54 protein-coding genes (2 of these 54 cut by a window edge) are annotated in these 57,671 nt (G+C 53.5%); 21 read left to right on the top strand and 33 right to left on the bottom strand.

The window, feature by feature from the left end; genetic code table 11:
• Positions 1-264: the 5' end (the start) of a YceI family protein gene (locus JIN85_RS00490; RefSeq protein WP_200266483.1), read on the bottom strand. It extends 363 nt beyond the left edge of the window; the window shows 264 of its 627 coding nt (coding positions 1-264); it begins with the start codon at positions 262-264; its stop codon lies beyond the left edge, outside the window.
• Positions 265-416: 152 nt separating this feature from the next.
• Between JIN85_RS00490 and JIN85_RS00495 the strand changes: the two genes are divergently transcribed.
• Complete coding sequence (locus JIN85_RS00495; protein ID WP_200266485.1) at positions 417-1,343, top strand: LysR family transcriptional regulator; 927 nt, start codon at positions 417-419, stop codon at positions 1,341-1,343.
• A 13-nt stretch (positions 1,344-1,356) separates the two neighbouring features.
• Here JIN85_RS00495 and JIN85_RS00500 read toward each other — a convergent pair whose 3' ends face one another.
• Entirely contained in the window at positions 1,357-2,145 is a 789-nt protein-coding gene (locus JIN85_RS00500) for a tetratricopeptide repeat protein (protein ID WP_200266487.1), read from the bottom strand.
• Positions 2,146-2,295: 150 nt separating this feature from the next.
• On the opposite strand from JIN85_RS00500, the gene JIN85_RS00505 reads away from it, so the two are divergent.
• From JIN85_RS00505 to pqiB, 9 genes are all read left to right on the top strand, one after another.
• Entirely contained in the window at positions 2,296-3,936 is a 1,641-nt protein-coding gene (locus JIN85_RS00505; RefSeq protein ID WP_200266489.1) for an NAD+ synthase, read from the top strand.
• Positions 3,937-4,036: 100 nt separating this feature from the next.
• Positions 4,037-6,010, top strand: coding sequence for a right-handed parallel beta-helix repeat-containing protein (locus JIN85_RS00510; protein WP_200266491.1), 1,974 nt, complete (start codon positions 4,037-4,039; stop codon positions 6,008-6,010).
• 18 nt (positions 6,011-6,028) lie between these two features.
• Positions 6,029-6,664 carry an HAD family hydrolase gene (locus JIN85_RS00515; RefSeq protein ID WP_200266493.1) on the top strand — a complete coding sequence of 212 codons (636 nt, stop codon included), beginning with the start codon at positions 6,029-6,031 and terminating at the stop codon, positions 6,662-6,664.
• Positions 6,665-6,795: 131 nt separating this feature from the next.
• Positions 6,796-6,999 carry a hypothetical protein gene (locus tag JIN85_RS00520; RefSeq protein ID WP_200266495.1) on the top strand — a complete coding sequence of 68 codons (204 nt, stop codon included), beginning with the start codon at positions 6,796-6,798 and terminating at the stop codon, positions 6,997-6,999.
• 194 nt (positions 7,000-7,193) lie between these two features.
• Complete coding sequence (locus JIN85_RS00525; RefSeq protein ID WP_200266497.1) at positions 7,194-7,712, top strand: hypothetical protein; 519 nt, start codon at positions 7,194-7,196, stop codon at positions 7,710-7,712.
• Between the two features lie 118 nt (positions 7,713-7,830).
• The gene (locus tag JIN85_RS00530) at positions 7,831-8,685 is read left to right on the top strand and encodes a fumarylacetoacetate hydrolase family protein (protein WP_200266499.1); all 855 of its coding nucleotides are present in this window, start codon (positions 7,831-7,833) and stop codon (positions 8,683-8,685) included.
• Positions 8,686-8,738: 53 nt separating this feature from the next.
• Entirely contained in the window at positions 8,739-9,404 is a 666-nt protein-coding gene (locus JIN85_RS00535; RefSeq protein WP_200266501.1) for a paraquat-inducible protein A, read from the top strand.
• The gene (locus JIN85_RS00540; RefSeq protein WP_200266503.1) at positions 9,401-10,057 is read left to right on the top strand and encodes a paraquat-inducible protein A; all 657 of its coding nucleotides are present in this window, start codon (positions 9,401-9,403) and stop codon (positions 10,055-10,057) included. Before JIN85_RS00535 ends, JIN85_RS00540 begins: the two co-directional genes overlap by 4 nt.
• Positions 10,050-11,720 (top strand): intermembrane transport protein PqiB, encoded by a 1,671-nt coding sequence (gene pqiB, locus JIN85_RS00545; RefSeq protein WP_200266505.1) that lies wholly within the window; start codon positions 10,050-10,052, stop codon positions 11,718-11,720. Before JIN85_RS00540 ends, pqiB begins: the two co-directional genes overlap by 8 nt.
• Before the next feature lie 32 nt (positions 11,721-11,752).
• Here pqiB and JIN85_RS00550 read toward each other — a convergent pair whose 3' ends face one another.
• From JIN85_RS00550 to tatC, 4 genes are read right to left on the bottom strand one after another with little or no spacing between them, the layout of a single operon-like run.
• Entirely contained in the window at positions 11,753-12,544 is a 792-nt protein-coding gene (locus JIN85_RS00550) for an MBL fold metallo-hydrolase (protein WP_200266507.1), read from the bottom strand.
• 23 nt (positions 12,545-12,567) lie between these two features.
• Entirely contained in the window at positions 12,568-13,917 is a 1,350-nt protein-coding gene (locus JIN85_RS00555) for an ATP-dependent Clp protease proteolytic subunit (RefSeq protein WP_200266509.1), read from the bottom strand.
• Between the two features lie 50 nt (positions 13,918-13,967).
• Positions 13,968-14,828 carry a hypothetical protein gene (locus tag JIN85_RS00560; protein ID WP_200266511.1) on the bottom strand — a complete coding sequence of 287 codons (861 nt, stop codon included), beginning with the start codon at positions 14,826-14,828 and terminating at the stop codon, positions 13,968-13,970.
• Positions 14,829-14,849: 21 nt separating this feature from the next.
• Positions 14,850-16,163 (bottom strand): twin-arginine translocase subunit TatC, encoded by a 1,314-nt coding sequence (gene tatC, locus JIN85_RS00565; RefSeq protein ID WP_200266513.1) that lies wholly within the window; start codon positions 16,161-16,163, stop codon positions 14,850-14,852.
• Positions 16,164-16,307: 144 nt separating this feature from the next.
• On the opposite strand from tatC, the gene JIN85_RS00570 reads away from it, so the two are divergent.
• The gene (locus tag JIN85_RS00570) at positions 16,308-17,525 is read left to right on the top strand and encodes an aminotransferase class V-fold PLP-dependent enzyme (RefSeq protein WP_200266516.1); all 1,218 of its coding nucleotides are present in this window, start codon (positions 16,308-16,310) and stop codon (positions 17,523-17,525) included.
• Between the two features lie 13 nt (positions 17,526-17,538).
• On the top strand, positions 17,539-18,081 hold the full coding sequence (locus JIN85_RS00575; RefSeq protein WP_200266524.1) for a flavoprotein: 543 nt from the start codon (positions 17,539-17,541) through the stop codon (positions 18,079-18,081).
• Here the strand turns inward: JIN85_RS00575 and uraD are convergent.
• Complete coding sequence (uraD, locus tag JIN85_RS00580; protein WP_200266526.1) at positions 18,068-18,577, bottom strand: 2-oxo-4-hydroxy-4-carboxy-5-ureidoimidazoline decarboxylase; 510 nt, start codon at positions 18,575-18,577, stop codon at positions 18,068-18,070. The two genes, JIN85_RS00575 and uraD, sit on opposite strands and share 14 nt — an antisense overlap.
• Before the next feature lie 24 nt (positions 18,578-18,601).
• Here uraD and pucL point away from each other — a divergent pair, with 24 nt between their 5' ends.
• The 6 genes from pucL to trmD all read left to right on the top strand — a co-directional run bounded on the left by pucL (position 18,602) and on the right by trmD (position 23,014).
• Positions 18,602-19,462, top strand: coding sequence for a factor-independent urate hydroxylase (pucL, locus tag JIN85_RS00585; protein WP_200266528.1), 861 nt, complete (start codon positions 18,602-18,604; stop codon positions 19,460-19,462).
• Entirely contained in the window at positions 19,462-20,247 is a 786-nt protein-coding gene (gene xdhC / locus JIN85_RS00590) for a xanthine dehydrogenase accessory protein XdhC (protein WP_200266530.1), read from the top strand. Before pucL ends, xdhC begins: the two co-directional genes overlap by 1 nt.
• Before the next feature lie 58 nt (positions 20,248-20,305).
• Entirely contained in the window at positions 20,306-20,575 is a 270-nt protein-coding gene (rpsN, locus tag JIN85_RS00595) for a 30S ribosomal protein S14 (RefSeq protein ID WP_200266537.1), read from the top strand.
• A gap of 64 nt (positions 20,576-20,639) precedes the next feature.
• Positions 20,640-20,900 carry an FmdB family zinc ribbon protein gene (locus tag JIN85_RS00600; RefSeq protein WP_200266539.1) on the top strand — a complete coding sequence of 87 codons (261 nt, stop codon included), beginning with the start codon at positions 20,640-20,642 and terminating at the stop codon, positions 20,898-20,900.
• A gap of 12 nt (positions 20,901-20,912) precedes the next feature.
• Complete coding sequence (locus JIN85_RS00605; protein WP_200266541.1) at positions 20,913-22,322, top strand: hemolysin family protein; 1,410 nt, start codon at positions 20,913-20,915, stop codon at positions 22,320-22,322.
• A gap of 20 nt (positions 22,323-22,342) precedes the next feature.
• On the top strand, positions 22,343-23,014 hold the full coding sequence (gene trmD, locus JIN85_RS00610) for a tRNA (guanosine(37)-N1)-methyltransferase TrmD (RefSeq protein WP_200266543.1): 672 nt from the start codon (positions 22,343-22,345) through the stop codon (positions 23,012-23,014).
• Between the two features lie 29 nt (positions 23,015-23,043).
• On the opposite strand, the gene JIN85_RS00615 is transcribed toward trmD, so the two are convergent.
• The 5 genes from JIN85_RS00615 to JIN85_RS00635 all read right to left on the bottom strand — a co-directional run bounded on the left by JIN85_RS00615 (position 23,044) and on the right by JIN85_RS00635 (position 31,625).
• Positions 23,044-23,433, bottom strand: a complete 390-nt coding sequence (locus JIN85_RS00615) for an Hpt domain-containing protein (RefSeq protein ID WP_200266545.1) — start codon at positions 23,431-23,433, stop codon at positions 23,044-23,046.
• A 21-nt stretch (positions 23,434-23,454) separates the two neighbouring features.
• Positions 23,455-28,017 (bottom strand): response regulator, encoded by a 4,563-nt coding sequence (locus tag JIN85_RS00620; RefSeq protein WP_200266547.1) that lies wholly within the window; start codon positions 28,015-28,017, stop codon positions 23,455-23,457.
• 190 nt (positions 28,018-28,207) lie between these two features.
• Complete coding sequence (locus JIN85_RS00625; protein ID WP_325107824.1) at positions 28,208-29,296, bottom strand: M42 family metallopeptidase; 1,089 nt, start codon at positions 29,294-29,296, stop codon at positions 28,208-28,210.
• A 57-nt stretch (positions 29,297-29,353) separates the two neighbouring features.
• Complete coding sequence (locus tag JIN85_RS00630) at positions 29,354-30,457, bottom strand: pyridoxal-phosphate-dependent aminotransferase family protein (protein WP_200266549.1); 1,104 nt, start codon at positions 30,455-30,457, stop codon at positions 29,354-29,356.
• A gap of 34 nt (positions 30,458-30,491) precedes the next feature.
• Positions 30,492-31,625: an adenosine deaminase gene (locus tag JIN85_RS00635; protein ID WP_234047148.1), complete on the bottom strand. Its 1,134-nt coding sequence runs from the start codon at positions 31,623-31,625 to the stop codon at positions 30,492-30,494.
• 289 nt (positions 31,626-31,914) lie between these two features.
• On the opposite strand from JIN85_RS00635, the gene JIN85_RS00640 reads away from it, so the two are divergent.
• Complete coding sequence (locus tag JIN85_RS00640; protein WP_200266551.1) at positions 31,915-32,664, top strand: hypothetical protein; 750 nt, start codon at positions 31,915-31,917, stop codon at positions 32,662-32,664.
• A gap of 19 nt (positions 32,665-32,683) precedes the next feature.
• Positions 32,684-32,911 (top strand): DUF167 domain-containing protein, encoded by a 228-nt coding sequence (locus tag JIN85_RS00645; RefSeq protein ID WP_200266553.1) that lies wholly within the window; start codon positions 32,684-32,686, stop codon positions 32,909-32,911.
• 582 nt (positions 32,912-33,493) lie between these two features.
• Here JIN85_RS00645 and JIN85_RS00650 read toward each other — a convergent pair.
• The 4 genes from JIN85_RS00650 to JIN85_RS00665 all read right to left on the bottom strand — a co-directional run bounded on the left by JIN85_RS00650 (position 33,494) and on the right by JIN85_RS00665 (position 36,496).
• Complete coding sequence (locus JIN85_RS00650) at positions 33,494-34,405, bottom strand: nucleotidyltransferase family protein (RefSeq protein ID WP_234047149.1); 912 nt, start codon at positions 34,403-34,405, stop codon at positions 33,494-33,496.
• A gap of 89 nt (positions 34,406-34,494) precedes the next feature.
• Positions 34,495-35,337, bottom strand: a complete 843-nt coding sequence (locus tag JIN85_RS00655) for a metal ABC transporter permease (protein ID WP_325107825.1) — start codon at positions 35,335-35,337, stop codon at positions 34,495-34,497.
• A gap of 8 nt (positions 35,338-35,345) precedes the next feature.
• A complete protein-coding gene (locus tag JIN85_RS00660; RefSeq protein ID WP_200266555.1) occupies positions 35,346-36,110 on the bottom strand; it encodes a metal ABC transporter ATP-binding protein in 765 nt (254 codons plus the stop codon).
• Positions 36,107-36,496 carry a hypothetical protein gene (locus JIN85_RS00665; RefSeq protein WP_200266557.1) on the bottom strand — a complete coding sequence of 130 codons (390 nt, stop codon included), beginning with the start codon at positions 36,494-36,496 and terminating at the stop codon, positions 36,107-36,109. The genes JIN85_RS00660 and JIN85_RS00665 overlap by 4 nt, the downstream gene beginning before the upstream one ends.
• Before the next feature lie 165 nt (positions 36,497-36,661).
• Here JIN85_RS00665 and JIN85_RS00670 point away from each other — a divergent pair, with 165 nt between their 5' ends.
• Positions 36,662-37,708, top strand: a complete 1,047-nt coding sequence (locus JIN85_RS00670) for a COX15/CtaA family protein (RefSeq protein ID WP_200266559.1) — start codon at positions 36,662-36,664, stop codon at positions 37,706-37,708.
• Here the strand turns inward: JIN85_RS00670 and nadD are convergent.
• The 17 genes from nadD to JIN85_RS00755 all read right to left on the bottom strand — a co-directional run.
• Positions 37,637-38,224 carry a nicotinate (nicotinamide) nucleotide adenylyltransferase gene (gene nadD / locus JIN85_RS00675; RefSeq protein ID WP_200266561.1) on the bottom strand — a complete coding sequence of 196 codons (588 nt, stop codon included), beginning with the start codon at positions 38,222-38,224 and terminating at the stop codon, positions 37,637-37,639. The two genes, JIN85_RS00670 and nadD, sit on opposite strands and share 72 nt — an antisense overlap.
• Positions 38,225-38,256: 32 nt before the next feature.
• Positions 38,257-39,462, bottom strand: coding sequence for a sensor histidine kinase (locus JIN85_RS00680; protein WP_200266563.1), 1,206 nt, complete (start codon positions 39,460-39,462; stop codon positions 38,257-38,259).
• Positions 39,459-40,136 carry a response regulator transcription factor gene (locus JIN85_RS00685; RefSeq protein ID WP_200266565.1) on the bottom strand — a complete coding sequence of 226 codons (678 nt, stop codon included), beginning with the start codon at positions 40,134-40,136 and terminating at the stop codon, positions 39,459-39,461. The genes JIN85_RS00680 and JIN85_RS00685 overlap by 4 nt, the downstream gene beginning before the upstream one ends.
• 58 nt (positions 40,137-40,194) lie before the next feature.
• Positions 40,195-41,100: a hypothetical protein gene (locus JIN85_RS00690; RefSeq protein ID WP_200266567.1), complete on the bottom strand. Its 906-nt coding sequence runs from the start codon at positions 41,098-41,100 to the stop codon at positions 40,195-40,197.
• A 49-nt stretch (positions 41,101-41,149) separates the two neighbouring features.
• Entirely contained in the window at positions 41,150-42,256 is a 1,107-nt protein-coding gene (locus JIN85_RS00695) for an Lrp/AsnC family transcriptional regulator (RefSeq protein WP_200266569.1), read from the bottom strand.
• Positions 42,257-42,601: 345 nt separating this feature from the next.
• Positions 42,602-44,371 (bottom strand): hypothetical protein, encoded by a 1,770-nt coding sequence (locus JIN85_RS00700; RefSeq protein ID WP_200266571.1) that lies wholly within the window; start codon positions 44,369-44,371, stop codon positions 42,602-42,604.
• On the bottom strand, positions 44,368-45,543 hold the full coding sequence (locus tag JIN85_RS00705; protein ID WP_200266573.1) for a hypothetical protein: 1,176 nt from the start codon (positions 45,541-45,543) through the stop codon (positions 44,368-44,370). The genes JIN85_RS00700 and JIN85_RS00705 overlap by 4 nt, the downstream gene beginning before the upstream one ends.
• Before the next feature lie 499 nt (positions 45,544-46,042).
• Positions 46,043-47,710, bottom strand: coding sequence for an esterase/lipase family protein (locus JIN85_RS00710; protein ID WP_200266575.1), 1,668 nt, complete (start codon positions 47,708-47,710; stop codon positions 46,043-46,045).
• A gap of 9 nt (positions 47,711-47,719) precedes the next feature.
• Entirely contained in the window at positions 47,720-48,988 is a 1,269-nt protein-coding gene (locus JIN85_RS00715) for a hypothetical protein (RefSeq protein WP_200266577.1), read from the bottom strand.
• A 14-nt stretch (positions 48,989-49,002) separates the two neighbouring features.
• The gene (locus JIN85_RS00720) at positions 49,003-49,758 is read right to left on the bottom strand and encodes a bestrophin-like domain (protein ID WP_200266579.1); all 756 of its coding nucleotides are present in this window, start codon (positions 49,756-49,758) and stop codon (positions 49,003-49,005) included.
• Positions 49,759-50,436: 678 nt separating this feature from the next.
• Positions 50,437-52,269 carry a tetratricopeptide repeat protein gene (locus JIN85_RS00725; protein WP_200266581.1) on the bottom strand — a complete coding sequence of 611 codons (1,833 nt, stop codon included), beginning with the start codon at positions 52,267-52,269 and terminating at the stop codon, positions 50,437-50,439.
• Positions 52,270-52,284: 15 nt separating this feature from the next.
• Complete coding sequence (locus tag JIN85_RS00730) at positions 52,285-53,187, bottom strand: YybH family protein (RefSeq protein ID WP_200266583.1); 903 nt, start codon at positions 53,185-53,187, stop codon at positions 52,285-52,287.
• 93 nt (positions 53,188-53,280) lie between these two features.
• A complete protein-coding gene (locus tag JIN85_RS00735) occupies positions 53,281-54,147 on the bottom strand; it encodes a SphA family protein (protein WP_200266585.1) in 867 nt (288 codons plus the stop codon).
• A gap of 103 nt (positions 54,148-54,250) precedes the next feature.
• Entirely contained in the window at positions 54,251-55,183 is a 933-nt protein-coding gene (locus tag JIN85_RS00740) for a formylglycine-generating enzyme family protein (protein ID WP_200266587.1), read from the bottom strand.
• 129 nt (positions 55,184-55,312) lie between these two features.
• The gene (locus JIN85_RS21175; RefSeq protein ID WP_234047150.1) at positions 55,313-56,017 is read right to left on the bottom strand and encodes a hypothetical protein; all 705 of its coding nucleotides are present in this window, start codon (positions 56,015-56,017) and stop codon (positions 55,313-55,315) included.
• 506 nt (positions 56,018-56,523) lie between these two features.
• Positions 56,524-57,102, bottom strand: coding sequence for a tetratricopeptide repeat protein (locus JIN85_RS00750; RefSeq protein ID WP_200266591.1), 579 nt, complete (start codon positions 57,100-57,102; stop codon positions 56,524-56,526).
• On the bottom strand, positions 57,099-57,671 hold the 3' portion of the coding sequence (locus tag JIN85_RS00755) for a VWA domain-containing protein (RefSeq protein WP_200266593.1). 126 nt of this gene lie beyond the right edge of the window; 573 of the gene's 699 nt are visible here — the last part of the coding sequence; its start codon lies beyond the right edge, outside the window — the gene reads right to left on this strand; the stop codon is at positions 57,099-57,101. Before JIN85_RS00755 ends, JIN85_RS00750 begins: the two co-directional genes overlap by 4 nt.

The raw sequence follows: 57,671 nt of genomic DNA on the forward strand, positions 1-57,671 counted from the left end.
GAGGCCGGTAGGCTCTCCATCCTTGATGGTGAAATAGCCGCTGAACGTTTTGAATCCGCCGTTGTGGCTGCCGGTCACCTTTGAGCCGATGAAATGGATTTCGGAGTTGGCGGTGAAGGTGTATTTGGTGCCGACAACTGCAGGATCGTCCGCTTTTTCCACAGCGGGTGCGACCTTGGCGGCTTCTGTCTTGTCAGCGGGATTTTCGCAAGAGGCGAACAAAACTGGGGCGGTGGCTGCCAGGGCGAGGTATTTGAATTTCATGGTCGTATGGTTGGTTTGGGAGGCGTTTCCCGGATGGTCGGTAGCTTGTTCTAAGCTGGCCTGATATTTTGGTTCGATGTGCCAGATGGCTTGGTGGGTATTCTATTCCATAATTTCGCCAGATCTCAAAATGCCAAGCTGGCAGTCTGAGCATGCAATCGGCGCATGACCTGCTAGAAAAAGTCATGGAGCTGCGTCAGCTGAGACATTTTCTGAAAGTGGGTGAGATGGGAAGCATCACGGCGGCTGCCAGGGAGCTTGGCCTGACCCAACCGGCGTTGAGCCGTCAAATCAAGGCCCTGGAGGATGATCTGGGCACTCCGTTGCTGGAGAGAGGTGCGCATTCGGTGACTCTCACGCCAGCGGGAGAGCTCTTGTTGCAGGAGTCCAAAAAGCTGCTGACCTTCAGCGACGGGCTGATGGAAAAGGTCCGAATCGCAGGCATGGGCGAACCTTTAAGAATCGGCTACGCCCCATCACTGGCGGGCGATTTCCTTGCGGTGGCGATTCAGAAATTCACCCAATCTTTTCCGACGGTTCGCGTCAGTTTGAGCGATTGTTCCTCTGCGGAAATGGGCGCGGGTCTGGTTTCCGGGCGCTTGGATTTGATTCTCGCGCCACCAGGCATCCATGTTTCAGGGGCTATCGGCTGGGAAACTTTGATGGAATATGGATGGCGGCTGGTGATGCCTGGGAACCATCCATTTGCGAATAAAAAGGTGATTTCGCTGAAGGATTTATCCGGCGAGCGGCTTTTGCTCTACAATCGCGAGCACTATCCGGAATACTGGGAAAGTGTGACCCGATTTTTCCGTGAGCGCAGTCTCCAGGCAAAGGTCGCTGGAGAGTTCGATGGAATTTCGAGCCTGCTATCTGCGCTGGAGGCAGGATTGGGGGTAGCGCTCCTGGCCGAAAGCTTTCCGATGGACCGCCGACGTGGCGAAGTGATTGCGAAGCCCTTGGAAGAAGAACCGGAAAGGATCCGGGTTTCCGCAGGCTATCTCAGCGATCGCCCGCTGAGCCCGGTGGTGACTTCTTTCGTTGAAGAATTAAAGAAGTCAGCCGCCCGGGGGACTTGATGAGAGGGAGGCATCACTCGCCTGCGCCACCGGCGGCATTAGTATCGGAATCGTCTCCGTAGAAGCTCTTCACGTAGCCGAACTCAACCAAGGTGTCCTGCCATGGCGCCAGAATGGCTTGGTTGCGGAAAACTCTACCTGCACGGGCGAGCCATTCTTCAGCTTTCACCAAATTGCCGGAAGCGTAGTTCATGGCCGCTTGGGAGTAGTAGTAATACGGCGAGTCATCCATGAAGTCGTATTTTTCCGCCATTTTGGCGGCTTCGTCTTCCATGCCGAGCTTCTGTTTGCAGAGAAGCAGCTTGAATTCAACCAGGCGGGAGAGTCCGATGTTGCTTTCGGGAACTTTCGCAAGCAGCGCGGTAAATGCTTCGTGAGCCTTTTGGTAATCCTTACTGACGAAATAAACCTCGGCGATGTTGAATTCGACGCTCGCGTTGTTGGGGGCGATTTTGTTGGCCCGCTCGAAATCGATCAGGGCTTTGTCAAAGGCGCGGAACTCAACATGGCAGGAACCGCGCAGATTGTAGATCTCCGGGCTATCCTTGAAAATGGCTTCGGCTTTATCTAGCTCATCAAGCACTTCAAAAATCCGCTTTTGCTGGAAAAGGCGGGTGGCTTCCTGGATGTGCTTGATAAATTCTTTGCGCTGTTCTTCCGGCAAGTTGAGGAATGCCTTTTGGTTCGGTGCCAATTCCTTGGTTTCCTCCTTCGCAGGTGGTTCGGCGGGAGCTTCGTTCTGGGCGGGAAGGGAGCTTGCAGCTAAGGCAAATGCTAGGATGGCGCGCGGAAAAGCTTTCATTGATTCAAATGTTCCTGCGCAGACTAGCTGGAGAAGTGGGAGTCGGCAAGCCGTCGTTGTGGTCGGGTGGAAGGAAATCGGTGATCCACGGATTTGGTGTTCGGATTTGCTTTTCCTTCAGGCTCCCGCCGTTGTTTGCTCGGGCAGTTCATGAATATCGGCATCGCCCAAATCAACGCCGTCGTTGGCGACTTTCCCGGAAACGTCAAACGCCTCCTGGCCGCCTACCGCGAGTGCCTGGATGCGGGAGCGGAACTGGTGATCACTCCGGAAATGTCTCTGGTCGGCTATCCTCCGCGCGATTTGGTGTTCAAATCCCATTTTGTGCCGAAGTGTCTCCAGGCGCTGGATCATCTGGCGGGTGAGATCCGCGAGGTTCCGCTTTTGGTGGGTTATGTGGATTATCACGAAGCGACGGGCGGCAAGCCGTTTCGCAATGCAGCGGCATGGCTTGAGCAGGGGGCCATCGTCCATCGTTTCTGGAAAACCCTGCTGCCGACCTACGATGTGTTCGATGAGCGTCGCTATTTCGAACCGGGCGAAGCTTGTGAGCCGATCGTTTGGAATGGCAAACGCATCGGCGTCACGATTTGTGAAGATATCTGGACTGACGATTACCTGCAGCGGCCGTTTTACGATCGCGATCCGGTATCGGAGTTGAGCGCCAAGAACATGGATTTGCTGCTCAACCTGAGCGCATCGCCGTTTCATCTGGGCAAGCCAGCGCAGCGGCGTGACATGCTGGCAAAAGTCGCCCGCCAATCGGCGGTTCCCGTGGTTTACTGCAACTCCATCGGGGGCAACGATCAGCTGCTTTTCGATGGGCATTCGATGGTGATCAATGCCGAGGGACGCATTGCTGCGCAACTCAATGGCTTTGTCGAACAAACACGGGTGGTGAATCCATTTCTCAATTTGGAGCCGGAGGATTCGAAAGCTCTGGAAGAGGAAGCGCCTGCCCAACTTTATCGTGCTTTGGTTTTAGGACTGCGCGACTATGCGACGAAATGCGGATTCACCAGCGTTTGCCTGGGATTGAGCGGAGGGATCGACTCTGCCCTCACGGCGGCAATTGCGGCGGATGCTTTGGGGCCGGAAAATGTCCACGGTTTGACCATGCCGAGCCCGTATTCTTCCGGGGGGAGTGTGGACGATTCCATTCATCTGGCGAAATCGCTTGGCATCCGTTGTGATACGGTGCCGATCCGCGACGCCTTCGAGACCTTCAAAGCAACCCTGGCGCCGCTGTTTGTCGGCAAACCCGAAGACGTCACGGAAGAGAATTTGCAGGCTAGAATCCGCGGCGTGCTGTTGATGGCGTTATCGAACAAAGATCATCATCTCCTTCTGACCACCGGCAATAAGAGCGAACTGGCGGTCGGCTACTGCACCATTTACGGCGACATGTGCGGAGGCTTGGCCGTGATTTCCGATTTGCCGAAAACACGGGTCTACGAAGTCTGCCGATGGCTAAATCGGGAGCGGGAAATCATTCCGTGGAATACCATCGAGAAGCCGCCGAGTGCGGAGTTGAGGCCGGACCAAAAAGATCAGGACACGTTGCCGGAATACGAAATCCTTGATGCGATTTTGGAAAATTACGTCGAGAAACAACTTTCCAGTGAAGAAATCATCGATCTGGGCTTCGACGAAGCGACCGTGCGTTGGATCCAGCGCCGGGTTGATCTGAACGAGTGGAAACGCCAGCAGGCAGCTCCGGGCATTCGAGTCACTTCACTCGCATTTGGGATGGGTCGGCGGATGCCGATCGTCCAGCGATTTGTCGGATAGCCGCGAAGTGAGGGTTTTGACCGATCTTTTGGTTGGGCAAGCTGTGTGATTCGTGGTTCCCCACTTTCATTTCGGTGATTTCACTGCTAGATCCTCTGCGATGACTTTGTCCGAAGCCCGAAACATCCTTGGCCTGAAACCGGATGAAGATCCACGCCCGCACCTGCCGGGATTGCGCCTGGCGCGGGAGAAAATCGCGGAAATGGTTCGCACAGCACCAACCGAAGCGATCGCACTGCGGTATCAGGACAATCTGGTCGAATTTGATCGAGCACTTGCCGTGATCCGTGAACATCTGGAATCTCCACCCAAGGAAATTCCGCCAGAGGTTGCCCCCATCATCACCCCCATAGCTCCAGAGCCGGAGACATCGGCAGCTGCTGATGGTGGATCCACTAAGAGCAAAAGGTCACTTGCTCCCTTCGTTTGTCTGTTTCTGGTGCTCATCGCCGCGGCTGCGGGAGGTTTGTTCTACCTCAAGCATCTGGATGAACAGGAGCAGTTGCTGCGCGAAAAGGTTACTCGCTTGAACCGCGAAGGCGCGTCCTACATTGAAAATCGGCGCTGGGCAGATGCCACGGAAATTTACCAACAAATTGAGACGCTGGAGCCAGATTCCAAACTGGTGCCAATCGGTCGCCGGAGCATCGAGGCAGGAATGCTGGAGGAGCAGAAGCAATTCATCGGCTACTGGAATGGTCAGGCGATCGCCTTTTTCGAAGCCGACCGATGGGACGATGCGGAAAGCGCGGCTCGCCAAATTCTGGAAACGTATCCGGACGAGTCCGAAGCAGCCGCGATGCTGGAGAAAATTTCCGCTGCGCGACTTGCAGAAGAACGTCGGCAAGTCTTGGTCGAGGGACGTAAGCAGCTGGAGCAACGTCATTGGGAGCTTGCGATCCAGTCGGCTCAGTCAGTCCTGAGCGAACAGCCGGAGGATGCGGAGGCGAAGAAATTGCTGGCAGATGCCACCGCTGCCCAGGAAAAAGCCCGAATCAATGCCGCAAAGGCGAGAGAGTTGTTCTCTTTGGCCACGCAAAAAGACCACGGTGCCTACGATCAGGAAATTTTGGATCTCCTGCGCGAGGCGCGGGCCTTGGCTCCAGAGGATCAGGAAGTGGCAACCTTTCTGGAACGCATGTCATCGTATTCACGCACCTTGCGCGTGCCATCGGAATTTTCAAACCCAGCGGACGCGCTCAAGCAAGCTCGCGACAGGGATCGGGTGGTGATTGATGAAGGAACCTGGAAAGGTCCATGGATCGTCAACACGGCGGTGGAACTTCAGGGCAGCGGAGCTGAAACGACGATTGTCGAATGTGCCGGTGATGAAAGTGCTGCGATCACGCTGGGACCAGGTGCGAATGGTGCAAGAATCACCGGATTCACCTTTCGCCACAACACGGTGGAAGCTGGCGACGAGCGCTACTCCGCGGCTCTGGTGCGGGGTGGTGAGGGGGATTTTGCCGATTGCAAATTTCAGGAAGCAAGTGGCCACGGCCTGCTGGTCATGGAGGGTGGGCATGCGGTGGTAAGTCGCTGCAAATTCACTGCCAACGGCTGGGATGGAATTGCGGTTTCCGGGCAGGGTAGCCTTTTGGAGGTGAAGGAATGCGAAGCATCCGCCAATTACGGTCACGGCATCGAATCCTGGGATGGAGCGGCGATGATTCTAACCGACAACCATTGCTCAAATAACAGTCACAATGGTGTCCATGCCAGCAATGGTCAAAGCTCGGTCACCATGATCGGCAATGAGTTGGACGGGAACCGCGAATTTGGCCTGGTGCTGGACAGCGCCGGCTCCGGCCGGGTGGTCAGCAATATCATGAAAGGCAATCTACTCGGAGGGCTGGTTGTCCGTGAAGCGGCGTCTGGTGTCCGGGTGGCAGGGAATCAAGCCCTTTCCAATTTGGGTCCTGGCATCGTGCTGGAGCACGGCCTTGGACAAGAGCCGTATGGCACAAACATCAGCATTGAAAATCAGGGCGAGGCGATTCTTACCAATGCGAATTTGTCTCCCAACGAAGAGCCTCCAGCGAAAGTTCCCGCTGCCGATTCTTCGCCGGAATAAGCGATCTCTCTTTTGGAAATGAGTGGAGTTCGCGCTGTTTTTTTTGACCTCGATCATTGTTTGGCCAGCCCTGATGAATCGGGTCGGGCGTTTTATCAGCCGGCGTTGGACGCGATTCGTGCGGCAAATTGCGGGACGCTTGGGGAAACAGCCCTGGAATCCGCCTTGGAAGATTGCTGGACCCATTCACTGGAGCAAGTGGCGGAAATCCATGGATTCTCGCCGCGGATGTATCAGGCTGGCTGGCAGGCATCGCTTAACCTGCGGGTCGCTGGGCCATTCAAAGGATTTCCGGATTTGCCGGAGCTGCTGCAAATGAAGGTCGATAGATTTCTCGTCACCAGCGGCTTCCGCACCTTGCAGCAAAGTAAAATCGAAGCGTTGGGTATCAAAGATTGGTTTGCTGAGATTTGGATCGATGCGATCGATGAGCTTCCGAGAACTGGCAAAAAAGCGATCTTTGAGGATTTACTAAGGCGGCATCAGCTTGAACCCGAAGCGGTTCTCGTCGTGGGGGATAGCGAACGTTCTGAAATCGCAGCCGGAAATGCCCTGAAAATCCCTACGGTCCAAATTCTTCGTCCCGGCGTGGTTCGTAGCGATGCGGCCCTGCACCATATCAGCGATTTGCGAGAGCTGAAGGCGCTGCTTTGATGGATTGCTCGCCATAAAATTTATGGATCTTGAGGAGCTTTCCTAAGATTTATTGGCGATCTATCCTAGATGTGCGATATTTCACAAACGCCAGATGATTTCATCATTGGGCGATGTCTCCCAATCCTATTATGAAAATGCTCAAAACTCCATTGCTGATGTCATTATGCTTGATGCCGTTTGTTGTACCATTGACATCCTGTAAAGAAAAGGGACCTGCTGAAAAGGCTGGTGAAAAATTGGATAATGCCGCCGAAAAAGTTGGCGATGCCTTGGATCCGAAAGGGCCCGCTGAAAAAGCAGGTGAAAAGATCGACGACGCGCTCGATCATTAATAGTTCTGAATGATTATTGCAGCCGCAGGTTTGGTATATGCCATTCCTGCGGTTTTTGTTTTTCGGCTCACTACGGAAACAAAATAAAACGTTGCAATTTATATCAATTGCAAATTGCATTATGCCTTCTGCGGGTCGTTTTTCGTTTTTAATCCTAAATGTATAATGTTGATAATGAAGGATTTGGGTGATTTTTGGGTCTCGGCATAGCTTTCGCTATACTCATGGTTATGAATACCCAATCAGAAGAATCTGTCAGAGGTTTCCTTAATTACTCACGTCAATCCCTGAAAGCGGTCGTTACCGCATTCAGTATCATAATTTCTCTGGGAATTCTTCAATTTGCCAAAGCGGATGCGCCTGCCACGAGTCCGGAATTATCAGGATTGTATAAAGTCACCGCTAGTTCCGATCCGCTTTTTCCGGCGCGGCAAAATACCGATTGGTTTTTAGATTTCGGCAAAGGTGTGTCGGCTGGCAATACAAGCGGCAATGTTGCCATTTCCATGCGACAAAATCCTCATGTGCAAGTCCGTTTGCTGGTTTGGCAATTGTTTGGAAGCCATAATCTATTTATTGGGGCACAGACTCATGAAGGTTCCCGCCAAGCGGTTGCGGTTGCAAATTGGGAAGTCACTCGCCAGGGAGAGGCTTTGGTATTCCAACGCAATTCATACCAAGTCGTGCTCAAGCGTGCGACTGAGCTGGATTGATGCCTTGGTGCACTCTGAAGCCGGGTTTCCGCTTTGCCGGACTCGGCTTTTTTCGTTTGTGGTTTGTGGAAAGCGATTTTGGAATTTGCGAATCTTGGAAATCCATTAATTTGAAAGCATGAAGCTAATTCGATTTGGTGAGGCGGGGCGTGAGGAGCCAGGGGTGTTGTTGCCGGATGGCAGAATGATGGATGCGAGTGGTGAATTCAGTGATTTCGATGAAGGATTTTTCGGCTCCGGGGGTTTGGAATCATTGGCGGAATGGGTAGCGGATGGTTGTCCGGGCGCGACCGAAGTCGATCCGATGAGTCGCCTGGGGCCGCCGATTGACCGTCCCTCGAAACTGGTTTGTGTGGGAAAAAACTATTTGGAGCACGCCAAAGAGCTCGGCGAGGGAATTCCCTCCGAACCTACGCTGTTCATGAAGGCGACCAGCGCCTGGAGTGGTCCCTATGACGATGTGATCACCCCTCGGGGCTCCACCAAGCTGGATTACGAGGTCGAGCTGGCAGTGGTGATCGGTCAAACCGCGAGTTATGTCGATGAAGCTGACGCTTTGTCCTACATCGCTGGGTTTTCCAGTTTTTGCGATTATTCAGAAAGGGCATTTCAGAAGGAAATGGGCGGTCAATGGATGAAGGGCAAAAGCGCGGACACGTTTGCGCCGATGGGACCCTGGTTGGTAACGGCCGACGAGGTAGCGGATCCGCAGGGTTTAAGACTTTGGTGCAAGGTGAATGACGAATACCGGCAAAACAGCTGGACGGGAGACATGATGTTCTCGGTTCGGCAAATCATCAGCTACATCAGTCGTTTCATGACGCTGTTGCCGGGGGATGTCATCGCCACGGGAACCCCAAGCGGTGTGGCGATGGGGATGAATCCGCCAAAATATCTGCAATGCGGAGACTTCGTGGAATGTGGGGTTGAAGGACTGGGCAAAATCAGGCAAAGGGTGGTGGCACCTCACTGATCCTTCCGGCCGCGCCAACTCGGATGCGCGGTTGCGGCACCTGATTCCCGAAAATGCCATTCATCAAAAGGCGATTTTTGCTATCGAAGCGTCCGTGGCCCAAGCCCCGCGGAGGCCCGCATTATGCTGCCTGCCACTTTTGCGATACGCTGCATCTGGAGCGTCCGCCGAGGGAGGGAATGGCGGCGCGTTGTGTGCGGTGCCATGCGGTGCTCTACCAGAATCGCCCGGCATCGCTTGCCAGAGCCAGTGCGTTGTCTTTGGCATCACTGTTACTGATGGTGATTGTCTATTGGTTCCCTTTCCTCACGCTTGAATACAATGGCATCCTGACCCGGCTGAATCCGGCTCAGGCTGCTTGGGCTCTATACGAGCAAGGAGATTGGCCGGTGGGGTTAGGAATCGGTTTGTTCACCGTGCTGGTGCCGCTTTTCATGGCTGGCGGTCTGCTTTACGTGTGTGGGCCGTTGATGGCCGGATACGCCGCTCCGGGTGCGCGGACGATCGCGAAATGGATGCATCGTGCAGAGCCGTGGAACATGATTGAGGTGTTTCTTTTGGGGGTATTGGTCAGTTTGCTGAAACTGTGGCACATGGCGCATCTCGAGTTCGGTTCCGGCTTTTGGGCATTTGCTGCCTTGATGTTGTGCATGGCTGGTGCGCTCGCTGCGATTGATCGCAATGAGCTATGGGATCGCCTGGAGGTGGCGAAATCATGAAAAAAGACTGTCCAAAGCCATCGCGTGGAATTGAGCACGGCCTGGCGGGTTGTCATTCCTGTGGCAAGGTGTCGCCGGTTTCAAAGGGGCACTGTCCACGCTGCGGCAGCCATCTTCACTTGCGAAAACCGGACAGTATTCGCCGCACCGTGGCGTTTCTGATTGCTGCCGTGGCGCTCTATGTTCCAGCCAATTTGCTGCCGGTGATGGTGGTTTATGAGATTGGTGTCACCACGCCGACCACGATTGTGGCGGGGATGATCGAATTCTGGAAATCCGGTGCCTATCCCATTGCCTTGGTGATTTTTACCGCCTCGTTGTTGATCCCGATATTGAAAATCGTGGCACTGACGTGGTTATGCGCGGCAGCCTCCGGCAAACTTCATCCATCGCCCTGGGTGCTGGGGAAGGTGTATTTCCTGACCGAATTGTTCGGTCGCTGGTCGATGGTGGATGTTTTCGTGGTGGCGATTCTGGTCGGATTGGTTCAGGTTGGCGCCTACACGACCATTGTTCCCGGCCCCGGTGTGCTTGCATTTGCATCCGTCGTGGTGATGACGATGCTGGCGGCAATGAGTTTCGATCCGCGGTTGCTGTGGGACCGTTTCGATGATTTGGATGTAGTTTCTCCTGATACCAAGAAAGATGACTGAGACGAAAGAACCTGTGATCACTCCCGCGACCCCGGAGTATAAGGCCGCCCAGCGCTGGAACATCATTTGGGTGGTCCCGATTCTGGCGATTTTGATCGGTGGCTACTTGGTGTATCGGAGCTTCGCCTCCCAAGGTCCTCTGGCCGAAGTACGCTTCGAAACGGCGGATGGAATCATTGCCGGCCAGACCGAAGTCAGATGCCGCTCGGTTCTCGTGGGGAAAGTCGAGGATGTCAAATTGTCGAAAGATCTGAAATCAGTGATGATCTCGTTACGGATCGATCCTGAATCGGAGAGCCTGCTGCGTGACGGGACTCAATTTTGGGTAGTTCGTCCCCGGGTCTCGGTTTCAGACATCTCGGGCCTCGGGACTTTGATCACTGGTGCCTACATCGAACTCGACCCAGGCAGCGGTGGAGAGTTGAAAACCAGCTACATCGGTAGGGAGACGCCGCCAGCCACCAGCCGCAGCATCCCAGGCCGCCGCTTGGTTTTGACGGCAGATGAGGCTGGCTCCTTGATGCCTGGTTCGCCGATTTATTACCGTGGCTACGAAGTGGGACGGATTGAAAGCCGCCGCTTGGACATCGAAAACAGACAAGTCGTTTACGAAGCTTTCGTCCGCGAAGAATACGCCGGGCTGGTGCGGAGAAATACCCGATTCTGGAACACCAGTGGCGTCGATGTGTCCGTGGGAACGGATGGATTCAAGGTCAGAACCCCATCGTTGCAGGCGATGGTTTCAGGCGGTGCGGAATTCGGCATCCCGGACAGCGAACCCGCTGGGGCAGCCGTGACCGACGGAGCTTCATTTGTGCTGCACAAGAGCTTCGACGACGCCGTGAACTCGACATTTTTGCCGAGCATGAAATTCCTGCTCTTGTTCGATCAATCAGTGCGTGGTCTTGCCGTTGGCGCCCCCGTCGAATTCCGCGGCATCCAGCTTGGTCGGGTTGCGGATATTTCGTTCAATCACAACCCGGTTCGTGGGGACCGCAGAATCCCGGTGGTCATTGAAATCGATCCGGCATTGCTGCGATCCGAGACGCGTGAGCGATTGGATGATCCAGAGTATCAGTTCCTTGGGAATGCGGTAGAGCATGGCATGCGCGCCGCCCTCAAAACTGGAAACCTCCTTTCCGGGGCGTTGTTTGTCGATTTGGACTACTACCCTGAGGCTCCGTCCGAAGAGATTACGATGACCGGTGATCTCAAAACTCTTCCAACCATTTCGTCCGGTTTTGCCCAGCTTGAATCGAAGGTCACGGCCATTCTCGATAAATTGGAAGCTCTGCCACTCGACGAAACTGTGGAGAAAATCACCAAGGCCTCGGATGAGGCGGCGACCACGATTGCCGATGCCCGTGAGACGATGCATGAAATTGAGCAAACATTGGCTGCAGCTCGCGAAACTCTGGAAGACCCGGCATTCCGTGACCTTCCGAGTGATCTGAAGAAAACGCTGAACGAATTGCAGGAATCCGTCGCCAGTGTCGGGCCAAACGGCGAGGTTCAGGGGGATTTGCGCCGAACACTCGATGAACTTCGGGCATCGCTGCGGTCTATCAAGTCCTTGACCAATACCATCGATGAAAAACCGAGCTCGCTGATCTTTGGCAAGGAATCGTCCGGAAATCCAATCCCACGCGCGCCGAAAAAATAGCGGCGGATGGCGGCTTTGCCTGCAGGCTGTGTTTAGCGAATGGGGAAGGGATTGTGCTCCCATTCCTCAGCCAAGGTGGTGGCCGGTCCATGGCCTGGCAGAATCACCGTATCCGGCGACAAAGTTGAAAGCTCTGCCCGCAATCGTTTCAGCGCCTGTTGATACGCGGCAGGATTCGGGCACCCGCCGATTGAGCCGGCGAAAAGCGCATCGCCGGACACCAGCACGGGCTGGGCGAGTCCTGTCACCAAGTAGCCATTGGACGGAGTCGCATGACCGGATAAGTCCACAGCTGTGACGATCAGCGGACCGATGCGGATCGAGGTTCCCGGTGCCATCGCGTCTGCTCCAGAAATCCCTGCCGGACCGTGAACGGAGTTCGCCACGCCTGCTAATGCAGAAATCCCCGCGATATGGTCGGGATGGTGGTGGGTGATAAACAGAGCTGCCAGGCTGGAAATTCCCAATTTCGCGAGAGCTTGCGGACAGGAGGTTTCGTCATCGCCGGTATCGAACAAAATGCTGGTTTCAGAATGGCGGATCAGCCACGCGTTTACGTGATCATCGCCAAAGGGTAGTTCGAGACGGACGATTGAAGGGTCCGTAACCGGTTGTGGATTGAAATCCGGGTGGCGAGAAAAGGCATCGGCTTGCAAACCGAGCACTGGGGCAAGACGGCTAGCCGTCGATTCGGAGAAATGGCCGCGTGAAAACGCCAAAACTTCAGTTTCCGGTAGCTGCGCGCGGTGCGCCGCTTCAGACGGAGAAAGCGCAAGGCCCTTGAGGGCCTTGCGCAATACATAAGTGAAATCGTCTTCCAGCATTGCCGGTCGATTCGAATGCGCAATTAGCGCACGCGATAGTAACTGTCCGGATTGTAAAGGAAGTAGACGTCCTTCGGATTGAGGCGAGGAAGGTAGACGAAGGGATGGCCTGCTTCGTCGACTTGCTCGGTCAACTGCGCTTCAGCGTTGCGATTCGGCGTGTTCTCCTGGCTATCAGGATCACGCGTGAAGGAAGTTTCGTCGACGCCTTTGATGATGTGATTCACCCATTTCAGCTTCACCGCTTGGTCACCGAATTCGCTCCAGTCACCGCTGGTGTTTTGCTTGTACATGCGCTTGATGAACTCATCCGTGGAAATGCCCATCTTGGTTGCAACCGGAGTCGCCAGGCGTTCCCACCAGCGGTTGCTGTCCTCGTAGAACTCCTTCTGTTGGGTCAGGTTCATGTTCGCGAAGGTAAGTTGCGAACTGATCTGGTGGTGAAGGATGATTGCGTTTGGATAAGCGTAGGATTCTTCCGCGAGGGTGGTGATGCAGGCGGCCATGGAGGCGGCGAACGATTTGACCACCACATGGATCGGAGCCTCACTGGCTTCCATGGATTTGAGAATCCGGTAGCCGGCCATCACGGAACCGCCAGGGCAGTTGTTGATGACGATGAAAATCGGCAGCTTGCTGTCTTTGTTGTTCCAGTAGTCGATGCGGCTGGTCACGTAGTCTGCCGTGGAGGAAACGATGGTGCCATTCAGTGAGATGCGGCGATCGGAAATCACGAGAATCCCGTCGTCACGAAGCGGATGCTCCAAATAAACCGGCGTGCTGTCCGCATACTGGGACCGCTTGTCGGTGGTCTCAATGTCGGCGATTTCGCTTTGAAGGCGGGTCACCTTGAGAGCGGACTCGGCTTGGAGGGATTTCAGATCATTGGTGAGCTTTTCAGCGCGCAGTTTGGACAGTTCGTTCTCATTCTGCAGAGCAGCTTTCTCGGTTTCAGATTCCTCGAGCTTTAAGCTCAGCTCTGCCTGGAGCTTTACGGACTGGAGAGCAAGTTTTTCGCTAATCAACTCGCGCTCCATTTTGAGACGAGTGATTTGGGCGCGGATGGCGTTGGTTTCGTTAAGAAGTCGTTCAGCGGCGAGTTTGTTTTCGGCGCTCAGAGTTTCCTGCTCGGATGTTTTTGGCTTCTCTTCTTTGGATGAGTTCGAAAGGGACTCAACCTCAGCAAGATTTTCTACAGCCGGATCCTTTTCAGGAGCTTCAGTCTCTGGTTTGGCCTCCGGGCTTGCCGGTGGGGCATCGGATACCACTGCGATGGCTTCAGGTTTCGATGGAGCAGGCGCTTCGTTATTTTGCGCGAACGCGAGAGGCGTCAGGGAAATCCCTAGGGCGGTTAGGTGGGCGAGTGGTTTCATTACAAGTTCGGATTAAGCGCTCTGGTAAGCGGTCGTTGTTTCGTATTTTTTCAAATACTACCGGATTCGGAACGATTTTTTTTCGCTCGAATCCCGATGAGAAGCACAATTCCTACCAATGTCAGGAAGATTGTGGCCGCAATACCGATGATTTTGAAAAACCGGGAGCTTGCGGAATCGACTTGTTCGCGGGTGATGTTATCCGATGGCTTTTCACCGGATTTACGGCGGAAAAGCACTTTATCTCCTTGGATTTCAACGCCTGTCAATTTGGCCATCGATGGACCGATCACCGCATCTTCCGTATAGCGCTGGGTGATTCGATAGGGTGACATCTGTTCCTTAAATTCTTCTGGGACGGTTTTGCCCGGAACTTTGATGGAATCGATTTCGAGGGCGATTTCTCCTTTGGCTAGCTTTGGATGGGCGACGATTTCCGCATTCAAATAGCGTGGATCCGAATTGAACCAACCGGTTTCACCTTTTTTCGGTAGGCGCGGTTTTCCGTTGATTTTGAACGAAATGGAAATGTCCATCTCGCCATCAGCGATCTGGTCGATGTGGAATGTGCCGCGCAGTTCCTTGAGTGGTTCGTAGGCTGCGATCGCAAGGTTCATGTCCTCAGCAGATAGCAGCAATGAGGTGTCTTTCCCATCGGTCAACTGTTGCCGGAAACTTTCAAGCCGTTCAGCCAGTTGATTGAGTTCAGCATCGCGGTCTTCGACCGAGCTGACTTTTAATGCCACCGGTTTTTCAGCGGTGAATTCTTTGATGGCGTCAAATTGACGGAATAGCGAAACGATCGAGAAAACGATCAGGAAAATCATCACCAGTCCGACGCAGATGAATATCGCGCACCCGGCTATGGGTGAGCGGGCATTTGAGGCGGTGGGATCCTTCGGTTTAGACATCTTATGTTGGGAATGAGTGGCTCAAGGGTCGTGGCGATCTCGCTCGCCGGATTCTGGATTCTCATGCGATGGAGGCTCCGGTAAATCCTCATTTTCTGGAGTTTCCTCGTCCCAGCCGTCGTCCTTGGATTCGTGAGTCTCTTCAGCAACGCGCGCGGCATCCGCTTCTTCAACTTCACTTGGCTTTGGTTCGTAGGTGCCGTTGAGCAGTCCTTCCATGCGCTGCTGTGCTTCTTCAGACTCGCGTTTTGCGTCTTGCCGCTCGCTGAACCATGCCAGCCAGATGCAGATTTCGTAGAGAACAATCATCGGCCCAGCCATCAGTGTCAGGGTCAGCGCGTCCGGGGTCGGAGTCAGCACTGCAGCCACCACGAAGATGGCGACAATCGCATAGCGTCGAGTCGAAGCCATCGTGGCGTAACTGAGCAGGCCGAGTTTCACAATCACCATGACGACGACAGGCAGCTCGAACGAAAGGCCAAACAATAGGGTGAATTGAGTCGCGAAGGTAATGTATTCACCGATCCGCCAGTCGTTGGAAACCCCGAGGCTGCCGCCCCATTCAAAGAAGAATCCGAGTGCTCTCGGCAGCACCGCAAAATACGCAAAAAGGACGCCGGTGAGGAATAAGCCGAAGCCAATCGCCAAGGATGGCCATAGCACGCGACGTTCGTTGCCATGCAGTCCCGGCAGGATGAACTGCAGCAGGAACATCAGCAGGAGGGGGAAGGAAACAATGATGCCGGCGAAGAACGACAACTTCATCGAAAGCATGAAGGTTTCCGTCGGTTTCAATGCGGACATCTTCATCAGATTGCCGCGGCTGTCGGTTTCCGGGTTCGGTTCTTTGATCAGCAGGGCTGCGACCTGATCCTTCATTTCCTTGGAAATCGACTGGCGGTTCAGGAAATGGGCCTGTTTTTCTTTTGGCAAGGCTTTGGCCGCTCTGAATAATTCAACGGAGCGGGCGTGGAAGACGAGACTTGGATCGTTCAGGGATTCAAAAAAGGCCGTCCGATCCTCGCCTTGCAAGGTGGAAGCGGCGTGCTCGATCTGCTTGGCTTTCTCCCACGTATCAAAGTCCAGCGCGCGCGGTGCTTCTTTTTTGGTGGGTAGTTGGTTTTCAACGTGTGTCGTCCAGACCTTCTCCACCGGGTGGAGCAGAATCCTCATCAGATGTTGTTGGAAGGCGAAGCAGAAGATCATCGCGATGATCAAGGTGATCACGATGCGGATGATCATGGTTCGTAGATCATCCAGGTGATCAAGGAACGGCTTCTCGTGATCCGAGCTAACGTGCTCGCGGAGTTGGAAAACTTTTTTCAGCAGGTACATGCCAGTGGGCGGGGATTGAACGCCTGCAGTGGCGGGTTCGCAAGACCAGATGCGGATTGGCCGCAATTCTTGCGTTGCGAGCGCATCAGGCGTGCTGCATCCTTCCGGCGCGGGCCCCGGGCCGCGAGGTTTTATTCATCTTTCATGCTATCCTCCGAATCCATCCTCCAGAATTTCCCGATCCTTGATCGGAAGATCAACGGTCATCCCTTGGTTTATCTCGATAATGCGGCGACTACGCAGAAACCGCTGCAGGTGCTTTACGCGTCCCGCCATTACTACGAGGCGATCAACTCCAATATCCACCGTGGAACGCATTTTTTGGCTAGGCTTGCTACCGAAGCATTTGAGCAAGCTCGCCAAACGGTCGCCTCGCACCTGAATGCGGACTCGTCAGATGAAGTGATTTTTACTTCCGGGACGACGGATGCGATCAATCTGGTATCGAGTGTGTTGACCTTGTCCGGCCAAATTGGGAAGGGGGATGAAATTCTGATTTCCACCTTGGAGCACCACTCGAACATCGTTCCCTGGCAGATGTTGTGTGTCCGAACTGGAGCGGAATTGAAGGTCATCCCCTGCGATGAGAATGGCGTTCTGGATCAGCACGCTTTCCATGAACTGCTTTCCAATCGGACCAAGGTTCTTGCTCTGGGCTGGGTTTCCAATGCCTTCGGCACGGTCAATCCGGTCCGGGAAATGACTGCGGCGGCGAAAAAAGCCGGTGCCTTGGTGCTGATCGACGCGGCACAGGCAGCCCCGCATCTCAAAATGGATGTGCAAAGCCTCGGTGCGGACTTCCTCGCGTTTTCCGGTCACAAAGTTTATGCCCCCACAGGAATTGGCGTTCTCTGGGGCAGGCGAAAAGTCCTGGAAGATCTTCCTCCTTGGCGTGGCGGCGGTGAGATGATCAAGGAGGTCACCTTTGACAAAACGACTTACAACGATCTGCCGTTCAAATATGAAGCTGGTACCCCGAACATCGAAGGCGCGATCGCTCTGGCTTCGGCACTGGATTTTGTCAATGCGATCGGCCTCGACGAGATTTATAGCCACGAGAATGAGCTGATCGAAGCGGCGGCGGATGCCCTGAGCGACATCGAAGGGGTTCGTCTCTACGGTCCCGATGATCGGGCGGGCGCGCTTTCATTCGCCATCGAAGGAGTGCACCACTACGACCTCGGAACATTGATTGATCAGATGGGCGTCGCTGTTCGCACCGGCCATCATTGCTGCCAGCCACTGATGTCGCGCTTCGGAATCACCGGGACGACTCGGGCGTCGTTTGCGCTTTATAACACCTTGGAGAGTGTAGCTGCGCTTGCGGCAGCAGTTGCCAAGGCATCGAAAATGCTGCGTTGAATCACATTTCCTCATGAGAATCGTCCTTGGCATTACCGGCTCGATCGCTGCTTACAAAGCCGCTGACCTTGCTTCGCAATTGGTAAAACAAGGGCATCGGGTGAGTGTGGTCATGACTCGGGCTGCGACCGAATTCATCACGCCGCTGACCTTGCAGGTGCTCACCCGTGAGCCGGTGCTGGTGTCTTTGGAGGATGAAAAACAATCCTGGAAGCCGGGGCATATCGAACTGGCCGATGGGGCGGATTTGTTCCTCGTTGCACCGGCCAGCGCTGATGTGCTGGGGAATTTCGCTCATGGATTAGCCCCGGATCCACTTTCGGCGATTTATTTGGCTCTGCCACCTCAAACTCCGGTGGTGATCGCCCCGGCAATGAATGGGAAAATGTGGCTTCATCCGGCGACCCAGCGCAATGTGGAACAGCTGAAGCGTGATGGCTGTCAATTCATCGAACCTGCGGAAGGGATGCTCGCCTGCGGTTACGAGGGGGTTGGCCGACTCGCCACGGTGGAGCAGATTCTCCAGGTCGTGGTGGTTTTGCTTACCCAGGAGTGAGCAAATCCTGGAGCCGCAGCCGTGCGATTTCGTGAATTTCGGCGATGGCCGCTTGTTGTTCTTCTTCTGCTGAATGCAGCAATCTCTGGCGAAAAGCGGCCAGAATCCCGGTTTTGTCGGTCTTGCGGACGCAAATGATGAAGGGAAAACTGAATTTTTCGCGATAGCGGCGGTTGAGTTCCGAAAATTCGTGAAATTCCTCTGGAGTAAGCCGATCCAGCCCTGCACCGGATTGCTCCCGCATCGAGGCTTGCGTGAGATTTCCTGAAACTGCCAGCTTCCCGCCGAGATCCGGATGGGCGCGAATCAAAGTCAGCTGGGCAGCCCGCTCTGCCTGATTGACGGCCAGTTGCATCTGGTCCGCGATCTGCTCAATCCGTTCGAATGGTCGGCCGGATGAAAGCCGCTCCGCAACCCACGGCGAGTGCTCGTAGATCCCGCCGAGGAGGGCGACAAATTCATCCTCGCCCAAGGCATTCAGTTCGGAAATCTTCATCTATTCCAAACCCTCCACAATTTCATGCCTGCACTCAAACAAAACCAATACGGCAAATCACGCGTCCGGTTTCTCAGAGTTCATCGGCGTGATCATTCCCACCACGATGTCAGCGAGCTTGAAGCAGACGTGCTCCTTTCCGGGGATCTCGAGGGCTCCTACCTCTCGGACGACAATTCATCGATCGTGCCGACGGATACGGTCAAAAATACGCTCCATTTTCTAGCACACGAAAACCCGGATCTGTGCCGCGGTGAATTCGCGCTCGTGATCGGCCATCATTTTCTCGCGAAATACCCGCACCTTCATCAGGTGAAGATCGAATTGCGCGAGCGTGCGTGGTCGCGCATGGAGATCGCGGACAGGTTACACCCTCACGCTTTCACCCACGATGCCAACGGCACGCCTTTTACCAAAGCGCTTTTGGTGCGCGGGGGCGAGACGACGCTATCCAGTGGAATCCGGGATCACTTGATCCTGAAAACCACGGCATCGGGGTTCACCGGCTACCATGTCTGTGACATGACCACGTTGCCGCCGACGACCGATCGGATTCTATCGACCAAAGTCACCGCAGAATGGACGTTTTCTGACTTGGATGCCAATTTCCAAGAAGCGGATGCTGCGGCTCTAAAAGCGATTCATCGCATTTTTGCCACCACTTACAGCCCCTCGGTGCAAAGGACGCTCTACGAAATGGGGGAGGCGATTTTGCACGACGTGGAATCCGTAGCCACGGTCCAGTTGGCTTTGCCGAATGTTCATTTCCTCAATATCGATCTCGGCAAGTTCGGTCGGCCCGGCCAAAATGTGGTGTTTTTGCCCACGGATGAGCCGCACGGTCAGATTGAGGCAACGATGGTCCGTGACGGCTTCGCTGGTTGATGTTTTGGCAGGACTTACAGGCCCTCCATGAGAATGGCGTCGATTTTGTCGTGGTCACGGTGATTGCGACCCGCGGAAGTGTGCCGGCAGATCCCGGTGCTAAAATGATCGTTACCTCGCAAGGTCTCCATGACGGGACGGTTGGCGGTGGTAAAATTGAAGCGCGGGCGATCTCGCAGGCAGTGGAATTATTGGAATCTGACCGTGCACCGGCATGCCAGGTGCATGTGTGGAATCTGCAACGCGACATTGGAATGACCTGTGGCGGTGAAATGACATTGTTGTTTGAGTTGCACCGCGCTCTGCCTGTTTGGCGGATTTTTATCTTCGGCGCTGGGCACGTGGTGCAGGCCTTGGTCCCGGTATTGCTCACCTTGCCATGCCGGGTTCAGATATTCGAGGAGCGCACTGATTGGCTGGCGAAACTGCCGGAGCACCCGAATCTGGAAAAAACACCGGTTGTCGAATTCCAGGACGGCGTATCCCGGGTTACTCCAGACGGGTATGTGCTATCCATTACCCGGGGCCACTCCTCGGACTTGCCGGTTTTGCGAAAGCTTTATGAATCCATGCCTAAGTTGCCGTGGATCGGGGTGATTGGGAGTGCTGCCAAGCGTGCCGTGATTGAGCGTGATTTGCGGCAGGCCGGGGTCCCAGAGTCGGCTTATCAGTCACTCCATTGCCCGCTGGGTTTGCCGCTTGGTGGAAACACACCGGCGGAAATTGCCATCAGCATCGCGGCACAATTGCTGCAAATTCGTGATAAATCCGACAATATTGCATGAAAAGGCAACTTTGCGCTTGCATCATATCGGTCATCCCTTATCAACCGCGTCCCTAATTATGGCTAAGAAAAGTTGGATCGCACGCAACGAGCGTAAAAAGCAAACCGTTCAGAAGTATGCTGAGCTTCGCCTGAAGCTCAAGAAGGAGAAAGACTATGTCGGTCTCACGCTGCTTCCTCGTAACGCAAGCCCTACACGGCTCGTGAATCGTTGCGAAATCACCGGCCGTCGCCGTGCATTCTTACGCCGTTTCAGACTTTCCCGTATCACGTTCCGTGAGCTTGCTTCCGCTGGAATGATTCCCGGCGTGACAAAGTCCAGCTGGTAAGCTGGCACAGCTTGCGCTACTTTCGACGCGGGAGGGAGAACTATCCCACTCCCGCGTCCCCAAAATGCCCATTTACGAATACGTTTCAGAAGCAAAGGATGACCCGGAGCATTCGTGCCGCATTTGCGCGCGCGGGTTTGAGCTAAGGCGTCCCATCGACCGGGAGCCCTTGGTGGTTTGCCCGCTTTGCAAGAACCCGGTGAAAAAAGTCATTTCACGGGTCAACACACCTGTCGTCACCAAGCCGCTTTCCGTAAGCGATGCGAAGAAAGCAGGCTTCACCGTGATGCAACGGCGCGACCAAGGTGTGTATGAAAAACTCTGATCCCGCCCCAAGATGACGGATGTTTATTCCAGTCTTCTGTTCCTTGCTAACATTCAGCCGGACGTCTCCCATGAGTCGATCTCGGGTGGTAAGGCAGCGTTGTATATTTTCGGGATTATCTTTTTCCTGTTGCTGAACGCGTTTTTCGTCGCTTCGGAATTTGCGATCGTCAAAGTCCGCCCCAGCCAGATTGAGGCGGAAACCCAGGACAATCCCGCCAAAGGAAAAGCCGCCCTGCGGGTCGTCAATAACCTCGACGCTTATCTGTCCGCTTGCCAGCTAGGCATCACCATCGCATCGCTGTTTCTTGGTTTCCTCGGGGAGCCTTTCATTGCGGCTTTGGTCTCGCCTGTGCTTCTGCTCACTGGAATTTCAGTTTGGTGGGTGAAGATGGTTTCATTCCTGTTGGCGATTTGCTCTTTCACCTTTCTCCACGTGGTCGTTGGAGAGCTGCTGCCAAAGTCGATCGCGATCCGAAAAGCAGTAACAATGACCCTTGCTTTGGCCGCGCCTCTGCACGCCTTCTTCAAGTTCGCCCACATCGGTATTGTCATCCTCAATGGCACCGCGAACTGGTTGTTGAAGACCGTTTTCCGCATGGAGCCGGCGCGTGAGGGCGAGCATTCGCACTCAGCGGAAGAGCTGGCGCTGTTGGTCACACAGAGTGAAAAATCTCAGGAAGTCACCGAGACGGAGCGGGAAATTCTGATCAATGCCCTGGAGCTGAACGATCTTTGGGTTCGTGACGTGATGACGCCGCGAAATCGCGTGGTGGTGCTGGATGTGGACCAGCCGTTCGAGAAGAATTTGGAAATCGCGATGCGCAGCAAGCACACGCGCTTTCCGCTGGTGAAGAGTCACTTGGATCATGCGATCGGATTGATTCATATCAAGGACCTGTTCAAACTGATGCAGGATCCGAATCCGGATCTGATGCGGGTGAAACGGGATGTGAAAATCGTTCCCGATACCATGCCATTGGATACGCTGCTGCAGTTTTTCCTGCGCGAGCATGCTCACTTGGCGTTGGCCGTGGATGAGTTCGGCACGCCAGTCGGACTGGTATTCCTTGATAACGTGATTGAGGAGCTGGTTGGTGAAATTCAGGACGAATTCGACAATGAGCGCTCGCCCTTCAGCCGGATCAACGATGATGAATTCGTGATCGAAGGCTCGATGACCTTGAATGATTTGGCTGGATACGTTCCGGAGTTGTTCCTGGAAAGTGGTGAAGTGACCACTGTCGGCGGTTACATCACGCAGCAACTGGGTCGATTCCCGGAAATCGGCGAAGTTTATGAATTTCTCGGTTACGAGGCGAAAGTGACCAGCACCGATGGCCGCAGGGTGGGGCAAATCCACTTCCGTCGGGTAAAAGACAACCATGAAAACGGCGGCGAGGCTGAAGATTCCGCGGCTTGATGAGTTGAACGCGATCACTGATGCGGATTGATATCGTCACTTTGTTCCCGGAAATCGCGAGTGCCCCACTGAGCGATTCGATCATCCAACGAGCCCGCAATGCCGATGTGGCGGAAGTGGTCGTCCATCAATTGCGCGATTGGTCGACCGATAAGCATCGGCGCGTGGACGACACACTTTGCGGGGGAGGGCCGGGGATGTTACTCAAGCCGCAACCTTTGTTTGCTGCTGTCGAGTCGTTGAGGAAACCGGAAACTCTGGTGATCCTGATGACGCCGCAGGGGAAACGACTGGAGCAATCCGTGGTGCGCGATCTCTCCAAGCGTGAACACTTGTTGATCCTGTGTGGTCATTACGAAGGAGTGGACCACCGAGTTGTCGAAGCCTTGGTGGATCTGGAGTTATCGATTGGAGATTACGTCCTGACAAACGGAGCCATCGCGGCAGCGGTGGTGTGTGACGCGGTGATCCGCTTGCTTCCGGGGGCTTTGGGTGATGATCAATCGTCGATCGATGAGTCCTTTACGAACCCGAAGTTGCTGGAAGCTCCGGCATATACCAAACCGGCTGAATTCCAGGGAATGTCGGTGCCGGAGGTGCTGCTTTCCGGGAACCATGCAAAAATATCAGCTTGGAAAAAGGCGCAAGCTGAGGCGCGGACCCGGCAAAATCGACCGGATCTACTGGATTGAGTTGTGCTCGTTGTGGGCGTCCTCAAGCATCAGCCAAGGCCTTCGGCTTCCGCCTGATCCGCCCATGCTTCCAAGGCAGCGCGTGTGCTTTCCCAGAGTTGGGTGAGTTTTTGCAACAGAGCTTCGGGAGCGATTTGAGGAAGTTCGGGAGCTTTTTCCAGTCCCATCAGAACCACTGCGATCGCAATGCAGCCAAAGTTGAGAAGCATGCCGCGCAGTGAGTGAAGCTGAGCTCGAAATGTCTTCTCATCACCGCCAGCCAAGGCATTCGAAATGGTTGCCAGCGTGTTTGGCACGTCTTTGACGACGTCTTGGAAAATGGTACGAAATTCATCCAGTCCGACATCGATGAAAATCGAGAGCTGATCGTAGTCGAGTAAGTTCGGATTGGAATTCAAGGCTTCGGAATCAACGGACATGCTAAAAAATCAAACGGGTGGTCAGGTAGAGGTGGTTTGGGTGATTTCCATCAACGTTTTTCGAAGACCGGCTAAGGTAATCGGTTTGGAAAGGTAACCATCCATGCCTGCAGCGGCGGCGGCGTCGCGGTCTTCATGGAATGCATTTGCCGTCAATGCAATCACGTATGGCGGATGCGGTAAATTATCTGATTTAATCCGTGCGCTTGCTTCCAATCCATCCATGACCGGCATTTGAATATCCATGAAAACAATGTCGTAATCATTGGCGTGAACCGCATCCACGGCTTGCTGGCCATCGTCGACAATCACTGGATCAATGCCCATCCGGCGTAGCAGAAGGCGAACGACTTTTTGGTTGTTCGGGTTATCCTCGGCAACGAGCACACGCAGCCCTTTCAGTCGGTCTGTTTCAGGTTCTGCAGCAGCAGGTTTGGCGCTAAGCGCGAGAGGAGTAGCCTGCGGGTCCGGGAACAAGCGTGACAGGAGGCTATGGATGGCAGTCGGCCAGACTGGCTTGCTGCAGATTTCGTCAAAGACGTCCCTGACTTCGGTTAGATAGGAATTGTCGGAACCGAGCAGGACAAAGCGGGTGTTCTTGCAGTCCTGGATCGCTTTGAGCGCATTTACCAATTCAGCGCCGTCCATGGCCGGCATCCGATAGTCGGTGAGAATCAAATCGAAGGATGGCGATTTTTTGCAGATGGCAATCGCTTCCGCCGGGCTGTCAGCCGCTTGGCAATGGATGCCACGCAAGCTCAGGATTTCACCCAGAATCCGGCGGTTCAGATCATTGTCATCGACGATCAAGACCCGCAGATTGCTGAACCGGGAATTTGCACTCGCATTCGCGGGGCTTGATTGCGCCAACTGTGGAGCTTGGAGAAGGGTCGCAGATGCGGTGAAATTGGAACCCTCACCCTGGACGCTCGATACATGGATGTCTCCGTGCATCAGTTGTGCAAGGCGTTTGCTGATCGCGAGGCCCAGGCCGGAACCACCAAAACGGCGCGTGGTCGAGGAGTCTTCCTGGATGAACGGTTTGAACAACTTTTCCATGGAGGACGTGGCAATGCCAATCCCGGAGTCCTTGACATTGAAGATGATGTCCCAGTGGTTTTCGGAGCTTTGCCGTCCCTCAACCATGAGGCTTACAAACCCTGCGTGGGTGAACTTCACGGCATTGCCCAGCAGGTTCACCAGGATTTGGCGCAGCCTGCCTGAATCTCCGACGAGGAATTCCGGAATGGACGGATCAATCCGGCAGATCATTTCGATGTCTTTGCCAATGGAAGCAACGCGCACCACCTCGAACACCTCGCGGCAGAGATCGGGCATCGAGAACGGTGTTGATTCCAATTCGATTTTGCCACTTTCGATGCGCGAGTAGTCGAGAATGTCATTGATGAGTTCGAGCAGGAAGTGGCTCGAACGCAGAATGGTTTCCGCGTAATCTTTTTGCTGGGTATTGAGATCCGTGGTTTCCAGCAGCGATGCGATGCCGATGACCGCATTCAGCGGGGTCCGGATTTCATGGCTCATCGTCGCCAGGAAGGTGCTTTTGGCTTTGTTGGCACGTTCTGCGGCAATCGCCGCGTGATTGGCTTCATCCCGAGCCAATCTGAGGGCATCCGATTCGCCTTGTGCCACCACTTTGAGGCCGATGTTGGCGGCTGCGGAGCGCATGATGGCAATTTCCCAAGCCTCCCAGTGGCGATCTTCGGTGCAGACGTTGAATCCAAGCATTCCCCAAAGGTTGTCACCGGCAAAAATCGGAACCATCACCAGCGATCGGATTTCACGGCTTTTCAGGCCTTTCTGTTGATGGGCGGGGAAATCTGCTACGACGCCGGCGATGTCGTGACCGGCGGCCCACGCCTGATACCAATCGAGACAGCCGCTCGCCTGGAAATCGAACAAATGCAGCGGAGGCAGCGGCTTTATCCTGCGCAACTCGGATTTCCATTCCGCGATCTGCCTCATCATGGGCATCCCGGTCTGTGGATGAGCGTGAATGGTATAGAGATAGGATTGATCGACCATGGCGGCGTGGCCAAGTGCTTCCATGATATGTTGCCACATGGAGGCTTCGAAACTGTCTGAAAGCAGGGAGGTGCTGATGGATGCAACGGCTTCCAAAAGGGTTGCGGATCTCCGCGAGCGGGTGATGTCGCGCTTGATCGCCATGAATCCTGTGAGGACGCCCTGATTGTCGAAGAGTGGCTGGCACTCGATGTGAACCAGGTAGCTGCGACCGTCTTTGGTGATGTTTTCGGTTTCGGTTTCGAAGCCCTGGCCCGCTGAAAGTTTGCGTTTGGCCTCTGCCAGAGCAGCGTGCGAGGCATTGGTCCTGCCTAGCAAGTGGCCTTCGGGTTTGCCGACAATTTCCTCACGGGTGTAGCCACTCATGCGGGTGAAACCTTCGTTGGCCCACTCGATTTTGCCCTGGGTATCGGTAATCAGAACGGCGTTATCGGTCCGTTTCGCAACGAAGGCCAGGCGGTCTGCTTCCGCGCGGCTCCGGCGCAATGCCAGCTCGGTGTCCTTGATGTTGGTGAGGTCGACAACGGCCAGGATAAAGCCGGCTTCCTTGCCGGATTCTTCGAGCGGAGCTTGGAATGCCTGCACGGCGACATCGGTGCCATCCGGACATTGCAAAGTCGCCTCAAAGCCGGCCCGTCCACCGGTGGCTGTCCCCGGCATGGCCATCAGGGCCCGTAGTGGCATGCCGATCAATTGGGATTCCGACCGTTTTGACATGCGGATGAAGGCGGCATTGGCGTAGGCGACGAAGCCGTCCGAGCTGACCACTGCCAGGCCGTTTGGCACGGATTCCATCACGTGCAGGGCGAAGCGGCGTTGCTTGTCGATTTCGATGCGCGAGCGGTGGCTTTCGTCAATGTTGAGAATGGTCCCGACCACCCGGGATTCGCCGGATTGGTGATCTTCATTGACCACACGACCGCGAAGCATGAACCAAAGCCAGCGTCCTTGGCTGTCTTTGAGGCGGATTTCAGCTTCGGATGAAATCGATTTCTCATCTGGTTTGGAGCGAAGCAAATTCAGCAATAAGCGTCTGTCCTCCGGGTGGACTCTGCGCCAGATCTGCCTCAAGGGATTGAGCGACAGGCTGTTTGACCATCCAAGCATGGTCGAAATCCGCTCACCCATTCCCAAACGGAGGGTTTTTGGAAACCATTCCCAGGTGTCGAACTCGGCCGCTTTCATGGCGTCGGTGAGTCGCTCTGACAATTGATCCACGCGGGAAGTGTGGGAGATCGATGCGAGATGGAGCAGAAACAGGGCGAGCAGCAAGCTCGCGACGGAAACCGTCACTCCCATGGCTGCCAATCGGCGCGCTGCATACGGACGCAGCCATTCGCTGGCCGGGTAGTCCACGCCCAGCGCCGCTACCGCCTGGCGCTTGCCCGGAGCGTAGATCGGCAAGGTTGCGGTGAACCAAACCCCCCATTCATCGGAATTTGGGCCACCAAAGAAGGAGTTGCCGCCGAGTGTATTCAGCCATTTCTGCGGATCGGCATTCAGCGGCGATCCTGGCGGCGAAAATTCCCGCGAGGTGGGACTTTCGGCATCGACGAGAAAGACCAAGCGATCGTGCCGCATGCCGACGAGATAAACAAACCGGGTCTTCGGCAGTGCCTGGTGAATGTTCACCAGGCGAGATCTCAGCGTCAGATACGCTTCGCTCCGAGTCTCGTCTGGATTGCCTTCGATCGCAGGGATGAGATTGGATTCCAAGGTGGTGGCACCGAGGTTGATGGCGCTGATGAGAGTATCGACTTGTTCCTGCTGGGCTTGATTTCCCAACCAATAGGCAAGCCATGCACCGTTGGTGACGGTGATGATGGCCGCCGTCATGATGATCGTCGTGCCAATCCGTTTGCGGCGACGAAGATTGGCGGAGAGTTCCAAGTTCACCGGTTCTACCACCGGTTTCCATAGTAGGAAGGCGATCCAAAGTGAGCCTGCTGCGGCGCCAGTGAGTGCCAGGATCATCGCCGTTCTGGTCGATGATTGGCCTTTGCCGTAAATGTCGTAAGCAGTTTCGACTGTTTCCGGCAGCATGCAAATGACCGGGATGAGGCTTAAAATGACGGCAACACTCAGCCTCGTGATGAATTTTGGTGGGTTGGGGGCGTTTTGTTGCCGCCAGCCGGGGATTCTCCAGCCAGCCGCAAAGGCCAGTAAGGAAGAGGAAATCAGGAATGCCGCAGAGTGCAGCATTTTGACGCCGAGGATGAAAAATGCCACGAACGACAGTGACACGGCGAGAAACCGGCACAGGCGCAGGAGTTTGCGCTTTTTAAGACTGCCACCCAGCGCAAAGCGAACCAGGCTGGCGCAGAAAACCGCACCATAAAGCGCGTTGAGCACGATGATGGAAGAGCGGTCCGCACCGCTTGCAAAAGTTAAAAGTCCCGACCATGTCTGAATACCTAACGCGCTGAATGCCAGTGCTAGCCATAACCAGCGGTTCAGCCGTTGTGGCTGGAAATAAACCATGATCGCCCCTGCCGCAGCCGACAGGAGAAACAGCCCGAGCATGAAGACGAGATAATCCATCAATCTCGAAGGTTCGGGGGGGTGAACGCATTCCACGCGTGAAGTGGAATGCGCAGCTGAGTCAGTGGGGGGAACTGGTTCATCCGGATTTGCAGAGGTAATGATTTACCCTGGCGAATGTCAACGAGCTTGAGAACAGTGTATGATCTCTCGATGCCATCGCCTGCAAACCGGATGCATCCGGTAGTCGCTACGGCAATGACTGAAGAGACTGTTCGAAGGTATCGTTTTCATCGAGGGATAGCACAAACTGCGTGAGCAACTCGATAATCTTGGAGATGTCATCAAGGTGAGCGGTCTCCACAACCGAGTGCATGCAACGTAACGGAAGCGATACCAACGCGCTAGGTACGCCATCACGGGTGTGGAAGATCTTGTCGGTGTCCGTGCCGGTAAAGCGGCTGCTGGCTTCGTGCTGGAGCGGGATTTTTGCTTCGGCTGCGACCTCGATGACGCGCTTGGTCACCAAAGGATGATTCGCAGTGCCGTGGGTGAGGGCGGGGCCTCCGTTCAGTTTCACTTGGCCATATTTCGTCGCATCCATGCCTGGGGTGTCGGTGGCGTGAGTGACGTCTAGGCAGATGCAAACGTCCGGCATCAAGCGGTGGGTTGCCATCATCGCACCGTGACCACCGATTTCCTCTTGAATGCAGTTGAGGCAGATGAGTGAGAAATCCGGCTTCTGACCGGAAGCGGCGATTCGCTTCATGACCTGGGCAATGATGTAGCCGCCAACGCGGTTGTCCAGGGCGCGGCTGACGATCTTGTTGTTGCCGAGTTCCATCATCCCTTCCTGATAAACGGCTGGATGACCGACGCGAATGCCCAGCTCGGCGACTTCTTCTGCGCTGTCGGCTCCGACATCGATCCAGAGTTCGTGAACTTCCGGTGCATGCTCCGGCCCGGAAAGAAACCGGCGGAGGTGGATCGCGGTATTTCCAATGATGCCGGACACCGGGCCTTTATCACCGAGGATCGTGAGACGTCTGCCTCGCGCGATGGCGACGTCAGAGCCTCCCATGCGATCGACCCGGATGAAGCCTTTCTCGTCGATGTATTTGATCATGAAACCGATCTCATCGGCGTGTGCCGTGAGCATGACGGTCCGCTTGGATTTGCCCGCCAAGGTTGCCCAGGTGGAGCCGTAGGCATCGCACTGGACGTCGTCAGCATATTCGCCGATCCATTTGGCCCAGACTCGCTGGCCAGGCATTTCGAATCCGGTCGGGCTGGGGGTGATGAGAAGGTTGTTGAGGAATTCGCGATCGTCTTTATTCACGCCCTCATTCAAGGAAAACCCCGGCCTGCTGGCAAGGGCGGACGGGGAATAACCCCATCAAAGACTGGCCTTGAGAGCGGAAAGCAGCAGATCCACGTTGGCGACGGTCGCGGCATGTCCCATCAGCCCGATACGCCATGCTTTTCCGGCAAATGGTCCAAGCCCGGCACCGATTTCGATCGAGTAGTTTTCCAGCAGCGCCTGCCGCACGCTTGCATCGTCGATGCCATCCGGAATGTGGACGCAGTTCAGCGTGTGCAAAGAATGCTTTGGGACATAGGAAATGCCCATCGTTTCCAATCCGGCACGCAGCCGCAGGTGGACCTGGCGGTGACGCTCGATCCGATTTTCCAAACCTTCTTCCAGCACGATGGCGAGCGCCTCATATAGCGCATAGATCATGTTGACCGGTGCGGTGTGGTGGTAAGCGCGCTTGCCACTGCCACTGTAGTAGGCTTTCAGCATCGAGACGTCGAAATACCAGCTCTGAACCTTGGTTTTGCGCTTTTCCATCGCGTCCATCGCAGCGGGTGAAAACGAAACCGGTGAGAGTCCAGGCGGGCAGGAGAGACATTTCTGGGTGCCGGAGTAAATGGCATCGATTTGCCAATCATCGACTCGAACCTCGTGCCCGCCAAGTGAGGTGACGGCATCGACGACAAGCAGCATGCCAGCTTCGTGGACGATTTTGGAGACGGATTCGATCGGTTGGTGCGCGCCGGTGGAGGTTTCCGCGTGGACGATCGCCAAGGCTTTTGACTTTGGAAAGCGCTCCACCGCATCCGCGATCATCTCATCCGGAAACGTTTCACCCCAAGGAACTTCGATCGCGTGGACCGTGACTCCTGCACGCTGCATCACGTCCACCATCCGCGTTCCGAAAACTCCGTTCACACAGACGATGGCTTCGTCGCCTGGCTCCATCAGGTTCGTCACAATGCACTCCATGCCAGCCATACCCGTCGCGGAAACGGGGAAGGTGAGGGCATTTTGGGTTTGGAACACATCCCGTAACATCACGCAGGTCTGATCCATGATCTCGACATACTTCGGGTCGAGATGACCCAGCGTGGGCGAACCGAGAGCCCGGAGGACCCGGCTGGATACCGAGCTAGGGCCTGGTCCCATCAAAATGCGTTCCGGTGGATTGAGAGGTTTCATGGCGATATGGAGAAAGTTTTAACAGTGGTGATGATCAGCTCCGGGCCTTGGCAAAGCCGGGTTTGATTTTCTCGTAGATCATCGAAATTCGGTCATCGTATGGGGCAAACGCGCTTTTCATGGCGTTGATCGAAAGTTTTTCCAGGTCTGCGAGGCTCAGATTGAAGGTTTCCGCGGCGAGCTTGGTTTCCCGTGTCATGCTGGTGTCACTCATCAATCGATCGTCCGTATTCAGGCTAACGCGAAACCCGCGCTCGAAAAATTTGCCAAAGGGATGCTCCTCCAAAGTTGGCGTCGCCCCGGTGTGGACGTTGCTCAGTAGACACATTTCCAAAGGGATACGTCGATCCAAAATGTATTGGGCGAGGGGACCGAGCTTCAGGCTTCCGTCCGGCATGGTCTGAATGTCATCCCGCAGCCGCGTTGCGTGGCCCAGGCGATGAGCCCCGCAATACTGCAGCGCCTGCCAGATGGATTCCGGTCCGAACGCTTCACCCGCGTGAATGGTGATATAAAAATTGGCGCGCTCGATCGCTTGAAAGGCCTCGACATGTTTTTTGGGTGGAAACCCGGATTCGCCACCGGCGAGGTCAAAGCCGACAACTCCTCGTTCCCGCCAGCGGATCGCAAGCTCCGCAGCTTCTAGAGAGCTGGACAGGTGGCGCATCGCGCAAATGATCAGCCCCCATTCCACTCCGTATGTCTGCTGGCCGCGCTCAAGGCCGCGAATCACGGCTTCCACCACCTCATCCTGATTCAGGCCCGAATGGATGTGCAGAATCGGCGCGAAACGCACTTCGGCGTAGACGACGCCGTCTTCGTACATGTCCTCGATGAATTCAAATGCAACACGCTCAATGGCTTCAGGTGTTTGCATCACCGAGGTGGTGTGCTGGAAGCCTTCGAGATATTCCGGCAAATTTCCCCGCTGGGCACCACGGTGGAACCAATCCGCCAAATCTTTTGCATCGCGCGTGGGAAGGCCGCGATAATTTTGTTCTTCCGCCAGCTCGATCACGGTGCGCGGGCGCAGGCCTCCGTCCAGGTGTTCGTGCAGTAAGACTTTAGGTAGTTTTTGGATATCAACTACTTGAGTAAGATTTTTTCCTCTCAGCCGCGTGAGATCAACCGCTTCAGGCGGTAGTTTGATTGCGGTGCTTTCCATCATGATCCAACGCGTTCAGCAGTTTCCGGTCCTGAGGCATTGAGAAAGCACAAAAAGCATAGGCTTGATTTGTAAAGATGTCCTAAATAATCTGCACGCTCTCAGAACAATGGCCCGAAAGAGCACCAAAAAACCCAGCAATCGACCTGCGCCAGCCAATCAGCGGCGTTCGCGGCAACCGATTACGGAGCTATTGAGCACCGCAAACCGCCGTGCCCACGAGCGCGCAAACCGTCGCGGTGGGCGGCGGGAGTATCGATCTGTCCAGGCCGCAATCGCCGAGTCCGCACCAATGGACGACATCGGCGCACTTGAATGGACCAAGCGCCTGCTGCGCTGGATCATCGGTCTGATCCTGCTGCCAATCTGCTGGGTGACGACGTGGACCTTTCTTTCACGTTTTTCGTATGCGACCGTGCATCAAGGGTTTTGGCAAACGCCGGAGTTTTGGTATTTCGCCACCGGCATTTTATTAATGGTGGGCTGGTTTTGGTCAGGACTTCTGCGGGATTTATTTTTATATTTATATGTATTGGGCCACGAGTTGACCCATGCGATTTTTGTCATCATCCATTTTGGCAAAGTCACCGATTTTCATGTCAGCACGTCGGGCGGTTATATCACGACCAATAAGACGAATCTGATGATCGCGCTGTCTCCTTATTTCGTACCTTTTTGGTCGGCCGTTGTGGTGCTCGCCTATTTGCTAGGAAGGTTATTTTTCGGACCAACGCCCGAACTCGAAAATCTGCTTTATGTCACAGTGGGTTATACTTGGGCGTTTCACATGCTTTGGACCTTATGGATGCTGCCGAGGGACCAGCCCGACCTTCAGGAGCACGGCGTTTTCCTTTCGTTGATCATCATCTACTTGGCGAATCTGTTGGTACTCGTTGCCTTGCTTTGCCTGGCAGATGCCCAGTTGGACAGCTTTAGCGCTTTCGGACGCGAATGGATACGCGACGCGGCGACTTGGGGTGATATGGCATGGCGCTGGGCCAACGAGCTCGCACGCACGGTGCAATCCCGGGTCATGTTGTGATTTTTACGCTCGCAGGCTCATGCAAACGTTTCAGGTAAAAGTGAAGCCGAACGCACGTGAAAGTGCTTTGACGCTTCAAGATGACGGAACCTGGAAAGCCTCGATTAAGGCCCCGCCTGTGGATGGCAAAGCGAATGCGGAATTGATCCAATTGATATCAAAGAAGTTCCATTGCTCCAAGTCTGCCATCACCATCAAAAGCGGTGCGGGAGCGCGATTGAAATTGATACATATTTCAAATGTTTGATGAGTCATTTCCTAGTTGGAAAGATGAGTCATTTTTAATGATTTCAGCCATCGATCGCTACGTGATCACGGAATGGTTGAATGGGTTCAGGTGCGATAAGTTCGCCATTGTGTAAGGGATAGCACAATGCCCATCCCCCCAAGGACGGGTCCGCGGGTGTCGGAAAAAGGGATCCGATGCCCGCGGTCATTCCCCGACGGATTTGCTCCTCAAATGATCGGTCGGGAATTCTTTTAAAAATTTTCGTCAAACAAACATTGGTTCGGAAATCTTAGAATTTGTTTTGTAAAAAATACTTGTAGTTAAGAAATTTTTTGCATATTATGCCGGAGTAGTGCTGCAACGCAGGCTTGCTTGTCGAAGCAGGGCTACCATTTCCAGATTTCGTCTGGTTCGTTCGTGAGTGACTGATATCCGGGGGGAGATTGATCGCTCACTTCGTTCAAGGCGGAACCATTTGGGGGAAATGTGCAAGGAAAGGCGCGATCCATTGCGGACGCGCCTTTTCTTTGTTATTTGCGATTTGATTCGGCAAAGAACCAGACGGAACCAGAGCGCTGGGCCATGGTTCCGATCATTCGTTCAGGCCAGAGGGGATGGGTATTCCCCGGAATCGATCAGGTTCTGAATGGAATGCACCACATGCGGCTTGTCGGCCGGATAGGTGACGCCGAACCAGTGGCTTGTGGTTTCGAGAACCTTGCAGTCGGCCTTGCCGGCGCGGATCAAGGAATCGACAACTGTCGGAATGTAGCACTCGGACTTTTCCTCGGTGCCGCGAGCTTTGAGAAAGTCGGTGAACTCGCTTTCGATATGGTCGAAGAAGCACGGGGTAAAAGCCCAGAAATTCATCGAAACTGGCGTGCCCTCGGTGATTTCGCGGCGTTGGCCATCGAGCGCTTGGCCTCTGACGACACCGTCGGATTCGCGCAAAATTTCGACGTATTCCTCGACCTCCGTGAGCAGATCGGCGGCGTCGTGTTTGCAAATGCCACGGTTGACATCGCCGTGATCCGAAAGGGTGTTTTCCAGCGGATATCCGACCATCGCATAGTGGGCGACACCATTTTCCGCTGGCGGGTTGGTGAGAAATTTCGCCGCGCACTCGTAGGCGTTCTGACCGTAGAAATCATCGGCGTTGATGACGGCGAATGGCTCTTTCACGATTTCACGAGCGGCGCGAATCGCGTGGCTGGTCCCCCATGGTTTGGAGCGGCCAGCGGGAACGCTGAATCCTTCCGGCAGATCATCGAGCCGTTGAAAGGCGTAGTCCACTTGAATGGAATCGGCAAACCGCGCACCGACTCCTTGCTTGAAGGCATCGGCAAAATCTTCGCGGATGATGAAAACCACACGGCCAAAGCCGGCGCGAATGGCATCAAAAACCGAGTAGTCCAAGACAGTTTCACCATTCGGGCCCATTGGGTCCATTTGTTTCAGGCCGCCGTATCGGCTGCCCATTCCGGCTGCGAGAACGAGAAGAGTGGGTTTCATGAGTGGTTGGCCGCGTGGTTCGGGACGGCACGCGCGGAGGGAATCAAGACCAGGCGTTTGGAGCAAGCCTGCAGACATTCAGGACCCGCTCAGTGACGCGATTTTAAAGCAAGCAACCCGTATTTTGGACTAAACAGGTAGGCGAGCACGAACAACAGGCCCAGCACGATGACAATCGCGGGACCGGGGGTGATACCGAATTTTCCTGATAACAAAACTGCTGCAAATGAACCGATCCCGCCGACAAGGCCACCACCCCAGAACAGCGCGGAGGTGCGATCGGTCAGCAGCGATATCGTTGCCGCAGGGGTGACCAGCAGGCCGACGGAGAGGATGCAGCCGACGGCTTGGAGTGAGGAAACCAGCGCCAGAACCAGCAGCGCGAAAATCAAATACTGGATCAATCGTACGGGCACGCCTTGTGCGGCAGCGACGTTCGGCTCGAACAAGGTCAGCAGGATCGGCCGCATCAGCAGATTCGTGACCAGCAGGATCAAGCTGCCGATGCCGAATGCGATCCAGAGATCGGCATTGCCGACTGCGATGATATCCCCGAACAACCAGTGCTCAAGTTCCTGCCGCGTATCCAGTTTTGGCAGCAGCGCCAGACCCACGGCAAACGCCGCTGTGTAGAGTACGGCCAGCGCGGTGCCTTGAGCGACCCGGTTTCCCCGTGCAACCGCAACGGAACCAAGGCCGACCAAAAGTGCTGCGAACAAGGCGCCTAGAAACGCATTCCACTGGCTCAGTGCTCCGGTCAGGAAAATACCAAGCGCGATCCCCGGTAACATGGTGTGCGAAAGCGCGGAAACGGATAGCGCATTGCGCCGCAAAACCACGAAGCCGCTAAAAAATCCGTTGCTGAAGCCGATGAATACGGCGGCAACCAGCGCACGCTGGTAGAACGGGTTGTGGAGCATTTCCAAAGGCACGGCAGGGATTAAAGTGTGGCAGAGACAGGTTCGTGGAAGGTCCGCGATACCAATTCCGGGGTTAAAATTTCGTCAACGGGACCGAACGCCAAGGGACGGGTCGACAAAATGAGTGCCTCATCAAACAACAGCGGCAACGTGTTGAGATCGTGGTGCGAGGCGATGACGAGGCGGCCTTCCGTGGCGAGATTTCCCAGCAGCTTGCCGAGCAGTTGTGCGGCGTTGCGGTCTAGTCCGGTAAACGGCTCATCCAACAGCAAAACGTGAGCTTGCTGAGCGATGGCGCGAGCCAGGAATGCGCGCTGTTGCTGGCCGCCGGAAAGTTCGCGGATTTGGCGATCTTGTAGCGATACCAGGTCGAGCGCATGCAACGCACGGTCGACGGCATCGGTATCTTCCGTGGAAAATTTTCTCCACCAGCCAGTTTGTGGGTAGCGCCCCATTTCGACCAGCCCGCGCACGGTGATGGGGAAGGACCAATCGATTTCTTCGCGTTGCGGCAGGTAGGCGAATTCACGCGACCATTTTTTCACCGCGGTGCCGCGCCATTCGATGCTGCCGGAGCTGCGCGGGACCAAACCGGCGATGGCTTTGAGAAGTGTGGACTTTCCGGCACCATTCGGGCCGATCAAGGCGACACGATTTCCGCACGACGTCGCAAGCGAGACATCTTCCAGCGCTAGAACCCTGCGGTAGGAAACCGCGAGGTCACGGATCACCAGCTCATGGTGATGGCCGTGGTGGGCGCAGCAATCATGGTGGCTCGGACTCATTCGGCGGAGGTTTGCAAGGGCAGTTCGAAAAGGTCGTCGATATCGCCCGGCGCATCGAACACATGCTCAATGGTTGGTTTACCCGCAGGCTCCAAGGTGAGCTTGGCAAAGCGATGCGCCCCATCGGGCGGCAGTGATTTCCACTGCACGGTGAGAAAAATGGTCGGATTTTCTGGATCCAGATCGATCGTGCCAGCGAGGTCATGCAGGTTTCCGGGGTCGATCGTGATGCCTTCCGCTTCATCGGAAAGCATCAACCGGTAAGGCATTTGCAGGGCCGGTAGGGTTGGTTCTTGGGCCGAATGAGTTACTTTCTCCGGGGCGACGTTTCGTGTCCGGGTCACGTGCACCATGCCGAAGGCCGCTGCGATCAACGCAACGGACATGAGGATGGTACGAATGAGTGGTGAGCCGCGCACGGCGGCATCCTGCACGCGCGATCGTGTTAATGCAAGGAGGTTGCAGGAACAAATTTTCGATGAAAATCGCGAACCAACGATTCGTTGGAATTTCTCTGGAATTGCGGGTCGGGTGGGAATCATGTTCCGGGCATGCGGATGACGCTCTTTCAAAAACTGGCGACTGCAGCGCTGGTGGCATTGTTGGGTTTGATGGTGGTTGGTGCGGTGGTCCGCGTGACAGGTTCCGGATTGGGGTGCCCCGATTGGCCGATGTGCTGGGGATGCTTGATCCCGCCTTCGAGCGTCGATGAAATCAATTTCAGCAAACTGCCGATGGAGAAGTTCAAAGATGCGGCGGCCAAGGAAGGACTCGATCGCGATACCATCAATGAGCAAAGCCTGCGTGGCGAATTCAACGTCCGGCACGCCTGGACCGAATACATCAACCGACTCTCGTCGGGACCTGTTTCATTGCTGACCCTCGCCACCTTTATCGCCGCATTCCGGCATCGGGAGCGTCCTTTGGTTTTCTGGATGGCATTTGGAGCGGTTCTCTTACTGGTGGCAAATGCATTGGTCGGCGCCGTGGTGGTCTCGACTTTGCTGAAGCCGGCGATCATCACTGGGCATCTGGCGTTGGCGATGTTGATGCTGGGGGCATTGGCATACTGTGCTTGTCGTGGCACCGAGGACCCGTGGCAGATCGAGCTTAAAGGGGGTCAAAAACCGCTCCGCATCGCTGTTTTGTTGTTGCTGGCGGTGGTGGTAGCTGAAGGTTTTTTGGGCACTCAGGTGCGTCAAATGACGGATCAAATGTCACGCGCCCACGTGCATGAGCCACGTTCCCAGTGGATTGGCGAACTGGAACAATCCTGGAAATACCTGGTGCATCGGAGTTTTTCCTGGGCAGTCCTTTTCGTGGCGATTTGGGCCTGGCTTCTCAGCAAGCGTCATCGCGTGGGCGGTCCCGGCCGGGTTGAAAAGGCGGTTCTGGGAGTCGTGATCTTCCAGATGCTGCTGGGGGTGATCATGTCCCAGATTCACATCTACGCCTGGGTGCAAGTGGTGCACATCGGCCTTGCCTCGCTGTTATTGGCCCTGATTTGGGTCTGGTGGTTTGGCCTCTCAGCCGGGAGAAAATGGGTAAAGCCCATGATCCCGGATGTAAGCGGCAACGGTGCGCGGCAAATCGTCTGATGAGCGACCGGCTGCAATCGCTTCGCGGATCTGCGTTGCCGATGCCGGGTGCTCGCCATGCACGAGATGAAACCGGAATCCCTCGCGTGGCGCAGGGGCATCGTCCCGTGCCAGAACGATGAATTGAACGATGGCTGCCAGCTTTTCCGGATGTTTCCAGCGGGGCAAAGCGGCCCATTGATCGCCTCCCATGATCCAATACAGCTCGGCATCGGGTTGCTGGCGCTGGATTTCCTCCGCAGTCCGGTAGGAAAAATTCGGGGTGCCACTGGTGAGCTCGATGTCATCAACCACCGCCCAGGGAAGGTCGGCGGTGGCGAGCTGCAGCATCTTGAGTCGATCCTCCGGGCTGGCTGGATGAGTCCCGGTTTTGTGAGGAGATATTTTGCACGGGATGAACCTCACTTCATCGAGTCCCAGAGCCTCCCATGCAAGGGTGGCCAAATGCAGATGGCCGAGGTGGACGGGATCGAAAGTTCCGCCGAAAAGGGCGATTTTCCGGGGTAGGGTAGACACGGCTGAATCCTTCCCCGATCTTGCGCAACCTGTCAACCCGACGCGGGAATGGTCATCAGGAATTTCGTCTCGATTCCCGGGACTGAGGTCACGCCGATGGTGCCGTGGTGGGCCTCAATCGCGCGTTTCACGATCGAAAGGCCAAGTCCCGTTCCTTTGATTTCGTTACTGGAGTGGTGTTTTTCGACGCGGTAGAAGCGGCGGAAAATGTGAGGGAGGTCAGCGGATGGAATGCCGACACCGTTGTCCTTCACCCAAATCTGGATTTGATCGCCGACTTGTTGGCAGCCGACCTGGATGCGAATGCCGGGCAGGGGGTTCTGCTTCAGGGCGTTTTCCACCAGATTGAACAACACCTGCGTCCAGTAAAAGCGGTCGCCTTCGATCCGAATTTCGGGATCGGGTAGATAAACATCAATCTCGGATTCGTTTTGGCGAATCAACGATTCGAGACGTTCCAGAATGTCATTGATGCAGGCCCGAAACAGGAATGGCTCAATGTTGAGAGCACCAGCCTCGCCGGACTCCAAGCGGGAAATGACCAGCATGTCCTCGACGATGCGCGTGATCCGCTCGGTGTGCTTGCGCATGATCAGCAGGAACCTGCGGGCGAGCGCGGATTGCTCGACCAGGTTGTCCTCGATGAGGTTTTCCAGATAACCACTGATGATGGCCAGCGGGGTTCGCAGCTCGTGCGAAGCATTGGCAACGAAGTCTTTGCGAATTTGCTCCACTTGATGCTCCGCAGTGACATCGCGAATGATGACGCGGATATCGACGCTGGATTCCAGTTTGGCGACATCCACCGTCCAAGCGTTTTGGCCACGGGTTTCCAGATCGCCCCGTGGAGAAGTCTGCTGGCTGTTGACGATCCGGGTTTGCACGGGTTCGCCCGTGTTGAGGCAACGGCTGATGGCCTTGGAAATACTGGAGTCCAGAATCGCTTCGAGCACCGGCCGACCGCATTGGATACGGCCATCGAATAGCGAAATGGCGGCCTGGTTGGCGAAGCGGATGACCCAGTCGCCATCTATGATGAAAAACGCATCGCCGAGCGCGTCCAGCATCCGGTCCCGTTCATCACGGGCATGCTCCAGCTGGGTCGTGTGCCTTGCGGTTTGCTCAGACATTTCCTCCTGGAAACGCTTGATGGTACGTGCCGATTTCAAGGTCGTATGAATGGAAAAGATGATCGCGATAGCAGCTATGGCGGCAACAATGACAAGAGCGGCGGTCATTTTTCAGCAACGCGGTATCCAAATCCGCGGATGGTTTCAACCAAGGCTCCATGTGTCCCCAGTTTTTGGCGTAAACGCTTCATGTGAGTGTCCAGCGTCCGGCTATGGACCTCATCGCTGTATCCCCAAACGGTTCGCAGCAGGTCGTTCCGGTCTTGCGACTTGCCGGAGCGTTCACAAAGAAAAAGCAGAAGCTTGAACTCGGTGGCGGTCAAATCCACCGGCTCACCCTCAATGTAAAATTTAAGGGCATTTTTATCGAACCGGAATGGTCCGTAAGTGAATTCCGCGACCCCTGGCGGCGCGTCGGTTCTCTTGATGACCGCCTGAATGCGGAGCATCAGTTCCTTTGGGGAGAAGGGTTTCGTGAGGTAGTCATCCGCACCCACTTCCAAGCCCTGAATGCGGTCTTCGGTCTGCGCGCGTGCGGTCAGCATGATGACCGGGATGTTCATGCTGCGGGCATCCCGGCGGATTTCACGAAATACCCCATAGCCATCCCGGCCGGGCAGCATCAGGTCCAGCACGATCAAGTCCGGACGTTCGCGCATGGCGATTTCCGTGCCGGAAATTCCGTCATGCGCTTTCAACGCTTCGTAACCAGCTCGCTCCAGATTGAAGGCGATAAGATCGGCGATGTCTTTTTCGTCCTCGATGATCAAGATCCTGTGCATCGCGAAGAGGTGTATTCCGGTGCGCCGTCGAAGAAAGATGCCCCTTGTGACGGTTTGGTCACAAGAGATCGTGAGAAATGTAGCTTCCCGGTTTGGTGGTTCGGGCAACGCCAATTTTCACTCCAGCTTCCAGCGAAGTATTCACGCCGGTTTTGACTCCGTCACCGATGACCGCACCAAATTTCAGGCGGCCTGTATTGACCGGCTGGCCTTGGATCACAGAGGTGTGATGACGTCCGTCGTGACGGTGGTTTTCCGTGCAGGTCCCAGCTCCGAGAGTGACGTGGGTGCAGATGATTGAATCCCCCACGTAGCATTGCCGTGAAATGTAGGAGTTGTTGTAAATGATTGAGTTCTTCACTTCCGCGCCGTTTCCGACAAAGCAGTTCGAGCCGATGCTGGTCGCCCCGCGGATGTAGGCATTGGGGCCGATCTGGCTGTTGGGGCCGATCAAAACAGGTCCCTCGATCACCGTTCCGGCGAGGATTTTTGATCCTTTCCCGAGCCGCACACAACCGCTGATGGTGGCCAAAGGGCTGACTTCGCCGAGCAGGGAAGTTTCATCCATCATGGCCAGAACTTCCTCGTTCATCCGCAGAATATCCCACGGATAGCGGACTGGAAAGCAATCGGCCTCGGTGACGATTTTTTGCGCACAACTTTCAGGATCTTCAAAACCCTTCCAGGCCAGAAGATTGTTATCGCTATCATAAAGCCGGGCTGACTCGGGATTTCTTCCGAGCATCACCAAAGCTCCTGTCTCAATCCAGTTGTCAATCGGGATCCGCAACGTGCGCGGCGTTGCGGTCTCCGGGGTGACAATTTCAAAACCATTGCGGATCAATTCCGCCGTCAGCAGATCCTTCATCGGCAGGTTCGCGATCGGGCACGCGCCGAGGTCGCGGTTGGCGGTGATGGGGGAGCAATAGGCAGGAAATCTGGGAGGTAACAGTATAGCTTGCATCGCAACATTTACCCTATCATGCGATGTGCATTGAGGCACGTTTTTTCGGTCAATTTTCAGAGTATTTTGCGTGCCACTCGGCGTATACCTTCGGCGAGATCTCAGATGGCTTGATTTCGGACCGGCCACCCCAGAAAACATTGGTGTAAGTGACGGGGATCCCAACGGATTCCAAATGGCGGTCAATCGCCGCTTTGTGCTCCAGCACGCGGGCTTTTTCCGTTCCGTGCATCACGCCCATGATATTGACGTTGCCAAATTGCGGGCCGCCCTCGCGCCAATACGCGTGGGTCATGCAATAATGGCGGCCGACTTGTTCGCCTGCTTCGATTTCACGACCTTTCGGCACCGCCCAATGGAATAGCCCGTTGAAACGAGTGACCCGTTCGCCTGTCGCCGATGGCTTGACGTGTTCAAGGAAGGTGGAAAAACGGCCGATCACTTTTTTCGCATTCAATTCCTCAGCGATCTGGCAGAACCGCTCGATGGTGACGCCTGCTTGCTCAGCACGCCCAGCCCATGGCTCATAGCCGATTTCTTCCGAGGTGAGCTCTTCCTTCAGCGCGAGCAAGATGTTCCACTCTTCGGGAGAAAGCTCGACCGTCGCAGTGGTCATCATGGAGGCCACCTCATCGGCTTTGTCTCCAGGTTCCATGGATTTGCGGCGCACGTGGCCCACGCCGAGCGCGAACACGCCGTTTGCAGGCATTAGCAAATATTCCGTCGCCCCCGTCAGGCGCAGCAAGGTCTTGGCGTGAAAATCGAGCGACTCGCCGACAGGAACTTTCAAAGTGGTCCAGAGCCGGTAGCCAGATCCGGAAACTTCGGTATCCGTGGAGCGAATCACCACGTGGCCGGAAAATGGATCTTCCTTCGACATGAAATCGAATGCCGCGGTGAGTTTGTCTTCCGGCACTTTCCAAGCGACCAATGCTCCGTGAGCGAGTTTGGTGGATAGAAGTGTTTGCCGGACCCGGCGGATGACCCCGGCTTCAAGCATCGCGCGGATGCGCTCAATCACCGTTGGCAAATCGACTCCGGATTTCTCGGCGATCAGGTGGAAAGGATGGCGATGAAATCCAGCGATGAGATCTTCAGAAATCGCGAGAATTTTGGCGTTGATCGGGTCAGTGTGCTCGACGGGAATCGTGTGCATGTCGGGACGCTAGAACCAGTCGTGGCGAAATGCTTGGAAAAAATAATCGATGCGGTGATTTTGGCGAGATGTGCTGAATCAGCGTGCGACCTAGGCAAATCCGAGGACGCGAATCAGTGCGAGGGGAGACCGCCACTCTGGACAGATCCGAATCAACGTCAGGACGATCCCTATTGGAAATCGATCATCCGTACCAGAAAATGCCAAAGGCAAAGTTTCCTGTGCCGATTGTTCGGACTCGGGATTTTTCAAAGCGCATGGCGGTTTATCACTCCGCAACAAGACTGGGAAAGTATCAGCCAAGCAGGCAGAGCGGCATGGCTTGGATGCAGGATATTCGATCCATTACTTGCTCGAATCTATGAAATTTTGAACGTCCTGTTGGGTTTGACTCGGTAAACTTTGAATCCATTTTTGGGCGGCAGCCGGGTCATACTGCATCCACGTCGATGCGAGGTTTTTGGTTGCCCAAGTTTTAGCATCGCTATCAGGTAATTTGCTGGTCCAGTCCGTAGCAGCCTTTGGGTCGGTTTGAATCCATTGCGTCACATGGATGGAGGCAAGCATCGGCAGATTTGTGCCCGAGTTGGAATCCGTTCCTTGCGCTACAGGATTGGAGATCAGGTAATCCAAGGCTTGTCCTTTGAGCTCGGGGTCGATGCCCTCGTTTCTTGTATAGGATGATGTGAGAACATTCGCGACGTTGCGCCGAGCATCTTCCGGAAGACTTTGGAAATCTTTGCTCAATTCAGCAATTTGCTGTTTGTTCATCTTCTGCAATGACTCCGTTAAGTAATACTGGATGTCGGAGGTTGTATTTGTATTTAACTGTTTGACTTGATCCAGCCAGTCAGAGGAGTTGGTGGTATTTCTTAACTTATACAAATCGGACTCATTGGGATTTGAAGGAATTGCTTTTTGAGCAATCATCCGATCTTCATCGCTATCGAGCATATTGAGTAAGCCGGTTGCGGCTAATGGGTTGCTCTGGGTTGAAAAAATGGCCTGTAGTATCGATATTTTTTGACTTGCGTCCATTGTGGATGGGTCAAGATGTTGATACCCTTCCAAGGCTTGCTTGGGATTGCTGTATGCCAGGTTATTAATGCAGTCTAGCCGTATTAGGTTCGCGTCTGATGATGTTACGCCAGCTCCCTCAAGGTCTGCTGTCAGCCATTGATAGGCATTAGTATTGTTGAGAAAATCGGAGTTATTCTTTAAAACGGCAGCCTGCCAAGATGAGGGTAGTCTGCCAAGATTGGCCAATAGACTGTCAGAGATACTGGTCCTGGAAGTTGCACAAGCTGCTTTGAGTTGATTGAGGCCATCAGGCTGATCGATCAACTTATCCAGTTCTGTGGCGAAAGAACGGTTGAGCTTTGCGCCGAGCAACGCCGCTTGTGCGGTTTTTTGAAATTTTCCGCCTAATTCAGCGATCTTGGCTTCCAATAGTTCTGGGGAAGATTCCGCCATGGTAGTCATCGCTGAGTTGATATAATAATAGCCGAAGTCTGCATCTTTACCAGTTAATGATATTTCTATCAAGCGATCCATTGCCATCTCTGGATTGTTTTTGCTGATTGCGCCCAAAGCGCGTAATTCGAGATATGGTTTCGGATTCTCTTTGAAGAAATCAATGAGTGCTTGTGGATCAGATTCAGTGAGAGTTTTGAGTGCGGCTTCTGAGCCGGACGAGTTATCTTTCATCGACCAAGCCAGCAATCGTAGCGGATCTTCGTGCGATAAACGTTCAGTGGCGAGTCGGCTGAAGAGGCTGAGTTCATAGCCATCGCGGCACGTGAACCATCGTTTATCCAGCCATTCCAGCAATTCATCAGTGCTTAGCGAATTGACCAATGCCGTGGTCACTCGCATGCGTTCGGCAGGATTTTTCTCTGCATCAATCACACGCAGTAGCCGCTTCGCGCCAGCGAGTCCTTTGTTGTTTTGATTTGATGGGCGTCTGACACGATCCGAGGTGCGATTCTGTCGTATCTCAGTGGGGGGATCACTGTTTTTTTGTGAACCTCGTTGGATCTGCCAACCTACAAATGCCATGGCACAGAATAATAGTGCTCCACCAGCAATGCGAGTTGTGTAGTTGGAGCTATTCATGGATGCAGTTGTTTGATGAGCTTTAGTTGTAATTGAACCTGATCCTGAGGTAAGTCGCTATTTTTCAGCCAAGTTTCAGCAGCTTCAGGCGAGGATCTAGACCAGCGCATGATCACATTCATCAAATTGGAGTTTTTCTTACTTGAACCATTTGAATTTAAACTCCTTGTGGCTGCTTCCTCGTAGCGGCCAGTTGATAATAAAGACTGAATTGCAATATGAGTTTGTTGAGGCTTAACCATCGAATCCACTTGGTTGTCGATCCAATCCAGATAGCCGTCCAAATCACTTCTAGCCCATTGGCTGGAAGCTTGGTATAAACTGGAGCTGTAAAAGTCCGAGTCAAGAACCTCTGGCAGCGTATTCATGAGCCTTGCAGGGTCTGCTGTCACCAAACTGGAAATCATAGTGCTGATTGCGTCGGACGCCGGATTTTCAAAGCTCATGGAAGAATTTTCAGTTTTAATCAAAATCCCTTTTTGCAAAGCATTTGGATTTTTTTCGAGAAGTTCTTCCACGGTTGTAAAAGCCAGATCGGGATTTTCATGAACGAGTTCCTGCACCACCTGGGCTACGCGTTGAGTTCTGGTGATCGGCGCGGTTGTTGCCATGGATTGTTTGAGAGCTGCTTCAGGGTCACTCTTGAGTAAGTTGCTGAACACTGCATCATCCAGTCGGTTCTTCATTTGTCCGGGTGGAGCCAACTTCGCAAAACGCTCTATCAGTCCGGGATCCAGCTCCTGCAAGGTTTGTGCGAAAGTTCTGAACGCATCGGTATACATCCCATTTGAGCCAGATTTGCCATTTTCCATCACCCAGGCGTAAGCAGCCCATGGGTCACGATTGGTTAAAAGCATCAGCATCTTGGATGGTATCCCAAATCCGTGATCTGTTAGAAAAGTCAGTACCTTTTCGGCATCTTCGACATCGTCCCATTTCGCCAATCCTTGCAACGCGGCGGGTTTCGACTCGTCGGGAATGTCATCAAAATGTTCCATCAACCAGTTCGGATGGAACTCGCCAATTCCGCTGGCTACCGCATTCAACTGTTCCGGATTTTGTTCCACCGCTGCATTCAAGGCGGCGATGGGATCACTGCTGCTCCAGGCGGACCATGCCACAGCTTCGAGCTGTGAACCAGAAACCGCAGCAATCGCAGCTTGCGGATCCAAGCGCGTCCAATTGACCAAAATCAATTCACTGATTTCGCCATCTGGATCATCCTTTGCTTGGTAGCGTTGCCAATAAGTAGCAATTTCATCTTCATTGGCATCAAGCAACCAAAGCGAGAGCCGACCATAAAGTTCGGTGGATGCGACCTCTTCAAGAGATTCCAATGTATCTGTAGAGTGAGTGAATGAAGTGTCGATCTTTGCAACAGCGGGGGACCGATCCCGACTACTCGAACGCGTTTCAGGGATCGCGCGCTTTTTTTTGTTAGGACGTTCGGGTTCGGCTGAGGCTATCGTCGTTGATTCGCGGTCCGAAGTCGCTTTACCGACTAGCGAGCCGAAAAAATATCCTCCGACACAGATGCCTAGTAAAACAAGGGCAGGGGTCCACTTCATGATGGGAAAGAGTTTGGGTTTTTCAATTCCAGTGTCCTCATTCCTGAAGCCCGCTTGCTGAATGTCAATTAGAATCGATGTTTGCAAACGTATCCCAACCCTCCTATCGAGAAGGGGGCGGTAGATTCTTTAAATGCAATTTGAGAATTCTACGGACTTCTTCGATTCCTTCGGAATTCTGGTGTGCACTATGATTTGATGGAACGATTTTTTCGGAATTGGCACCATTTAGATGGGAACTCCAATACGGGACGACACCATCCGTGCTGATGGGTTTGGTATGGTCGAAATTCCCACCTTTCCCGCGATCACCCATGATGGAGTGAAAAGGAATCCCCGTAGCGATCGGCAATTGGTTAATCTCGTGAACAAATGCATTCGTTGGAGAAAGTGTATCGATACTGCTGGGAGCACGGTTTAATTGGATCGCAGAGACATCCGCAGTCACCACGGACGAGACCGCAACAAGTGTATCCTGGATGAACGAGGGGAGGCGGACCAAACGTGTGCTGATTCGACCGATCCAGTTAGATGCTATTTCCGAACCTTGATGAGGCGTCGAAATGAAGACGACGCGGCCAATGTCAGTTCGATGATTAAAGACATAGGAATCGATGAGAATTTGTCTGCTGGTGCCACGAATTTTAATCTCGTCGGGTCCATGGCCCAGAAGATTTCGAAAGATGGTTTCACCCGCATCTGTTACCATGAGCCGACTGATCACGCCGCCCATGCTGTGTCCGATCAGGACTATTTTTTGATGATCCGGGAAAACCTTGGAAATCCCGTCGAGCTCATTGCGTAATAAGGAAGCTGAATAGGGATAGGGGTATCCACTCGGGTAACTGAATACCCAAAATTGGAAATGATCACGAATTTGCGGGTCCTCTAACAAGGTGAAATAGAGTGGCGCCCAACTTGCCGGTGAGTCCTGCAGTCCATGCACCAAGAGCACTGGAATCCTCTTCGGATCATATGGCTGAAGTCGGGAAATACGTGCCGTGGCAGAATATTTCTGTGGATTGAGAAGCCTGATGAGCCCAAGCTTGTCCGGGCGATCGACTGACAATAAAAGCGCAGCCGGTGCGGTGAAATTTGCCGCAAGTTGGACCGAGTGACCGTTCAATGAAATCAGGCGTTCTTCCACTGGATCATGGAATTCAAGCAGGGCAGGTCGTTGGCCGGTGAATCGGATTATCGCAGTGAGAGCAGTGTGACTACGATGCGTCCCATAGTTGTTGCGGAAATCGGGATCTTCCTGAGAGATTGCGATCAATGGTGCTCCGATTCCTGCTCGCGTGGCGTGGTGCTCGGCGTAGGTGCCTGTGAATTCGACCGTATCGGCTGGGAGATACTTTCGTTTGTGGGTGATTCCATTCTTCTCCAGTTTTACTGCTAAAATCCAGGGTTTGAGGGCGGAAGGTAATGTGATGGATTGTTGCAAATGGATTGAGTCATCGGTTTGGAGGGCTTCGACCAATCGTGCGGTCGCGTAGTTTTCCAGAGCAGTCGCAGTTTGATCGCCAGCCAGAGATTTTGCTCTAACAAGGCGAATGCATTCGAGATAATGTGCAGCAGCATCTAATGAATCAATTGCCGCCTTTCCGGAATCAATTTCCCGGTAGGCTGCATCGAACGTTGTGCTAGGAGTGATTTCACCAGGGATGGTTGCAGACTTAATGCGGTATGAAATCGGAGCATTACACGAAACCGCAACGAAGGTTAGATAAACTAACAGATAGACTGAAGTGATTCGAGGTAAGCACTTCATGCGATCCATCTACTGCGGGTATTCAACCTGAATGGTTTTCCATCCAGCGCTAGCAAATCCAGATGCGGCGGATTCGGTGAGGATGCCAGTGTGGATTAAAACTTTTTGGGAAATTCCGAGGTCATCGCGATTGGCGAAAGCTGCAACCTGTGCTGTCCATGTCACATAATCAACCGGTGCGGGGACTTCTAGGTTGCCTTGAGATGACACACCGCCCGGTAAGCGACCAAGGACATGGAGCTGCGAGTAGTCAGCTGCAGCTGATAATTGGCGCGAAGCCAGTATGGAAACCGCCTCTACCAAAAAGTCCGCTTCTTCCTGAGTTTGGCAGGAATTCGCAAGCACGATCATGCTCCCACGTCCGGCTGTTTTTGGCATTGCCTTCAGACAGTTTACAATTCGGTGGCGCCGAGTGGTACTGAGTGCCTGGCTAAGCTGAAAAGTGCTGATATCTTCATCGGTGACACCCATGGCAATAAGGGTTTCCTGATCTCGTAGTGCGAGTTCACTTTCTGTTAGAGCATAGATGTCTTCGGGGATGCCAACCATGTTTGTCGCAGCTACGGCGACACCTGCGGATAGAACGGTGGCGCCGATTCGAAGAGGCAAGCCTCCAGCAAAAAACGCCCAGGTTACTTTATCCATCTCATCCTGCAGCCGTAGATTGTCGGTGTATGGATCGACCCCGAGCTGCTTTGCCGTATCGAGTTTTGCTTTATCAAATCCTGCAGCATTTTTCGCAGCAGTGCCGATGCCTTTGCCTGTTTCCTTGGCGACTGTAGCGGAATCTACATCGTTTTCCCTGGCATCCTGAACCTGCTGATTGACTTTTTGCGCTCCACGACTGATTGACTTGCCAACCTTGGTGAAAAAGTGACCAACCGTTTTAGGTGCTTCCTTGGCTGAATCGATAGGATGCGCCACGATGTTTTTCACCGCATCAATCGGCTGCTCGATAGAACGCCGCATGCCTTCCGCAAACAAGTCACTTTTGCTGGTCTCGACTAACCTCTTGATTGCAGCAATTTCTACAATTCGTCTTCGTGCCTGTGGAACGCCGATGGCATCAAAAGTACCAAAGTCTGAGTCGATCGAAAAGTGTGCAAGGTAGCCATCGGTGACGACGAGATCACGCACGCGGTATGCTTCTCCACGAAGAATCTCTTGCTCTAACAAATCTGATGCATGCACCACTGTTGGCTCTTCAAATGGAGGAGATGGCTGGCCTTTCGCATCGACCAGCAACATCGGAATCAGGAGAAGAATGGACAGTTTCATGAAGCGGTTGGAGGTCATGGTTGCATGGACTCGTAGAGTTCACGCAATGGTTCGTGGCTCAGAGCGACGAGTCCTTTGCGAGGCCGGTCAATGTCAGAAATCAGAGTGACGACGATGCCAACAAGGACTGGAAAAACGATTTGGTTAAATGCTGATCGCTGCTGTGTGGTGCCTGAGCTAAACCCACTGGCCCAAGCACCACAGCCTGCGACAACGATCAGCAAAATCCAAACCGCAGCTGGAACATGATTTCGTGCGGCAGCGATCCTGCTGGTTTGCAAATCGATCATTTCGTTCAATGAATTGATGAACCCCATGATTACAGGGCCAGGTTTTTCGACTGCGGAATCCATGGCAATTTGCCAAAGCTCATTTTGAATTTTGCTGGATTCCATGACCAATGATTTCATTCGATCCAGGTCCGTCGATTTTTCAATCGATTCGAGACGTAGCTCTGTATATTGGCGAAGTAATTTCTTCGCCTTCCGACTCCTGCTTTCAGTTAGGAGATCGGTCCGTAGCCAAGTGGTACCAATGGCATTCGCTTCATCGACACCGAGGGACCGACGATTGTCATATCGTCCTACTGCCATCGCGAAGCTGAAACCAAGCAATAAACCTAACAAGCCCAGAACCGCGCCCTGTGTGCTGCCATTATTCACATCTGCTTGCGGGTTCTTTTGTTTGGCAGAATTGCCGAATCGAAACCCAATTTCTGAAAGGATTAACAGAATTCCGGTAACGATTATGAGAATGGACCATTGGTTCATAAAGATACGTGAAACGAATTCACTAATCATGGAGATTGCATAAAACGTTGATCGCTTGCGGCCGTTGAATGCGGTGAGCTCGCGAGGATAGCGCCGGAACCTGCCCCCCATTTGCTAACGCATTTGAAAATTTCGGTGATTGGAACTTCAGCTGGATGTACCCGATGGGATGGCATGATGAAAATGGCACCAGCGAGTGGAGTGGGGGCGGACGGGATAAAAATCGTGCTAAGTCCTCCTTGATGGGATTCTACAAGCAATGCAGGTGTCAGGCAGCCGTCTTCCACTTCAGCAAGCACCGGTTGGAAATTCGCGCAGGAACTCGAGTCTGATAATTGCCTGGCGATTGAGCGGAGAGGGGGATAGCCAGGAATTTTTTCGAGCAGGCCTTTTTCTAATGATCTGCCGACGATTTTACCCAGTGTGGTATGAAAAAGCAGCCCAATGGCGAAACAGATCATCACAAAAAGCAAAATCGCCCATGGCAGAGGATGACTGATTTGTTTCGGCATCGCGACACTGATGGGCCTAATCAGGATGTTTAAGTGAATCAGTAATTTGATTGCCAGCAAGATCGCAAGCCAAGCAGGTAGCACGATGAATAATCCCGTGAGAAGAGTTGATCTGATGGCTTTTAGTAAATCCGTCACGATGGTTATGATAGCGAATCAATCGCAGTCAGCTTTTGGTGAATTCCAGTCCGGGGTCGCCATCTGGCGCGCCAATGAGATTGAAATGAAAATGGTTGTCGTCGTTGAGAGTGACCGCGGAAACCATTTGTGAATCATCAGCTGTGAGAATTAACAAGCCCTTGTCATCAAGGCCGTAAGTGCCCGAGAGTTCGTTGTCTCCGGATGGGGAAGTGTATTTCCACAGATAGTCTCCGCTTTCCTGTAGGGTGAAGAAGATCTTTCCATCTGGACCGCGATCACTCACCCAGGTGCCAACCAGTTTTTCACTTGGAATGGGTGACGGTTGACTTTCGGTGATCATGCCAGACTCGGGTTCTCCAGCGTCAGGAAGGGAGTTTTTTGTTAGATCACGCAGTTGAAGGGCGATCGAGTCTGCGGGTTGAAGTTTTGTCGTTATCTCGAATTCCTGATAAGCTTCTTCCATATGTCCGCATACCATGTAGTGGTATCCTAACAAAAAGTGCGCATCTGCACGGTCAGGCGAGTTCTTCGCATAGGCTTCGAGTTTGCGCAGTTGGGTATCATACTCGCTTTCCGTGGGATAGAATCCAATCATCGTATCCCAGCTCCAACCAGGACCGGATGCCAGGACCGGATTGAGTATTCCAGTTGCGTCTGCGTATTTGCCCAGAGCAAAAAAGACAAGTGCCCTGAATTCATGAAGGGTGACATCTGATGGAGTATAAGCTAGTGCTTCATCAATCGCTTTTGAAGCGGCGGAATAGTCGCCGCTTTTGAAAGCATCCATCGATCGTGTCAGAGCAGTATCGGATTTTTCCTCCGCCAATGCGACTTCCCCTTCATCCCCGGGAGGATGTGAAGCGGCCGCAACGGAAACGGGCTCGGTATAAGTAATGTAAGTATTTTGAACCGGTGGCGCTGGGTAGGGATTGTGATAGCTTTGATATCCCATGTCATAAATCATGTTGCCAAGGCTCCAAACCGCGATACCCCACATGAAACCTGAAGCAAAATCGTCGTCATTATACCACCAGTGATGGTGATAGTAGTGACTGTTCCAGCCATAATTCCAATGGCCGTGATGCCAGTCATGATAAGCTCCTGCGCCCCACCACGGACGGGATCCCCAGTAATCTGGTCGGTAGGAAAAGTTCTGATTATTCTGAAAGTGACGATCAATCTTGATGTTGATGTCGTTTCCGACGGATATTCGATTGCCCCAAACACCTTTGTTGCCTCCCCATTTGTTGGGATTCCAATCGGGCTTTCGCGCTGGAAGCGTATTTGGCCGGTTTAGTCCAACGTTCCGACGTCCGATGTTGATTTGATCGATGTGAAGGTTGTTGCGATCCCTGGAAATGTTAATCTTATCTCGGTCGAACTTGATCGTATCGCCCGGTTTTTTGTTAGATGGATGTTTGGGGTAAGTGACCATGCCAGGGAGTGTTGCTGGCTTCGTCTTACCAGGTTGCTTGATCACAGGGCGTCTATTCGGGGCTCCATCACCTCGATCCGGGATCTTACTGGTAGGTTTTTTAATGGGATTCCGATCAGGAATCTTGCTCGGGTGTGTATCAGGCTTTTGCAGTTCGGGACGCTGGATCGGCTTGGTAGCAGGTTTGGTGCTTGGACGGGTCTGCGGGCGCTGTGCGGGTTTTTGAGTGGGTTTCGTTTTAGGTCGAACGATTTTCGATCCGGTCATGGGGGACCTTCGTTGATTGCTTGATCGCTGGGGTGGGGTGGGTTTCTTGCGACTTCCATCCGCGCCCTTGAAACGGCTTTCTCCCCGAGCTTCGATTTCTGCGGACAACAGAACCAGGGAGAGGAATAGATGACCCACGGTGTGGAGAATTTTCATAATATCATGAAATTGTTAGTTCTCTCCCGGTTGTGGAGGTTTGCGCACTAGTCGCAGTTCATTATCCGGTTGGACTTGTCCATCGATTAGGCGTTGTGTTGCTTTCCAAAGGATGGTGTTCTCATCTTGTGCGAACACTTCTTGGTTGGCGCTGTAGGTTTCTCCATCCGCGGTAGCTCCCTCCGATCTAACAAGCCATCCAGTTTCGGTGGAGGACCAGCTGCCTTCGATTTCTCCGCCTTCAGAATCAAAAATCCAGTAGACGATGGATCTTTTCGCAGCGTTCCACCCGATGCGAATGTTGCTTTCCAATGCCTCTGTGTCAGGAGAACTTGTCAACATGCGGCCGATGATGAATTTTCCTGTTAGATCCCATTCAAAACTGAACTCGATTTGCAAGTGATCGGTAGTCATGGCAGTCCAGTCACCCATGAAAGTGGCTGCCACATCAGCGAGCTGCCCGGCGGCATCGGTGATATCTTTTAGACTGCGGCTACTTGCAATTTGCCAGGTGCCTTGGGTTCCTTTCGCCAGGACTGCGGTGTAAGCGATGGAACGTGGAGTGGCATCTTCAGCTGGTGGCGTTAAATGGACCGTTCCGTCTTCGATCGCTAAGCCAGAACCGACAAGGCGGACTGAGGAAACCTCTATCGCAATCGTGGGGGGAAGTTCAGATGTGAAAATCTCTTCATAGTGGTGTTTGAGATCTTCACGCCCACTTATGATTTCCTCACCCGATAAATCAATGAGTTCGCCTGATGGGGTGAAAAGATTCGCGATGGATTCAGCATCTCGATGGTTGTAAGCGATGACGAATGCATTCGCTGTTTTTTTCAGCTCTTCGATGTCTGACTCTTCTTCCTGTGCTGATAGATGGAGGGGAACGACCAGAAAAGTGAGTAGTGTTAAAAATTTCATCTGGTCGTTCCGTTTGGGGTTCTAAAACTGATAAACAAGTTTCACCCAGATGTAATCGCCTTCCAGGCGCCGAGTGGTATCGATTTCAGGTAGCTACCGGATTTCTCCAACAAAGTTGGATTCGGCGCGTGGAAATAGGAATGTTAGAACGGGACCTATTCCAATCGTCCGCCCTTCAAAATCTCCTAAATTCGCCCCACCGCCGCTATCACCCGTGATTTGTTGGTAATAGAAGGCATTGAAACCTACACCTAACAGACCAGAACCCGCAGTGTATAGCTTCTGGACGCTGAACTCATTATGCCAAACCGTCCCGCTCTTGTAATCGGTATCTTTGTTTTCAGTATTGATAGAGAATCCAGTATGGAAGGAGGAATTCACTAGCGATTGGCTGCCACTATAGGATATGCCGACGGTAGGATCAAAGGTCCAATGATTCCTGCCTGGGTTGGCGAGTCGGCCTTTCTCATACTCTCCTGTGGGTGTGTAGATCGGCAAAGCTGCATTGTATTGCCATTCTCCACATTTCCAGCCCATCAGAAGCGGGAGGACAGCGATGTCGCCGAGTCCGCTTTCATGATCATGGATGTGAGTATTCAAAGAACCTAACGACAAGCTGGCATCTGCTTCCATCCATACCCAAGGGACGAACATACCAATGCTGTACCAGGCACCAGCAATCTGATTTTCGAATGTATGAAAACCGCCCAGTAGAAGGGCATCACTGGTGGCATCCAAATTTCCTACGAGTAGTCCACCAATGGGGATGGCCCGAGAGGCGGAGGCATCTCCCTGATAGTGGAGCCAGCTCACCTCTGTAATCCAACCTGGTGTCGTAGGTGGTAGGTCGATAAGGGTCGACATGGATCCTGGAATGTAGTGACCAGCACCACCTTCCTCGGCTTGCAACATACCGAGGCAGGTAGCCCCCATGATGGCATATGTGATTCGGTATTTCATGCTTAGTCTGTTTTAATACAGCATCAATATGGTGGTCCTCTTGGCGATTTGATTTCTCATAGGTTTTATGATTTTTTTCAGTCAATGGGTATAGAGCTTTGGTTCAATTGGCAGGCGTCATCGCGCAACGGAAACCGATATGACTTGTTCCGGTATCGGGTGGTGTGCCCCTACGGGCTGAAGGACGGTAGCTCTCGCAGTAATCAACGTGGCAGAGAAATGATCCGCCTTTTGTGACGCGTTCTTCTTGATAAGAGTTGACCAGAGAAAGACTTTGGCTGGGTCCTTCCGGATTATGACACGAAGGCATCATCGCCATTCGCGCATTCGTATCCGGGCGATACCAATCACTCACCCAGTTCCATACATTGCCAGACATGTCATAAAGACCATAGCCATTCGGGGGGAATGATTTTACTGGTGACGTTCCGATGAACCCATCTTCTTTGGTATTGAGATACGGAAATTTCCCTGTCCAGACGTTCGCCATAAATTTTCCTTCCGGCCGGAATTCATTGCCCCATGCATAGCGTGCTTCTTCAAGACCACCACGTGCAGCGAATTCCCATTCGGCTTCGGTCGGAAGCCGTTTGCCTGCCCATTTGGCATAAGCGGCAGCATCATCCCAGGAAACTTGAACCACGGGATGATTCCATCTTCCATCCAGGTTACTCTTGGGGCCTTCTGGGTGCTTCCAATCCGCGCCATGAATCCATGTCCACCATCCACTCATATCCTTCAGATCGACCGGGCCATCCGGTGGTGTGAAAACCAACGAGCCAGGCATCAGTTGTTCCTGTGGTGGTTTCGGAGTTCCGGGTGGTACTTGGGTTTTTAATAACTCCCAATCCACAGGTCGTTCTGCAGTGGTTTTGTATCCGGTTGCGTCGACAAACTTCTTGAACTCCGAATTGGTGACATCATGTTCGTCGATCCAATATCCATCGACCGATGCCTTGTGTACTGGCTTTTCATCGGGCCGGACCCCTTCTTGGTCGCTCCCCATGGTAAACTCGCCACCTTTGATCCATATCATGCCGGGCGGAGATTCATTCTTGTGCTCTGATCTCTTCGGAACGTCTTCGGATGATGGCAGTAGTGAAAAGGGTATCGCTAGTGCTAATCCACCTAACACAAATGTTGATATTGTTTTCATGTTTTCGATTCATTGGGTGTTGAGTTTCGGAAGTGCGACTGGAAATTTGCTTGAGCGGTGTGATGGCATCGAGATCGAGATGAGTTCGGCCATGGCCGTGCCTGACCATGGTTTAGTGGTGGTATTACGGCCGTATTTCCTCCGCTGGAGCTCCTTGATTTCATGAAGCAATCGAGGGCCAGGAACGAAGTCTGGGTGAAGATGCTGAAATTTACCCCAGTATTTCAGGCTTTGATCGACACGGTTCTTACGACAGGAACGAATCAACCGTCGTTTGACTCTCTTGCGGATCGGATAGATAATCTGAAGCGTCGTATGAACGTACTTCGCGAATTGGCTTCGGAATACGATGGTTGTCGTAATAAGTAGCAATGCAAATAAGAGCCAAGTGCGATGATTGAATGGTCGGGATAAAGTTTTGGATGATGGAGCTGACGCGGTGATGGATATCGAAGATAGTTTCTTCGATTCCATTTGTAGTGATCCGGGATTCCACCAATGAAACTCAATCCCGGGTAAGGTGTAATCACCAGATTTTTGGATGAGGTAGGTGAGTGTATCGATGCGTTCGGCTGTGGATTCTCCTCGGACGAATTGATCTTCTACTTTCGGATTTTCGTCGTAGACACGGATCCCATCGGGCGCAGTTAATGGGATAGGCATCAAAGCCATGGCTGTCATCTTCGAGGCACGCTGGGTGATGATGCGCTTCAAGATGTCACCGCTTTTCAGTGGTCCCTTTGGCTTCTCCCACCTTTCTTCGATGATCAGAGAATCCGTAGTTATGATGGAATCGAAGTTTGCGCTGTTAGGTGGGCGCTGTATTTTTAAGCTTAACGATTCGGTTTCCTGGGAGGTGTCTAGAATTGGGCCCGTATACCCGTTTTGATGACTGAAACGTGCTCTGATTGGTGGTATTTCAAGCGAACCATTTTCCTGCCACAAAAGTAGAAATGAATGGCGTTGGACGAAAACTTCTGTGCCATTTTGATTTTCCGAACCCAACACTGGACTTCCTGTGGGAAGAATAATCGTGTTGGATACTTCGGGTAGATCAAATACTGGTGTCCCTTTGAAATTGCCTGGCGCACGTAGTTCAATCGCGAATGGGATGCATTGTCCGGTCCATGCGGTCGACTGATTGCACACGATCCGAGCCCCAATCAGATTCTCAGCGTAGCACTTGCATGCGAAAAAAATGAACATCGAGACGAGAGGTTTCACGGCGATCCCTCCGTTTTGATTGCCAGCTGATAGGCGAATTTAGCTTTAAGGAAGTCGCCCGGTTTGGTCTGAACTCGCCGCAACCACAATGCTTGTGCCGATTCCGGTGTGGACGTCGTAGAATCATCAATTTCGCTCTCCTCTCCGGCTTTATGCGATTTATCGTAGACAATTTCATCCGCGCCGACTCTTTGATCTCCCAGATCGCCTCCTGTCTGCTTTAATTGTTCGTATCTTGCTTCTGCTAAACTTAGGTTTTCTATTGCTTGAATCCAGTTGGGTCTGACTTCAAGGGCGTTGCGGTAACATTGAATTGCATCCTGATATCGACCTAACAGGACGAAGCAGTTCCCGCGATTGTATTCAGATTCTGGAGTGTGAAATGGTGAATAGAAGGATTCAGCCTGCTCGAAATCGCCAGCTCGATAATGAGCTGCTGCCTTCCAATTGGAGTTTTGGAATTCCTCAGCTGCTTGTTGAAACATGCGATTCTTATAATGCATGGTTGCGAGCTGATCTCGTGTGAGCCAGAGCGTAGACCAGCTAAAAGCCATCCATAGAAGCCCTGCTTTCATTCGGTAATTTGAGCTGAGGTTTCTCGTCGGAAGGGGAGCAAGGCGAATGCACAAATTATTGGAGTCAGATAATACCCGGCTTCTTGCCATTGCTCTTTGTTCTGCTCTACGTCTGCGATCGTGGCATGCTTCGATGACTTGATGATTTGTTCGATGTCAGCGTCATCGCTGCTCATCTCAAACAAATCCGCATGGATCGATTTTCTCAGAGAATAGAATGACTCGGATAAAGTAGATGTTACTGCCAGGATCTGTGTTTTAGGAGAGCCTGCTTTCTCAAATGCCTTCGCGGCTAATCCATCATCTTGATTCAAACCATCTGAGAGAATCAGAAGCGTTCCTCCTGGTGAAATTTCTCCTGCGAGAGTTATGGCGAGATCCAGCCGGTCCCCCGCTGATGGGAGAATGTCTGGCGATATTTCTGCTGCCATCTCCGCGACCACGGAAGTGTCTTTAGTCGGTGGCAGAACGAGGTGAGCGCTGCCAGCGTAAACGATCAAGCCCAACGGCTGTCCTTTCCTGGCTCTTGCGAGATCTTTGATTTTCAGCTTAGCGCGTTCGATCCGGCA

The sequence above is a fragment of the Luteolibacter pohnpeiensis genome (assembly GCF_016595435.1).
In the GTDB taxonomy this organism is placed as follows: domain Bacteria; phylum Verrucomicrobiota; class Verrucomicrobiia; order Verrucomicrobiales; family Akkermansiaceae; genus Luteolibacter; species Luteolibacter pohnpeiensis.

Excerpts from the sequence above, each read along its gene's own strand:
- JIN85_RS00495 (WP_200266485.1), top strand. The coding sequence starts at position 417 with ATGCAATCGGCGCATGACCTGCTAGAAAAAGTCATGGAGCTGCGTCAG.
- JIN85_RS00500 (WP_200266487.1), bottom strand. The coding sequence starts at position 2,145 with ATGAAAGCTTTTCCGCGCGCCATCCTAGCATTTGCCTTAGCTGCAAGC.
- JIN85_RS00505 (WP_200266489.1), top strand. The coding sequence starts at position 2,296 with ATGAATATCGGCATCGCCCAAATCAACGCCGTCGTTGGCGACTTTCCC.
- JIN85_RS00510 (WP_200266491.1), top strand. The coding sequence starts at position 4,037 with ATGACTTTGTCCGAAGCCCGAAACATCCTTGGCCTGAAACCGGATGAA.
- JIN85_RS00515 (WP_200266493.1), top strand. The coding sequence starts at position 6,029 with ATGAGTGGAGTTCGCGCTGTTTTTTTTGACCTCGATCATTGTTTGGCC.
- JIN85_RS00520 (WP_200266495.1), top strand. The coding sequence starts at position 6,796 with ATGAAAATGCTCAAAACTCCATTGCTGATGTCATTATGCTTGATGCCG.
- JIN85_RS00530 (WP_200266499.1), top strand. The coding sequence starts at position 7,831 with ATGAAGCTAATTCGATTTGGTGAGGCGGGGCGTGAGGAGCCAGGGGTG.
- JIN85_RS00535 (WP_200266501.1), top strand. The coding sequence starts at position 8,739 with ATGCCATTCATCAAAAGGCGATTTTTGCTATCGAAGCGTCCGTGGCCC.
- JIN85_RS00540 (WP_200266503.1), top strand. The coding sequence starts at position 9,401 with ATGAAAAAAGACTGTCCAAAGCCATCGCGTGGAATTGAGCACGGCCTG.
- pqiB (WP_200266505.1), top strand. The coding sequence starts at position 10,050 with ATGACTGAGACGAAAGAACCTGTGATCACTCCCGCGACCCCGGAGTAT.
- JIN85_RS00550 (WP_200266507.1), bottom strand. The coding sequence starts at position 12,544 with ATGCTGGAAGACGATTTCACTTATGTATTGCGCAAGGCCCTCAAGGGC.
- JIN85_RS00555 (WP_200266509.1), bottom strand. The coding sequence starts at position 13,917 with ATGAAACCACTCGCCCACCTAACCGCCCTAGGGATTTCCCTGACGCCT.
- JIN85_RS00560 (WP_200266511.1), bottom strand. The coding sequence starts at position 14,828 with ATGTCTAAACCGAAGGATCCCACCGCCTCAAATGCCCGCTCACCCATA.
- tatC (WP_200266513.1), bottom strand. The coding sequence starts at position 16,163 with ATGTACCTGCTGAAAAAAGTTTTCCAACTCCGCGAGCACGTTAGCTCG.
- JIN85_RS00570 (WP_200266516.1), top strand. The coding sequence starts at position 16,308 with ATGCTATCCTCCGAATCCATCCTCCAGAATTTCCCGATCCTTGATCGG.
- JIN85_RS00575 (WP_200266524.1), top strand. The coding sequence starts at position 17,539 with ATGAGAATCGTCCTTGGCATTACCGGCTCGATCGCTGCTTACAAAGCC.
- uraD (WP_200266526.1), bottom strand. The coding sequence starts at position 18,577 with ATGAAGATTTCCGAACTGAATGCCTTGGGCGAGGATGAATTTGTCGCC.
- pucL (WP_200266528.1), top strand. The coding sequence starts at position 18,602 with ATGCCTGCACTCAAACAAAACCAATACGGCAAATCACGCGTCCGGTTT.
- xdhC (WP_200266530.1), top strand. The coding sequence starts at position 19,462 with ATGTTTTGGCAGGACTTACAGGCCCTCCATGAGAATGGCGTCGATTTT.
- rpsN (WP_200266537.1), top strand. The coding sequence starts at position 20,306 with ATGGCTAAGAAAAGTTGGATCGCACGCAACGAGCGTAAAAAGCAAACC.
- JIN85_RS00600 (WP_200266539.1), top strand. The coding sequence starts at position 20,640 with ATGCCCATTTACGAATACGTTTCAGAAGCAAAGGATGACCCGGAGCAT.
- JIN85_RS00605 (WP_200266541.1), top strand. The coding sequence starts at position 20,913 with ATGACGGATGTTTATTCCAGTCTTCTGTTCCTTGCTAACATTCAGCCG.
- trmD (WP_200266543.1), top strand. The coding sequence starts at position 22,343 with ATGCGGATTGATATCGTCACTTTGTTCCCGGAAATCGCGAGTGCCCCA.
- JIN85_RS00615 (WP_200266545.1), bottom strand. The coding sequence starts at position 23,433 with ATGTCCGTTGATTCCGAAGCCTTGAATTCCAATCCGAACTTACTCGAC.
- JIN85_RS00620 (WP_200266547.1), bottom strand. The coding sequence starts at position 28,017 with ATGGATTATCTCGTCTTCATGCTCGGGCTGTTTCTCCTGTCGGCTGCG.
- JIN85_RS00630 (WP_200266549.1), bottom strand. The coding sequence starts at position 30,457 with ATGAAACCTCTCAATCCACCGGAACGCATTTTGATGGGACCAGGCCCT.
- JIN85_RS00635 (WP_234047148.1), bottom strand. The coding sequence starts at position 31,625 with ATGATGGAAAGCACCGCAATCAAACTACCGCCTGAAGCGGTTGATCTC.
- JIN85_RS00640 (WP_200266551.1), top strand. The coding sequence starts at position 31,915 with ATGGACGACATCGGCGCACTTGAATGGACCAAGCGCCTGCTGCGCTGG.
- JIN85_RS00645 (WP_200266553.1), top strand. The coding sequence starts at position 32,684 with ATGCAAACGTTTCAGGTAAAAGTGAAGCCGAACGCACGTGAAAGTGCT.
- JIN85_RS00650 (WP_234047149.1), bottom strand. The coding sequence starts at position 34,405 with ATGAAACCCACTCTTCTCGTTCTCGCAGCCGGAATGGGCAGCCGATAC.
- JIN85_RS00660 (WP_200266555.1), bottom strand. The coding sequence starts at position 36,110 with ATGAGTCCGAGCCACCATGATTGCTGCGCCCACCACGGCCATCACCAT.
- JIN85_RS00665 (WP_200266557.1), bottom strand. The coding sequence starts at position 36,496 with ATGTCCGTTGCGTTGATCGCAGCGGCCTTCGGCATGGTGCACGTGACC.
- JIN85_RS00670 (WP_200266559.1), top strand. The coding sequence starts at position 36,662 with ATGCGGATGACGCTCTTTCAAAAACTGGCGACTGCAGCGCTGGTGGCA.
- JIN85_RS00680 (WP_200266563.1), bottom strand. The coding sequence starts at position 39,462 with ATGACCGCCGCTCTTGTCATTGTTGCCGCCATAGCTGCTATCGCGATC.
- JIN85_RS00685 (WP_200266565.1), bottom strand. The coding sequence starts at position 40,136 with ATGCACAGGATCTTGATCATCGAGGACGAAAAAGACATCGCCGATCTT.
- JIN85_RS00690 (WP_200266567.1), bottom strand. The coding sequence starts at position 41,100 with ATGCAAGCTATACTGTTACCTCCCAGATTTCCTGCCTATTGCTCCCCC.
- JIN85_RS00695 (WP_200266569.1), bottom strand. The coding sequence starts at position 42,256 with ATGCACACGATTCCCGTCGAGCACACTGACCCGATCAACGCCAAAATT.
- JIN85_RS00700 (WP_200266571.1), bottom strand. The coding sequence starts at position 44,371 with ATGAATAGCTCCAACTACACAACTCGCATTGCTGGTGGAGCACTATTA.
- JIN85_RS00710 (WP_200266575.1), bottom strand. The coding sequence starts at position 47,710 with ATGAAGTGCTTACCTCGAATCACTTCAGTCTATCTGTTAGTTTATCTA.
- JIN85_RS00715 (WP_200266577.1), bottom strand. The coding sequence starts at position 48,988 with ATGAAACTGTCCATTCTTCTCCTGATTCCGATGTTGCTGGTCGATGCG.
- JIN85_RS00720 (WP_200266579.1), bottom strand. The coding sequence starts at position 49,758 with ATGAACCAATGGTCCATTCTCATAATCGTTACCGGAATTCTGTTAATC.
- JIN85_RS00725 (WP_200266581.1), bottom strand. The coding sequence starts at position 52,269 with ATGAAAATTCTCCACACCGTGGGTCATCTATTCCTCTCCCTGGTTCTG.
- JIN85_RS00730 (WP_200266583.1), bottom strand. The coding sequence starts at position 53,187 with ATGAAATTTTTAACACTACTCACTTTTCTGGTCGTTCCCCTCCATCTA.
- JIN85_RS00735 (WP_200266585.1), bottom strand. The coding sequence starts at position 54,147 with ATGAAATACCGAATCACATATGCCATCATGGGGGCTACCTGCCTCGGT.
- JIN85_RS00740 (WP_200266587.1), bottom strand. The coding sequence starts at position 55,183 with ATGATATGGATCAAAGGTGGCGAGTTTACCATGGGGAGCGACCAAGAA.
- JIN85_RS00750 (WP_200266591.1), bottom strand. The coding sequence starts at position 57,102 with ATGAAAGCAGGGCTTCTATGGATGGCTTTTAGCTGGTCTACGCTCTGG.